Annotated in this window: 70 protein-coding genes and 4 pseudogenes (2 of these 74 cut by a window edge); 46 read left to right on the top strand and 28 right to left on the bottom strand. The window is 43.0% G+C overall.

Going from position 1 to position 54,372, the window contains the following annotated elements; all coding sequences use genetic code 11:
- From BDE27_RS07015 to BDE27_RS06960, 12 genes and pseudogenes are all read right to left on the bottom strand, one after another.
- Nucleotides 1–255: the 5' portion of a gp16 family protein gene (locus BDE27_RS07015; RefSeq protein ID WP_074019669.1), read on the bottom strand. The gene continues 171 nt to the left of window position 1, outside the view; the window shows 255 of its 426 coding nt (coding positions 1–255); the start codon lies at nt 253–255; the stop codon falls past the left edge of the window.
- A gap of 192 nt (nt 256–447) precedes the next feature.
- Nucleotides 448–1,126 (bottom strand): annotated as a pseudogene (locus BDE27_RS07005) (DUF2786 domain-containing protein).
- Nucleotides 1,113–1,391 (bottom strand): nucleoside triphosphate pyrophosphohydrolase family protein, encoded by a 279-nt coding sequence (locus tag BDE27_RS07000; protein ID WP_099132186.1) that lies wholly within the window; start codon nt 1,389–1,391, stop codon nt 1,113–1,115. Before BDE27_RS07000 ends, BDE27_RS07005 begins: the two are co-directional and overlap by 14 nt.
- The gene (locus tag BDE27_RS06995; protein WP_099132185.1) at nt 1,384–1,575 is read right to left on the bottom strand and encodes a hypothetical protein; all 192 of its coding nucleotides are present in this window, start codon (nt 1,573–1,575) and stop codon (nt 1,384–1,386) included. The genes BDE27_RS07000 and BDE27_RS06995 overlap by 8 nt, the downstream gene beginning before the upstream one ends.
- A gap of 11 nt (nt 1,576–1,586) precedes the next feature.
- On the bottom strand, nt 1,587–2,108 hold the full coding sequence (locus BDE27_RS06990; RefSeq protein WP_099132184.1) for a host-nuclease inhibitor Gam family protein: 522 nt from the start codon (nt 2,106–2,108) through the stop codon (nt 1,587–1,589).
- Between the two features lie 126 nt (nt 2,109–2,234).
- Nucleotides 2,235–2,528, bottom strand: coding sequence for a hypothetical protein (locus BDE27_RS06985; protein WP_099132183.1), 294 nt, complete (start codon nt 2,526–2,528; stop codon nt 2,235–2,237).
- A 10-nt stretch (nt 2,529–2,538) separates the two neighbouring features.
- Nucleotides 2,539–3,711: an ExeA family protein gene (locus BDE27_RS06980; RefSeq protein ID WP_074019675.1), complete on the bottom strand. Its 1,173-nt coding sequence runs from the start codon at nt 3,709–3,711 to the stop codon at nt 2,539–2,541.
- Between the two features lie 80 nt (nt 3,712–3,791).
- Nucleotides 3,792–5,576, bottom strand: coding sequence for a DDE-type integrase/transposase/recombinase (locus tag BDE27_RS06975; protein WP_099132182.1), 1,785 nt, complete (start codon nt 5,574–5,576; stop codon nt 3,792–3,794).
- 1 nt (nt 5,577) lies between these two features.
- Entirely contained in the window at nt 5,578–5,751 is a 174-nt protein-coding gene (locus BDE27_RS19400) for a hypothetical protein (protein ID WP_099132181.1), read from the bottom strand.
- Nucleotides 5,744–6,700, bottom strand: coding sequence for a DUF3102 domain-containing protein (locus BDE27_RS06970; protein WP_099132180.1), 957 nt, complete (start codon nt 6,698–6,700; stop codon nt 5,744–5,746). Before BDE27_RS06970 ends, BDE27_RS19400 begins: the two co-directional genes overlap by 8 nt.
- A gap of 19 nt (nt 6,701–6,719) precedes the next feature.
- The gene (locus BDE27_RS06965) at nt 6,720–7,028 is read right to left on the bottom strand and encodes a helix-turn-helix domain-containing protein (protein ID WP_074019678.1); all 309 of its coding nucleotides are present in this window, start codon (nt 7,026–7,028) and stop codon (nt 6,720–6,722) included.
- Between the two features lie 60 nt (nt 7,029–7,088).
- Entirely contained in the window at nt 7,089–7,277 is a 189-nt protein-coding gene (locus BDE27_RS06960; RefSeq protein ID WP_074019679.1) for a DNA-binding protein, read from the bottom strand.
- A gap of 92 nt (nt 7,278–7,369) precedes the next feature.
- Between BDE27_RS06960 and BDE27_RS06955 the strand changes: the two genes are divergently transcribed.
- The 3 genes from BDE27_RS06955 (at nt 7,370) to BDE27_RS06945 (ending at nt 9,316) form a co-directional block, all read left to right on the top strand.
- Complete coding sequence (locus tag BDE27_RS06955; protein WP_083600906.1) at nt 7,370–7,786, top strand: helix-turn-helix domain-containing protein; 417 nt, start codon at nt 7,370–7,372, stop codon at nt 7,784–7,786.
- 16 nt (nt 7,787–7,802) lie between these two features.
- Complete coding sequence (locus tag BDE27_RS06950; protein WP_099132179.1) at nt 7,803–8,342, top strand: hypothetical protein; 540 nt, start codon at nt 7,803–7,805, stop codon at nt 8,340–8,342.
- A gap of 89 nt (nt 8,343–8,431) precedes the next feature.
- Nucleotides 8,432–9,316: a hypothetical protein gene (locus tag BDE27_RS06945; RefSeq protein WP_244208716.1), complete on the top strand. Its 885-nt coding sequence runs from the start codon at nt 8,432–8,434 to the stop codon at nt 9,314–9,316.
- A 37-nt stretch (nt 9,317–9,353) separates the two neighbouring features.
- On the opposite strand, the gene BDE27_RS06940 is transcribed toward BDE27_RS06945, so the two are convergent.
- A complete protein-coding gene (locus tag BDE27_RS06940; RefSeq protein ID WP_099132177.1) occupies nt 9,354–10,124 on the bottom strand; it encodes a DNA adenine methylase in 771 nt (256 codons plus the stop codon).
- A gap of 244 nt (nt 10,125–10,368) precedes the next feature.
- Between BDE27_RS06940 and BDE27_RS06935 the strand changes: the two genes are divergently transcribed.
- From BDE27_RS06935 to BDE27_RS06845, 19 genes are all read left to right on the top strand, one after another.
- Nucleotides 10,369–10,719: a putative holin gene (locus BDE27_RS06935; protein ID WP_099132176.1), complete on the top strand. Its 351-nt coding sequence runs from the start codon at nt 10,369–10,371 to the stop codon at nt 10,717–10,719.
- Between the two features lie 2 nt (nt 10,720–10,721).
- Entirely contained in the window at nt 10,722–11,339 is a 618-nt protein-coding gene (locus BDE27_RS06930) for a transglycosylase SLT domain-containing protein (protein WP_099132314.1), read from the top strand.
- Nucleotides 11,329–11,952 carry a hypothetical protein gene (locus BDE27_RS06925; protein ID WP_099132175.1) on the top strand — a complete coding sequence of 208 codons (624 nt, stop codon included), beginning with the start codon at nt 11,329–11,331 and terminating at the stop codon, nt 11,950–11,952. The genes BDE27_RS06930 and BDE27_RS06925 overlap by 11 nt, the downstream gene beginning before the upstream one ends.
- Nucleotides 11,949–12,281, top strand: coding sequence for a hypothetical protein (locus tag BDE27_RS06920; protein WP_099132174.1), 333 nt, complete (start codon nt 11,949–11,951; stop codon nt 12,279–12,281). The genes BDE27_RS06925 and BDE27_RS06920 overlap by 4 nt, the downstream gene beginning before the upstream one ends.
- Nucleotides 12,274–12,585 carry a hypothetical protein gene (locus tag BDE27_RS06915; RefSeq protein ID WP_074019686.1) on the top strand — a complete coding sequence of 104 codons (312 nt, stop codon included), beginning with the start codon at nt 12,274–12,276 and terminating at the stop codon, nt 12,583–12,585. Before BDE27_RS06920 ends, BDE27_RS06915 begins: the two co-directional genes overlap by 8 nt.
- On the top strand, nt 12,585–13,139 hold the full coding sequence (locus BDE27_RS06910) for a DUF3486 family protein (RefSeq protein WP_074019687.1): 555 nt from the start codon (nt 12,585–12,587) through the stop codon (nt 13,137–13,139). The genes BDE27_RS06915 and BDE27_RS06910 overlap by 1 nt, the downstream gene beginning before the upstream one ends.
- Nucleotides 13,136–14,452, top strand: a complete 1,317-nt coding sequence (locus tag BDE27_RS06905; RefSeq protein WP_074019688.1) for a phage terminase large subunit family protein — start codon at nt 13,136–13,138, stop codon at nt 14,450–14,452. The genes BDE27_RS06910 and BDE27_RS06905 overlap by 4 nt, the downstream gene beginning before the upstream one ends.
- Nucleotides 14,452–15,945 (top strand): DUF935 domain-containing protein, encoded by a 1,494-nt coding sequence (locus BDE27_RS06900; protein WP_099132173.1) that lies wholly within the window; start codon nt 14,452–14,454, stop codon nt 15,943–15,945. Before BDE27_RS06905 ends, BDE27_RS06900 begins: the two co-directional genes overlap by 1 nt.
- Nucleotides 15,926–16,771, top strand: a complete 846-nt coding sequence (locus BDE27_RS06895) for a phage head morphogenesis protein (RefSeq protein WP_099132172.1) — start codon at nt 15,926–15,928, stop codon at nt 16,769–16,771. The genes BDE27_RS06900 and BDE27_RS06895 overlap by 20 nt, the downstream gene beginning before the upstream one ends.
- Nucleotides 16,764–17,213 carry a phage virion morphogenesis protein gene (locus tag BDE27_RS06890; RefSeq protein WP_099132171.1) on the top strand — a complete coding sequence of 150 codons (450 nt, stop codon included), beginning with the start codon at nt 16,764–16,766 and terminating at the stop codon, nt 17,211–17,213. The genes BDE27_RS06895 and BDE27_RS06890 overlap by 8 nt, the downstream gene beginning before the upstream one ends.
- Nucleotides 17,214–17,416: 203 nt before the next feature.
- The gene (locus BDE27_RS06885) at nt 17,417–18,511 is read left to right on the top strand and encodes a peptidase (protein ID WP_099132170.1); all 1,095 of its coding nucleotides are present in this window, start codon (nt 17,417–17,419) and stop codon (nt 18,509–18,511) included.
- 31 nt (nt 18,512–18,542) lie between these two features.
- Nucleotides 18,543–19,478, top strand: a complete 936-nt coding sequence (locus BDE27_RS06880; protein WP_099132169.1) for a hypothetical protein — start codon at nt 18,543–18,545, stop codon at nt 19,476–19,478.
- Nucleotides 19,479–19,489: 11 nt separating this feature from the next.
- Complete coding sequence (locus BDE27_RS06875; protein WP_099132168.1) at nt 19,490–19,837, top strand: DUF2190 family protein; 348 nt, start codon at nt 19,490–19,492, stop codon at nt 19,835–19,837.
- Nucleotide 19,838: 1 nt separating this feature from the next.
- Nucleotides 19,839–20,276 (top strand): gp436 family protein, encoded by a 438-nt coding sequence (locus BDE27_RS06870; RefSeq protein WP_074019695.1) that lies wholly within the window; start codon nt 19,839–19,841, stop codon nt 20,274–20,276.
- Nucleotides 20,276–20,743, top strand: a complete 468-nt coding sequence (locus tag BDE27_RS06865; RefSeq protein WP_099132167.1) for a Gp37 family protein — start codon at nt 20,276–20,278, stop codon at nt 20,741–20,743. Before BDE27_RS06870 ends, BDE27_RS06865 begins: the two co-directional genes overlap by 1 nt.
- On the top strand, nt 20,740–20,955 hold the full coding sequence (locus tag BDE27_RS06860) for a hypothetical protein (RefSeq protein WP_074019697.1): 216 nt from the start codon (nt 20,740–20,742) through the stop codon (nt 20,953–20,955). Before BDE27_RS06865 ends, BDE27_RS06860 begins: the two co-directional genes overlap by 4 nt.
- Entirely contained in the window at nt 20,945–22,372 is a 1,428-nt protein-coding gene (locus BDE27_RS06855) for a phage tail sheath subtilisin-like domain-containing protein (protein ID WP_099132166.1), read from the top strand. The genes BDE27_RS06860 and BDE27_RS06855 overlap by 11 nt, the downstream gene beginning before the upstream one ends.
- Nucleotides 22,372–22,896 carry a phage major tail tube protein gene (locus tag BDE27_RS06850; RefSeq protein ID WP_074019699.1) on the top strand — a complete coding sequence of 175 codons (525 nt, stop codon included), beginning with the start codon at nt 22,372–22,374 and terminating at the stop codon, nt 22,894–22,896. Before BDE27_RS06855 ends, BDE27_RS06850 begins: the two co-directional genes overlap by 1 nt.
- 130 nt (nt 22,897–23,026) lie before the next feature.
- A complete protein-coding gene (locus BDE27_RS06845) occupies nt 23,027–23,344 on the top strand; it encodes a phage tail assembly protein (protein WP_074019700.1) in 318 nt (105 codons plus the stop codon).
- Between the two features lie 59 nt (nt 23,345–23,403).
- Here BDE27_RS06845 and BDE27_RS06835 read toward each other — a convergent pair whose 3' ends face one another.
- Nucleotides 23,404–23,670, bottom strand: a complete 267-nt coding sequence (locus BDE27_RS06835) for a hypothetical protein (protein ID WP_099132164.1) — start codon at nt 23,668–23,670, stop codon at nt 23,404–23,406.
- 44 nt (nt 23,671–23,714) lie between these two features.
- Between BDE27_RS06835 and BDE27_RS06830 the strand changes: the two genes are divergently transcribed.
- Genes BDE27_RS06830 through BDE27_RS06785 form a run of 10 tightly spaced genes read left to right on the top strand, consistent with a single transcriptional unit; the run spans nt 23,715 to nt 32,571 of the window.
- Complete coding sequence (locus BDE27_RS06830) at nt 23,715–26,267, top strand: phage tail tape measure protein (protein ID WP_099132163.1); 2,553 nt, start codon at nt 23,715–23,717, stop codon at nt 26,265–26,267.
- Nucleotides 26,267–27,151 carry a phage tail protein gene (locus BDE27_RS06825; RefSeq protein ID WP_099132162.1) on the top strand — a complete coding sequence of 295 codons (885 nt, stop codon included), beginning with the start codon at nt 26,267–26,269 and terminating at the stop codon, nt 27,149–27,151. The genes BDE27_RS06830 and BDE27_RS06825 overlap by 1 nt, the downstream gene beginning before the upstream one ends.
- On the top strand, nt 27,151–27,363 hold the full coding sequence (locus BDE27_RS06820; protein WP_083600909.1) for a tail protein X: 213 nt from the start codon (nt 27,151–27,153) through the stop codon (nt 27,361–27,363). The genes BDE27_RS06825 and BDE27_RS06820 overlap by 1 nt, the downstream gene beginning before the upstream one ends.
- A complete protein-coding gene (locus BDE27_RS06815; RefSeq protein WP_099132161.1) occupies nt 27,351–28,532 on the top strand; it encodes a phage late control D family protein in 1,182 nt (393 codons plus the stop codon). Before BDE27_RS06820 ends, BDE27_RS06815 begins: the two co-directional genes overlap by 13 nt.
- Complete coding sequence (locus BDE27_RS06810) at nt 28,529–29,125, top strand: phage baseplate assembly protein V (protein ID WP_099132160.1); 597 nt, start codon at nt 28,529–28,531, stop codon at nt 29,123–29,125. Before BDE27_RS06815 ends, BDE27_RS06810 begins: the two co-directional genes overlap by 4 nt.
- Nucleotides 29,126–29,179: 54 nt before the next feature.
- Entirely contained in the window at nt 29,180–29,533 is a 354-nt protein-coding gene (locus BDE27_RS06805; RefSeq protein ID WP_099132159.1) for a GPW/gp25 family protein, read from the top strand.
- A complete protein-coding gene (locus BDE27_RS06800) occupies nt 29,524–30,627 on the top strand; it encodes a baseplate assembly protein (protein ID WP_074019708.1) in 1,104 nt (367 codons plus the stop codon). The genes BDE27_RS06805 and BDE27_RS06800 overlap by 10 nt, the downstream gene beginning before the upstream one ends.
- Nucleotides 30,620–31,195 (top strand): phage tail protein I, encoded by a 576-nt coding sequence (locus tag BDE27_RS06795; RefSeq protein ID WP_074019709.1) that lies wholly within the window; start codon nt 30,620–30,622, stop codon nt 31,193–31,195. Before BDE27_RS06800 ends, BDE27_RS06795 begins: the two co-directional genes overlap by 8 nt.
- On the top strand, nt 31,196–32,143 hold the full coding sequence (locus BDE27_RS06790; RefSeq protein ID WP_099132158.1) for a gp53-like domain-containing protein: 948 nt from the start codon (nt 31,196–31,198) through the stop codon (nt 32,141–32,143).
- Nucleotides 32,144–32,145: 2 nt separating this feature from the next.
- On the top strand, nt 32,146–32,571 hold the full coding sequence (locus BDE27_RS06785) for a tail fiber assembly protein (RefSeq protein WP_099132157.1): 426 nt from the start codon (nt 32,146–32,148) through the stop codon (nt 32,569–32,571).
- Between the two features lie 26 nt (nt 32,572–32,597).
- Here the strand turns inward: BDE27_RS06785 and BDE27_RS06780 are convergent, their stop codons facing one another.
- Nucleotides 32,598–33,323 carry a phage tail fiber protein gene (locus BDE27_RS06780; RefSeq protein WP_120211332.1) on the bottom strand — a complete coding sequence of 242 codons (726 nt, stop codon included), beginning with the start codon at nt 33,321–33,323 and terminating at the stop codon, nt 32,598–32,600.
- Nucleotides 33,324–33,426: 103 nt separating this feature from the next.
- Here BDE27_RS06780 and BDE27_RS06775 point away from each other — a divergent pair.
- Nucleotides 33,427–33,564: pseudogene (locus tag BDE27_RS06775) on the top strand (recombinase family protein); the annotation flags it as partial.
- Between the two features lie 478 nt (nt 33,565–34,042).
- Here the strand turns inward: BDE27_RS06775 and BDE27_RS06770 are convergent.
- Nucleotides 34,043–34,639 carry an NADPH-dependent FMN reductase gene (locus BDE27_RS06770; RefSeq protein WP_099134008.1) on the bottom strand — a complete coding sequence of 199 codons (597 nt, stop codon included), beginning with the start codon at nt 34,637–34,639 and terminating at the stop codon, nt 34,043–34,045.
- Nucleotides 34,640–34,686: 47 nt separating this feature from the next.
- Nucleotides 34,687–35,544 carry an EamA family transporter gene (locus BDE27_RS06765; RefSeq protein ID WP_099134009.1) on the bottom strand — a complete coding sequence of 286 codons (858 nt, stop codon included), beginning with the start codon at nt 35,542–35,544 and terminating at the stop codon, nt 34,687–34,689.
- A 163-nt stretch (nt 35,545–35,707) separates the two neighbouring features.
- Between BDE27_RS06765 and BDE27_RS06760 the strand changes: the two genes are divergently transcribed.
- Nucleotides 35,708–36,208, top strand: a complete 501-nt coding sequence (locus BDE27_RS06760) for a MarR family winged helix-turn-helix transcriptional regulator (protein WP_099134010.1) — start codon at nt 35,708–35,710, stop codon at nt 36,206–36,208.
- 37 nt (nt 36,209–36,245) lie between these two features.
- Here the strand turns inward: BDE27_RS06760 and BDE27_RS06755 are convergent, their stop codons facing one another.
- The 4 genes from BDE27_RS06755 to BDE27_RS06740 form a co-directional block, all read right to left on the bottom strand.
- The gene (locus BDE27_RS06755) at nt 36,246–38,246 is read right to left on the bottom strand and encodes a TonB-dependent copper receptor (protein WP_099134011.1); all 2,001 of its coding nucleotides are present in this window, start codon (nt 38,244–38,246) and stop codon (nt 36,246–36,248) included.
- 81 nt (nt 38,247–38,327) lie between these two features.
- Entirely contained in the window at nt 38,328–38,729 is a 402-nt protein-coding gene (locus BDE27_RS06750) for a DUF2946 domain-containing protein (RefSeq protein WP_099134012.1), read from the bottom strand.
- 204 nt (nt 38,730–38,933) lie between these two features.
- The gene (locus BDE27_RS19395; RefSeq protein ID WP_167450561.1) at nt 38,934–39,101 is read right to left on the bottom strand and encodes a hypothetical protein; all 168 of its coding nucleotides are present in this window, start codon (nt 39,099–39,101) and stop codon (nt 38,934–38,936) included.
- Between the two features lie 64 nt (nt 39,102–39,165).
- Nucleotides 39,166–39,453, bottom strand: a complete 288-nt coding sequence (locus tag BDE27_RS06740; protein WP_099134014.1) for a hypothetical protein — start codon at nt 39,451–39,453, stop codon at nt 39,166–39,168.
- A gap of 179 nt (nt 39,454–39,632) precedes the next feature.
- Here BDE27_RS06740 and aptA point away from each other — a divergent pair.
- The 8 genes and pseudogenes from aptA (at nt 39,633) to BDE27_RS06700 (ending at nt 45,699) form a co-directional block, all read left to right on the top strand.
- A pseudogene (aptA, locus tag BDE27_RS06735) lies at nt 39,633–40,965 on the top strand (omega-aminotransferase AptA).
- A 38-nt stretch (nt 40,966–41,003) separates the two neighbouring features.
- Nucleotides 41,004–41,195 (top strand): ASCH domain-containing protein, encoded by a 192-nt coding sequence (locus BDE27_RS06730; RefSeq protein WP_099134015.1) that lies wholly within the window; start codon nt 41,004–41,006, stop codon nt 41,193–41,195.
- Nucleotides 41,196–41,642: 447 nt separating this feature from the next.
- Nucleotides 41,643–42,746: an alkene reductase gene (locus BDE27_RS06725; RefSeq protein ID WP_099134016.1), complete on the top strand. Its 1,104-nt coding sequence runs from the start codon at nt 41,643–41,645 to the stop codon at nt 42,744–42,746.
- Nucleotides 42,747–42,811: 65 nt separating this feature from the next.
- Nucleotides 42,812–43,069 carry a serine hydrolase gene (locus tag BDE27_RS06720; RefSeq protein WP_099134017.1) on the top strand — a complete coding sequence of 86 codons (258 nt, stop codon included), beginning with the start codon at nt 42,812–42,814 and terminating at the stop codon, nt 43,067–43,069.
- Nucleotides 43,070–43,268: 199 nt separating this feature from the next.
- Nucleotides 43,269–43,592: pseudogene (locus BDE27_RS06715) on the top strand (IS5 family transposase); the annotation flags it as partial.
- A gap of 121 nt (nt 43,593–43,713) precedes the next feature.
- On the top strand, nt 43,714–44,028 hold the full coding sequence (locus tag BDE27_RS06710) for a hypothetical protein (RefSeq protein ID WP_099134018.1): 315 nt from the start codon (nt 43,714–43,716) through the stop codon (nt 44,026–44,028).
- Nucleotides 44,025–45,248, top strand: coding sequence for a type II secretion system protein GspD (locus BDE27_RS06705; protein WP_099134019.1), 1,224 nt, complete (start codon nt 44,025–44,027; stop codon nt 45,246–45,248). The genes BDE27_RS06710 and BDE27_RS06705 overlap by 4 nt, the downstream gene beginning before the upstream one ends.
- Nucleotides 45,249–45,450: 202 nt before the next feature.
- Nucleotides 45,451–45,699 (top strand): hypothetical protein, encoded by a 249-nt coding sequence (locus BDE27_RS06700; RefSeq protein ID WP_099134020.1) that lies wholly within the window; start codon nt 45,451–45,453, stop codon nt 45,697–45,699.
- A 165-nt stretch (nt 45,700–45,864) separates the two neighbouring features.
- On the opposite strand, the gene BDE27_RS06695 is transcribed toward BDE27_RS06700, so the two are convergent.
- The 3 genes from BDE27_RS06695 to BDE27_RS06685 all read right to left on the bottom strand — a co-directional run bounded on the left by BDE27_RS06695 (nt 45,865) and on the right by BDE27_RS06685 (nt 48,108).
- Nucleotides 45,865–46,824, bottom strand: a complete 960-nt coding sequence (locus BDE27_RS06695; protein WP_208638571.1) for a P63C domain-containing protein — start codon at nt 46,822–46,824, stop codon at nt 45,865–45,867.
- Between the two features lie 81 nt (nt 46,825–46,905).
- Nucleotides 46,906–47,124: a hypothetical protein gene (locus tag BDE27_RS06690; protein ID WP_099134022.1), complete on the bottom strand. Its 219-nt coding sequence runs from the start codon at nt 47,122–47,124 to the stop codon at nt 46,906–46,908.
- Between the two features lie 528 nt (nt 47,125–47,652).
- On the bottom strand, nt 47,653–48,108 hold the full coding sequence (locus BDE27_RS06685; RefSeq protein WP_099134023.1) for a YaiI/YqxD family protein: 456 nt from the start codon (nt 48,106–48,108) through the stop codon (nt 47,653–47,655).
- Between the two features lie 570 nt (nt 48,109–48,678).
- Between BDE27_RS06685 and BDE27_RS06680 the strand changes: the two genes are divergently transcribed.
- From BDE27_RS06680 to BDE27_RS06665, 4 genes are all read left to right on the top strand, one after another.
- A protein-coding gene (locus tag BDE27_RS06680) for an IS5 family transposase (RefSeq protein ID WP_120211309.1) occupies nt 48,679–49,445 on the top strand; the annotation gives its coding sequence in 2 pieces (ribosomal slippage) (nt 48,679–49,054 and nt 49,054–49,445; 768 coding nt in all).
- Nucleotides 49,446–49,460: 15 nt separating this feature from the next.
- On the top strand, nt 49,461–49,829 hold the full coding sequence (locus tag BDE27_RS19885; protein WP_099134155.1) for a helix-turn-helix domain-containing protein: 369 nt from the start codon (nt 49,461–49,463) through the stop codon (nt 49,827–49,829).
- 66 nt (nt 49,830–49,895) lie between these two features.
- Nucleotides 49,896–50,933 carry an IS630 family transposase gene (locus BDE27_RS06670; RefSeq protein WP_120211325.1) on the top strand — a complete coding sequence of 346 codons (1,038 nt, stop codon included), beginning with the start codon at nt 49,896–49,898 and terminating at the stop codon, nt 50,931–50,933.
- Between the two features lie 40 nt (nt 50,934–50,973).
- A complete protein-coding gene (locus BDE27_RS06665) occupies nt 50,974–51,684 on the top strand; it encodes a transglutaminase-like domain-containing protein (protein ID WP_208638570.1) in 711 nt (236 codons plus the stop codon).
- Here the strand turns inward: BDE27_RS06665 and BDE27_RS06660 are convergent.
- From BDE27_RS06660 to BDE27_RS19880, 4 genes are all read right to left on the bottom strand, one after another.
- A protein-coding gene (locus tag BDE27_RS06660; RefSeq protein ID WP_120211323.1) for an IS5 family transposase occupies nt 51,673–52,514 on the bottom strand; the annotation gives its coding sequence in 2 pieces (ribosomal slippage) (nt 51,673–52,172 and nt 52,172–52,514; 843 coding nt in all). The genes BDE27_RS06665 and BDE27_RS06660 overlap by 12 nt on opposite strands.
- Before the next feature lie 47 nt (nt 52,515–52,561).
- Nucleotides 52,562–53,272 (bottom strand): zonular occludens toxin domain-containing protein, encoded by a 711-nt coding sequence (locus tag BDE27_RS06655; protein WP_099132438.1) that lies wholly within the window; start codon nt 53,270–53,272, stop codon nt 52,562–52,564.
- A 6-nt stretch (nt 53,273–53,278) separates the two neighbouring features.
- The gene (locus tag BDE27_RS06650) at nt 53,279–53,566 is read right to left on the bottom strand and encodes a DUF2523 family protein (RefSeq protein WP_099132437.1); all 288 of its coding nucleotides are present in this window, start codon (nt 53,564–53,566) and stop codon (nt 53,279–53,281) included.
- A 12-nt stretch (nt 53,567–53,578) separates the two neighbouring features.
- Nucleotides 53,579–54,372, bottom strand: the final stretch of a protein-coding gene (locus BDE27_RS19880) for a hypothetical protein (protein ID WP_244208714.1). 1,054 nt of this gene lie beyond the right edge of the window; only the last 794 of its 1,848 coding nucleotides appear in the window; its start codon lies off the right edge, out of view — the gene reads right to left on this strand; it ends in the stop codon at nt 53,579–53,581.

The raw sequence follows: 54,372 nt of genomic DNA, 5'->3' as shown, positions 1-54,372 counted from the left end.
TAACCATAAAGCGCGTATCTTTTTTGATTGAGGATGGCTATCTAATCGACGCGATGTTTCGGATTTCTTTGCTGGCTTAATCTTAAATCCCCGTTTTTTCATGGTTTCCAGAACGCGGGTTAACTGCGGGATATCCATGTCCCGCGTAGAGGTTTTCTTGGTTTCTGAAAGAAGCATTTGGCGATAGGTGTCTTCGTCCAGTTTTAAGTTACTACGTGCAATATGGATAAGCTGAATAAGTTTTTGTCTTGTCATCTTACTCGTCCTCTGCCATGCACTCTCGAATTGAGTAAACCAACATTGCCAAAGTCGCTGGCCAAGTAAAGAAAATGAAAGACCATACCAGTATTAATTTGATACCACGGTATCTGTCCAGATACCCAAGAGTGCGGTGCAATTCAGCTGTAGCCCATCCAATATAGCAGAACAAAAAGATGAAATTAAATATCATACCGTACTCCCAATTTTCATTTGTTCCTGCCCACTGACGGGTTGATGTAATCTGACCAATTCACCTTTGCGATAGCCTGCATTCATGGCATCCATACTACCCCTTGCTTTTTTGGCTTCCCGCCCACTAACTTCCTTGGTGTTGGCTGAGCCATTGATAAACTAATTCCTCTTCTTCCTGGCTCATTGATAACCTTACAATCTCATTAAGAACAGCAAGTACCCAACCTTCCGCGAACTTATCTCCTCTGCTGGTTTTGGTGGTTGTTTTCAGGCGCTTATTTTGACTGTTGATGTATTCCTTTCTGGCCTTCATTAACTGACGCCCCAATACTTCATAGGTATAAGCAGCTAACGCTATACGTTCTTTGGGGCCATAAAAACTAACCTGGGTATCTACTCTATTTAACAGCAGTGAACACACCCCAAATGCATCCCTAATAATTGCAATCAGGCCTAACATATAAACAGGAGGACGACGTTGACCAACGGGCCAATAATCACTGATACTTTCGTCAATATCACTGAATGCAATTTCGTCTTCGCTGATGCTATAGGCCTGCATTAATTTCTGTGCGCGTCTTAGTGCAACTGCGGCTTCATGTGGGTTAGATGATTTTGACAAGGCATAGAGTTTTTTGAGCTTACTTATGATTCTTTCATTATTGTGGTTCATATGTTTCTCCCAATAATTCTGCAATACGATGTAACTTTTGAGTTTTGTGATATTCGATAGCTTTACCCAGTCCATTCTGGCGAAGCTGTTCAATCATAATTTCTACATCCGCGATCTCTTCAGCCAGACCATTTTCAAGGCCATGAAAATTCAGAACACGACAGGCTTCGGCAGACAGCTCGCTGGCCTCCTCGGCCAGCTTGCATAACTGTTTGTCATAACCCCATACCTGCATGGCTTTTTGGTATAAGGTTGTTTTATCCATTCACTGTCTCCAGCGGCTGTAAATCCCATGCAGCGACAGAAACACCATATTGTTGACTACAATGTGGGCAAACCAAGATTAGATCTACAACCCACTCACCAAATTCAGGAGACTGAATAATATTGGCTTGTTTAAAATTCATTTGTTCAACAGGTTTTTTGCAGTTATTACATGTTATTTTCATCAATATATTCCTTACTTAATTTCCTGTTCGAATGGGATAATTGAAAAATCTTCTTTACCTGAAATAATCGATATTCCTTTTATTTCTTTAACCGCATTTTTATCAGCTAAAATAGCCTCCTTATTAATTTCTTCTTTTGTTCTAATAAACCTGTCTAATTTGAGAATCTTTAATGCCTTAATAACCACATCCACGCCTTTAATGGAAACTGATTCTGGCCTCGTCCGCCAGGATACTTCCCCTGTTATCAAGTTTGCTGTCTTAGTTTTATGGCTATTTGTAATTTCATTACGATTAGCCTCACACCATATCTGAACGCCTTTCTGCAATATGTTAAGCTCTGCCTTTAGCGCTTCAATTGTGGGCGTGTTTCTATTAGCAATGACAGCAATTTCGTCATTAATTTCGGTTTCAATTCGGGTCAATTCACGTTGTATATCACCAATTTTTTTAATATCCGCGCTGACCTGCTCACGGGATTGCGGGGTATAGGAAGCCGCAGCAGCTTTAAGCCGCATTTTTCTCTTTGTCATATTTATTTATCCGTTAATTAATGTATTAGTTTTTTACTGATGCTATCTTTAAAAACTTCTGTAATGGAAAAATCCTGTTCTACCAATAATTATTTGTATATGTGCTTCAATTTTTACGGCCATAATCTAACGAACCTCCCATGCAATACGGCATTGATATAGTTGGAATTGATATTTTTCATACGCTCCATGTTCATCATGACCAAATCCATACCTGACAGCCCGTCTACTTTCTTGATATCGGCGGCAATGAACATCATTTTGTACAACGATGGTTGGGCGGCTTTGCTGGTCGATATCAATTCGGCTGACTGTAAATCCTTGCGTTGATAATTTATTAATTGCATGTCCAACGCGTGATAAGGCAGTTTGAATATGCATATTGTCAACATTAATGGTTAAGCCAGGATTTTTTTTCATCGTGACATCCTCAGTTAACACTGCGAATAATATTGGCATCAACCGTAGGTATCTCATTAATAGCAGCCATATTCATTGCCGCAGTCACCAGGTTACCTATCGCTAATGGATATAACAAACTCACTGTTTCTCTACCGCCGTGACGACTAAGACACAAGCGATCTCGAATAGCGGCAATCGCGCTATTATCCAGAATTTTGTTCGTTTCCATGCCCACCCGACCAAATTTAAAGTCCAGAAAAGATTCCAAATAATCATTAAGCGGACGCAAGTTAACGACTTCGCAACGTTGTACTACTTCGCGAACTTCTTGATTTCGTTCTGACAGTTTCAATTCAAGCTCAGGCTGTCCAACTAAAATGATAGATAGCAGTTTCTTAAAACCATCTTCCAATTCAAAGAATCGCTTGAGGTGCTTCAAGGTCGGCAAAGGTAATGAGTGTGCTTCTTCTATTATCAGAACATGTTGATAACCTGCACGAGAACTGTCTTTCAATATCCTGTGCAACTGACGGAAACGTGCTTCAGGTGATCGTTTTAAGTTTTCCAACGGTGCCAAAGTATTCACAATGGCTTCAGCAATACTGGATGCCTTAAGGGTTTTACCTTTGACATCATTGTCTTCCATTGCCAATACATACGGCTCAATAACAATAATGGGGGTATTTTCCCGGTTAATACGGTCAATGAGGTCACGACGCAGTGTTGTTTTACCTGAGCCTGATTCCCCTGATATTGCCAGAAAACCACCATAACGTGCGGTTTGATACATAGCTTCCCGTACATAACGACTATCTGGCGTCATGAAAACATCTTCAGCGCTTTGAATGGCACTATCTTCGAATGGATCACGAAACAAACTAAAATGTTTCTTTGTCGCTGGAAATAATACTTGTTTCTTTAGTAACATGTTTTCCTCCTCAGAAATGAGGGTTGTCTCTTTGTTATCGGTGCAGACATCTAATGGGTTGGTTGTCTGCACCACCTCAAAACTTTTTACTGTGTCAATCCCTTTACTTGTCAAAAAATCAGTAATACGTTGCTTTATTACCTCCGCATTCTGCCGTGGCCAGATATTATGATTAACAATTTGGGCTAATGCGGCTGCCGAAATTCCTGCTGCATTTGCAGCAGCACTTTGTGTTAACTGATGTGCTTGTAACTGTTGTTTAAACACCAGCATATTAATCCCCCGTTAAGCGGCTATAAGGATCATGAACTTTAATTGCCATTCTTTCTTTACCTTATCTATGTCATACAAAATTAATTACCGTTGATAATGTGGCGTACAACATGGGTTGATTGCTCCATGAACTCATCAGACAACACATCAACTTGATCTGCAGGAACACCGTTGGGAAAGCGTTCAACTATTAATTGGTAAAATTTAGCACGCCATGTTTTTCCCTGTGACTGGAACCTTTCGCGTAGTGTTTTGACAACATCAACGGGGTTTAGGAGCTGTTCAATACGCGGGCTGTATACTGTTGAAGATTGCCCACGTTTAGGCATATACGTCGGTGCATCGTTACGTTCAATATCCAGATAGGGATCAAACCGACCATTGAGAGGTAACGTTTTTAATTTACGGGCGCCCTCAGTTTCAGTGGCATTATTTGTTCCCATCACTTTTTGTTCAACTTCAGCCAAATTACGTTGTGCAATTGTGTGGGCAATGGCATGGAACTCACGGCCAATCACAGGGGCACCGAGGGCAAAACCGTGTTCATCTTTAACGACTTCATTAACCAGATGGAAAGCATCAAAGCCATCTTCACCCGTAATGACAACCTGGGCGACTTCATCACGCCACGGATTACGGGTGATCATAATGGAATCACCAACACCGACATGAGGAACTGTACTCACATCATATTCACGCCCCCTAAAAGAGACACGCAGGGTTGACTGAACTTTACGGCTTTCTGGTGCGGCAACAGCCAATTCACGGCAAACTTCGATAGCAGGTGCCTTGACTAGCTGTTCAGCCGTAATTCTCAACCAGCAATCAGTACGGGTTTGTCCATATCGGCTATGTATTGCAGTACGGTTAAATTTCATTCGCCATAGCCGTGCCAGACGGTTGAGTTCGTCAATATCATCAACTTGACGAAAACGTAAGCCAGACTCGAAATTGCGTTCAATAATGTCACGTGCTTTTTCAACCGAGCCTGTAGCACGGGCATTACGGGCTTTGTGTTGTATCATCTGAATACCCAGCGCCTTACACAAATTACGTAATGTAGGTGCGGTTAAAGCTGAGCCAGGGTCAGTAAATAAAATCTGGGGCACGCCATGTAACACATCTGCGTCACTGCGATCTTGCATAGCGTTGATCAATACCGAAGTAAAATTCTGGCTGGTTTCACCGCCAAACAAATATTCGACATATATCCAGCCGCTGGTATGATCTGTCAGTTCAAACGACCAGACGCGATCATTAACAATACGTGCCAGATTTTTCGGTTTATTTTTGTTAAACTCAGCGACAGGCATCATACGCAGCCCGTTATCACCACCCTTATTTTTGTCAGGATTTTTCAGGTAATACAGTACACAGATTGAGGCGTCTAACTCCCAGACATGATTAGGATGTAAGCTGGCTAATTGCAGACTGGGTGCAGGTACTTTCAATTGTTCAGGGTGTAGCTTGTATTGTCGTAATGCGCGGCTGATGGCATCAACAGATAATGAGATAAATTCGCCCGTTTCAGTATCAATATGACCCGCGCTAATTAGGCCATTTGAACGCAGATCGTTAACTGCTTGTTCAAGGCTATATAGGCGCTTGCCTGTGTTACGTGTGGCTTCCATTAATACCCCTGAAATGAGGATGGCTTCTTCACGCGTTAGTGCGCTATTACCTGCATCAGAACGTTTCTTGCGGGGTTTTCTACCAGAAACTTCACCCAATTTTTTTATCAGTGTCGAACGTGACATACACAGCTCCTCACAAGCCGCACGATATACCGCCTCTTTGCCGCCATGTCCGGCTTTATGTGCTGCTTGTGCAATAGCAACTAATCGTTCGGTCATTGTGGCGTTCATATTATTGCCCTTGTTTTTTCAGTTTCTTTTCCAGCATTTTCTTCAATTCACGGACAAAAGGTGCAGCATCATTACCTTGTATCTGTAATTCACCGTAATTTGTCAGAATTGAAAACCCTTGGCTCATATCATTCAGATGTCGGCTGACCGCATAATTCAATTTGGATCTAGTCATGTGCCTCGTCCTTTTCCATCCAGTCAGGGCGTTTGAATTCTTTTTCTTGCTCCTCTGCACCTTCTTTAGCCCAATCAGGAATCACGTCGTGTTCCCTGTATTCAGGTAAATTAAATTGGTTACGCAGATCACGGAATTTGATTTCAATGTCATCCAGTAATCCCGTCATAAACCCAATATGGCTAATGTCAGTACGCATCGTATGACTATTTAATTCAGTGAACCCATTGAAAAGATTGATAATTGCGGCATCAACAGCAAATGCCAATGAATTAACTTCCAGAGTTAGTGCTTCGCTTTCTTCTTCGGGTTTTTCATGATGGATTCGGCGCTGGAGTTTGTGCTGGATTTCAGACTTTTCTTCGATCAAATTACTGACCAGTTCTTTCTTTTCTTGTACTGCTTGACGTGATATTTCGAGATCGTTACGTGTATCGCGTAACGCCTTGCGTAGTTCGCGGACAGACATGCGATCAATATCATCCAGTGTCAGGCCAGCAACAGTGCCGCCTTCGGCTAATTCTGATAATTCTTCGTCGTCTTCAAGCATTAATTCATACAGTTTGGAACGCCCTAAAAGCGAAAACGTTTTCGCTTTTGCTTCTAATCCCGGTGAAAGAAATTTAAGTGCTGCTTGTGCCATTTTTTGAGCAATACGGGGTTCCAGACCAAGCTGATCTCTAACAATGTCAACAAATTCCCCATGAGGCTCGTTTTCTTTAAGAATGATGAGGCGTTTCCCTGCTTCTAACATTGCTTCAGCGCTTTGAGCCATATAAAACTTAGCTTCATGCACAATACGGTTGCAGTCATATGGTAAACCATCCCCAAACTGTTCCATGATTTGCAAACGATGGGTTGTCATGGCATTAAGATTAACTTGCAGATCGTCGGCAAGTTGAATCTCTTCGGCCAGTCCTACTGATGTTGTATTTTTTGTACGTGCCATTATAGGAATTCCTTATTAATTAATTTCTGCTACCAGCTAAAACACGCTGATTCATTTCAGTGATTCTGGCTTGTGTATTAGACATTTCATTTGAGAATGATTGTGCTATTTGTAGTAATTGCATGCCCGGGGCATATCTACCGCTATCTAATTTTTGTGCCAATCCTTCTTCTATTAATGTATTTAGTGCACGATTAATATTTGCCGGAGATTCCCCCAATAATTCTGCTAATTCCCCATTACTCAGCCCAGATAGTGAATGACCACGTAAAGCTTTCATGACTCGTAATATGCGCGTTCCAGAACTGGAAACGTTAATTTTGCGCATGTCACAATCTCCTTTTTCAATATGTGATAATTTGTTACAAAAAGTGATAAATTGCTTATACTAAATACTCAAAGATGGTGTTTTTAGACCGAGCTTCACAGCTATTTCATGGGCCTTTCCGTAGTTAGCTTTGGATTGTCCATTTAGAACACGGTACACAGCTTCACGGGAATAACCGTTTTCTTGTGCCCATTGAGTAACAGTAATGCCGTGTTGTTGGAAACGGTTTTTAATTTGTTCAGGTGTCATGCTATAGCCTCCGGTGATGCAATGATGTTTGTAGGATATGTGATACATTATTGTCTCAATTTTGGGACTTGTAAAGGGTTTTGGTGACAAAAATGTCCCTTGGTGAAAGATTGAAAAAAGAGCGCGAACGATTGGGATTTAGTCAATCTGACTTCGCAGAGATGGTTGGCGCATCAAGAAAATCACAAATAAGATGGGAAAAAAATGAATCTGCACCAGGGGCTGACGCTATTAGCCTCTGGGCAAAAGCAGGTCTAGATGTAATGTATCTGATCACAGGGCAAGCTCAGCAATCAATTTTTACCGCTCAAAAAAACAATGAGATAGATGAAGAATTACTAGGAAAAATTGTTCGTCAACTAGATTCTATCGCAAGGCAATCTAACCGCCGTTGGACAGCAGATGAACTTGTCCTACAATCATCAAAAATATATAACTTTTTGATTAAAGAGTCTGCTGTAGATGACGCTAGAATTGATAGGGTATTGAAATTGGTTATTAATCATTAAAGAATGAAGGATTTATATGGACAACAGAGAAGAAAAACTTAGAACAATTGCAGAACAGGTTGTTGATAGTCTTAAACTACTTCCCCAAGATGGGCAAGAACGACAAGTAACTATCAGTGTTGGTGGTAATAGTCATGGTTCTATTCACGTGGGTTCAGTTGTCAATATTAATCCTCCTACACCACCGCGACCACGTGAGCTTCATGAAAGGGATGGTCAAGAGTTACTTGCAATGAAACAACAATTGCTGACGAAAAATAAAGATGCTAAATGGCGTTGTTATTTTAATACACCTTGCCTACTATTCTTGAGTCTTGTACTTATGGCATTTGGGTTTGCCCTATGGAATGCTTATATGGTGCTTTGGGGTGGAGGGTCTAGTGGTTTATTGCTATTCAATGAGAAAACTTTGGTAATTTTTGTTTCTTGGAGTGTACTGATTTATATTTGTGGAAAAAAAATGGATAAGCATAGAAAAATAGAAAACATCATAATAGATGAAAATAAGAACATTATTGATACCATCAATGTCATTTTACGACGCAGAAATTCTTAATGAGATAATTATTTTCAATTTCATACAAGGTATGAGCTATGCGCAATTTATTAATTCCCACAATATTTCTTTTGGCAGGATGTGGTGATGTGGCTGAAAATAGCGCTCAAATTGAGCCTGAAAAATCTCCCAGTCCCACGTTCTCGATAACAACAGATAACGCCACTATCAATCAACTACTACCAGCTATCAGTCATTTGCTTCCCGGCCTTGATAAATACTCAGAACAATTTCAGGATAAAGCGATTGAGCTGAATCGCTTTCTAACAATTAAATTTCGTATTCCTGATAATGCCCAAATACCTGTTGAGTATATGGCTTCTGGTCATAACTGTTTTATTGAAATTAATGATGACCAGACAGGAATTAAAATTCCTAAGAGTGCTTGTCAAGCGTTACTATTTGATCAACAAAATGTCCTGCCCGATAGTGATTATTGGGTATATTTTTATCCAGACGATCTGACATACAAACCATATGATTTCTCGATCATGCCTGATGCAGAACGCATTGATACCGCAAAAAACTATCTGGATAAAATAACTAAAGCCATAGACAGTTTTCAGCAGAAAAATAATTGGGTAGTTTATGACTTTCCTAATTACGGTCGACAATTTAGGCAAATAGAACATGAAGGAAAAAGATTTTTATCTCAAGATGTAATACAACCTTATAGTGCTTGCCAAATGTCTGGGTTTAATGCGCAGAACTGGTGGGTTGAAAAAATCAATTTAGTTAAAGTTCTCTCTTCAAATGATCCTCAGAAAACCAACTTTGCATTGAGAAAAATTGAAGGTGCCTATAGTGAATACCAAAAAAGTGCAACTGAATGTTTGAAAGAAATTCAGTCTGCGCCAGCAAAACCAGAATCGAGAGAAATATTACCAGCTACACCAGATAATAAACCCCCACGAGCGGGGTGCTTGATGGTATTTAAACCTGATGATACGACTGAGTGGAGTTGCCCAATGTAATGGAATATTAAAAGGGGGATGTTTCCCCCTTTTTAAGCTAAAAGTTACAAATAATCAGTTCTTTACTCTGTTTCGCTTTTCCTTTGACTTTCAGGTTGTAACCAATATTAACCACCTGCAATGTCAATCCCTTAAACGCCTTACGCATTTCTGGAATATCGTTCACTGAAATTATCATTTTTCCGTGGACAGTATGTGCAAGTTCTGCCAACAGATCGTAGTTCTCTAGCCCGAACTCAATGCCATATCCCTCAGTCCCCCAATATGGTGGATCACAGTAAAACAAGGTATGTGGTCTATCATAACGCTGAATACACTGTGCCCAATCCATATTTTCAATGATCGTTCTTGCCAGTCGTAAGTGAGCCATTGATAACTCTTCTTCTATTCTAAGCAAATTGAAGCGTGGTGGACTGGTGGTAGAAGTACCGAAAGTATGCTCAGCAACCTTGCCTCCAAAGGCTTGCTTTTGGAGGTAGTAAAACCGCGCTGCCCGCTGAATATCGGTTAGTGTTTCTTCCGGCGTGATCTGCAACCATTTATAAATCTGGCGGCTGACCAATGCCCACTTAAATTGCCGGACAAATTCTTCCAAGTGATGTTTTATCACACGATAAAGATTCACCAGTTCGCCATTGATATCATTAATGACCTCACACTTGCTGGGTATTTTCAGGAAATACAGAGCAGCCGCACCGCAGAATGGTTCCACATAACAGGTATGCTCAGGAAACAAGGGTAAAATATGTTTTGCTAATCGGCGTTTACCACCAATCCAGGGAACGATGGGTAAAGATTGTTCTTTCATTATTTGTAAGCCTTTTCCATTAGCTAAAAATGAGTTAGGCTTCTTCGGTCATCGATGACGAAAAGAGCCTTGGTTGATTCACAGTGCATACCTGTGGGTTGATGACCTGCCCAGTGTTGAGCGCACTGAGTGGGTCGCTCTTATCCTGTCTTTTACTTTCCCGATGCGCTCTTAACGCCCTTTAAAATTCTTTTCCCGCTAAATTGGCAAAACTGTTTCCATCAACGACAATGGAGACAGTTCAATGAAAACCTTCAACTCACTTATTTCACTTATCAAAAAATTACGCCTCGGCGGCTGGCTGTTAACAGCGGTACTTTTGCTGGTCACTATTGGCTTGGTTTCCCCTCAACAAGTCCCTGTTGTGATCTATAAGTTGTCGCTGATTGCACTGGCTGCTGTCCTGGGATACTGGCTGGACCGCAGTTTATTTCCCAAGGCCAGACCAGGTCAGTATCTGAAACATGATGAAGAACTCATGAAAGTGGGAAAATATCCCATCCTGACTGGTTACCATATGGCGTTTGCGGCTGTTCTGATACGTCGTGCACTGATTGTTGCTGCTGTCTGTCTCAGCGTAGCAACAGGCCTATGATCATGAATTGGTGCCAGATTATCGGAATGGTGCTGCTGTGGTGTGGTGGCCTGATTAATCCTGTGCTGGCTGATGAACCGCCATACCGTTCGCTACAATACCGTAATGATTTGATACGGGCTTCCCGTGTGATTTGGGGATTGAACGCGCCTGTGGCTGATTTTGCTGCTCAATTGCATCAGGAGAGTGGCTGGAAACCACGCGCTATTTCACCTGTTGGTGCTCAGGGGATGGCCCAGTTTATGCCAGCAACTGCGGATTGGATCAGTCAACGCATTCCTGAATTATCCAATAAAGATCCTTTCAACCCTGCCTGGTCTATACGGGCAATGGTTCACTATGACTATTGGCTATGGCAACGCATTAAAGCGGCCGATGAGTGCCAAAGAATGGCTATGGTGCTGTCTTCCTATAACGGAGGCTTGGGCTGGTTATTACGGGATAAGAAGAAAACCGAGGCAGTGGGGCTCAATCCGTGGGTCTGGTTCGGTCACGTTGAATTTCAAAACGCAGGTCGTAATGCCACTGCCTGGAAAGAAAATCGCCATTATCCCCGACGTATCTTACTGGAACTTGCACCGCGTTATTTGGTTTGGGGAGGTGCCCGCTGTGCCAATTAAATTATGGGCTAAGCCTGTTGTATTGATTTTGGCGCTAGTAAGCCTGTTCGCTTTGGCTTATTGGCGAGGCCATGTCACAGGCTTTCAGAAAGCAAAGGAGACTGGAAATACCGCATTGGCACAACAGAAAGCGGATTTTCTTCTGCTGGAAAAACAACGGGCAGAGCGGGAACTGGCAACACTGAATGCCTTGCGGCAGCGTTATCAAATGCAGGTCAACTTAGCGCATCAGGCGGAAGCCCATTATCTCAATGGTATCGAAAAACTCCGTACTCAGAATCAACAACTGAAGAGGAAAATTGATCATGTTACTCAGCGTTGGATGGATGAAAAACAACAATTTCATCCCGTTAATTGCGTGTTTACTCGTGGCTTCGTGCAGCAATACAACGCCGCCTTCGGCCTGTCCGGTGAACAAATGCGCTCTGCCTCCGTTACCTCCGGCGCTGATGAAACGCCCCGTGAAAATGAAACCGCTGACGCCCAACTACGGTCATCCGGTATTACGCAAAGAGACATCCTCGCCAATGTCATCGATAACGGGGAGCAATGTCTTGCATTGAAAGCACAGGTCAATGGCCTGCTGGATTACATCGAAGGATTACAACAATGACATTACAGATTGAATTTTGGGCTGCTGTGGGTTTTCTGTTCTCTTTCCTTGGTTTCGTTTTTGGCATCGCAAAGTGGTTATTTTCCAAAGCGGAAGAACGACAGGAGGAACGGCACGCTTCGTTAGAGCAGGCGCTTAAAAATTCCGTAGATAACTGGTCTCAGCTCGAACGTGAGTTTATGCAGTTTAAGGCTGACTTACCACTGAATTACGTGCGACGTGAAGATTACATTCGTGGTCAAACAGTCATTGAAGCCAAACTGGATGCACTTTATAGCAAATTAGAGGTGGTGCAGCAGCACCGAATTGCCGGAGGTAAAAATGATTGATATAGCCCGTGTTCGTCGTGAGTCATTGCGCTGGAGTTTATTGGTCGCGTTGAATAAAACGCGCCCGTATACCGCCAGTGAGACGTTGTTATTGGATATATCTCGCGCGATTTATCCTGATGTGACTGCACTGGAGTTACGCAAGGAGTTAGATTATCTGGCAGACCGTCAGTTGATTGACCTGAATAAACAGCCATCGGGCAGTTGGTTTGCGGATTTAACCCGTATTGGTGTTGATATCGTTGAATATACGGTTGAATGCGGCCCTGGTATTGCTCGTCCTGAAAAATACTGGAGTGAATAATGGCGCGTCGAAGCACAATCGATAAACTCCCTGAAGACGTCCGGCGTTGGTTGGAACGCGCGTTGACTGAATCAGGATTCAGCGGTTATCAGGAACTGGAAGATCTGTTGAAAGAGAAAGGTTATACCATCAGTAAATCTGCCATTCATCGCTATGGACAGAAAATTGAGCGTCGATTCGCAGCCATTCGTGCCGCGACTGAAGCTGCTCGACTGCTGACTGAAGGGGCTTCTGATGATCAGGATGCCCGTTCTGAAGCAGTAATCGCACTGATTCAAACTGAAATCTTCGAAAACATTGTTAAGTTGCAGGAGGCAGATGAAGAAGAAATTAACCCCGCAGAACGCGTCACCTTACTATCTAAGGTCGCAAAAAATGTCGCTACTCTGAGCCGAGCCAGTATCAATCTAAAGAAATATCAATCTGACCTACGCCAGAAAATTGCTGACAAAATGGAAGCACTGGAGAAGGAAGCCAGTACCCATAATGGTGGACGTATGAGTATTGAAACCTTGCGTCGTGTCCGAGAAGAAATTTATGGGATCGTCAAATGAGCGCCGCCATTCAACTTTATGCTTACCAACGCACATGGTTTCTAGACCGTTCCCGTTTCAAGATAGGTAAATTTGCCCGTCAGACAGGAAAAACGTTCACCACAACACTGGAGCTGACTGATGATTGCTTCGAAATTGAAGCGACAGGGGGACGTACTCGTTGGGTCATTCTTTCCCGTGGCGAGCGCCAGGCTAAAGAAGCGATGGAGGAAGGGGTAAAAAAACACTGCCAGGCCTACAACATGGTCGCCCGTGAGATTGAGGGATATTTTAAAGGTGCATCCGGTGAGCGTTATACCATGCTGGAAGCGGAGTTACCCGGTGGCTCTAGAATTACCGCCTTACCTGCTAATCCCGACACCGCTCGTGGTTTTGCATCCAATGTATTTTTGGATGAATTCGCATTTCATCCTGACAGTCGTAAGATTTGGACAGCACTGTTTCCGGTTATTTCCAATGGTTACAAATTACGGGTGACATCTACCCCGAACGGCAAAGGAAACAAGTTCTATGAGTTAATGACGGATAAGTCACTGGATCAAGTATGGTCACGGCACATTGTCGATATTTATCAAGCCGTCAAAGATGGCTTACCACGAAATATAGAGGAAATGCGGAAAGCCCTTAATGACGAAGATGCGTGGGAACAAGAATTTGAATTGAAATGGCTGGACGAAGCCAGTGCATGGCTTTCTTATGAGTTGATTGATGGTGTCGAGCATGATTTAGCTGGGCTGCCAGAACATTATCAGGGGGGGCCTTGCTTTGTTGGCGTGGATATTGGTATCCGTAATGACCTCTTTGTTATTTGGGTATTAGAGCAAGTGGGTGATGTTTATTGGACGCGTGAGATTATTGCACGTAAGCGCGCCACATTTGCTGAACAGGATGCCTTGCTGGATGATGTTTTCTTCCGTTATCGCGTTTTACGTTGCTGCATGGATCAGACCGGAATGGGTGAAAAACCTGTTGAAGATGCTAAACGTCGGCATGGCAGTAGCCGTGTAGAAGGCGTTATTTTTACCAGCAACAATAAACTGACGCTAGCCACCAGAGGTAAAGAGGTATTTGAAGATAAACAGATCCGTATTCCTCGCGGTGATCAGCTTTTACGGACAGATCTCCATAAATTACAGAAGATTTCTGGGCCAACGGGCACCCCCCGTTTTGTTGCTGATAGTGATGCAACAGGCCACGCAGACCGCGCATGGTCATGTTTTTTGGCGGTGAATGCGTCTGATGGCCCATCAGGCCCAGTCACGATTACATCCCGCCGTCAACGTCTGAGTGCTCAATTGCTGGGAGGATACTAATGGCACGAGGTATCTGGGTTTCACCCACTGAATTTATTCACTTTTCCGAATCAACGCAGTCACTCACAGAGCAAATTGCCTCACGAAACCGTTCCATTGATTTTTACGGTCTGGGCACCTATTTACCTAACCCTGACCCTATTCTTAAAGCACAAGGGCGTGATATCCGTATCTATCGTGAACTGCGCACCGACCCGTTAGTTGGGGGATGTATTCGCCGTCGTAAAGCGGGCGTGAAATCACTAGAGCGTGGTGTAGAACGTAGCAACGCCCCAGTGCGAGTCTTCAACTTTATCCGTGACATGCTCGCTGATTTGGATGTGTCACGTATCATTGGCGAAATGCACGAAGCCGTTCTCTACGGTTACCAGCCCTGTGAATTAATGTGGAGTCGGAGTCCATCATGGTCAGTGAGTGATATCGTCAGTAAGCCCCCTGACTGGTTCCACTATGATCGTGACAACCAGCTCCGTTTTCGTGCCCGTGATGCCGGTGTTGAGGGGGAATTAGTCCCGCTTTATAAGTTTGTGACGCCACGTCAAGACGCAACTTATGACAATCCCTATGGATTCCCCGACTTATCTATGTGCTTCTGGCCTGTCACCTTTAAGAAAGGCGGTATGAAGTTCTGGGTCAGGTTCGCCGAGAAGTATGGTTCGCCGTGGGTCATCGGAAAGCATCCACGAGGCACACCACAAAGTGAAATAGATCTGTTGTTGGATTCAATGGAAGCGATGGTAGATGATGCCGTTGCCGCTATTCCCGACGATTCCTCCGTTGAAATTAAGGAAGCAGCAGGGAAATCAGACAGCAGTGATATCTATCAAAATCTGATTACCATTGCCCGCAGCGAAATTGCTATTGCCTTACTGGGACAGAACCAAACAACAGAAGCAAACAGCAATAAAGCTTCTGCACAAGCTGGACTGGAAGTGACCGATGATATTCGTGATGCCGATGCTGACATTATCGCCAGCGCCATCAATCAGATCATACGTTGGGTGGTAGAACTGAACTTTGGTAACGTTGAATGTCCGGTCTATCGTCTGTGGGAACAACAATCCGTTGATGAAACGCAGGCTAACCGTGATGTTAAATTGAGCCAGTCAGGTGTCAGGTTTACACCGCAATACTGGAAACGTGAATACCAATTGCAGGATGGGGATATTGATGAAATGCCACTCCCTATGCCCGCCGTTCCTCCATTGCCCTTAGCATTTTCAGAAGCAATGAATGCCGAACTGGAAGCACAAAATAAGCTGGATGAAGCGCTGGATATTTTGATAAATGGAGATAATTTAGACAAGACACTGGAACCGATTCTGGCCCCCTTGTTCGACCGAGTTCAGAACGGCGCTAATCCCAGTGAACTGTTGGGAGAGTTAGCCGAACTTTATCCTCATATGAATGCGGGTGATTTGCAGGAACGGCTGGCGCGGGTATTGTTTGTGACTAACATTTGGGGGCGTTTGCATGAGCATGACAACGGCTGAATTGGCATATTGCATGACCTTACCCCCCAAACGCGCTATTGGTTACCTGAAATCTAAAGGTTATCAGATAAGCTGGGACTGGGAAGATCTCTGGCAGGATGCACACGCCAGATCATTTACTGTCGCTAAAGTAACGCGTTTAGATATTCTGGAAGATATTCGTCAGGTACTACAGCAAGCCTTAGACGAGGGCAAAACTGACCGCTGGTTTCGTAAGGAATTGGAGACAGTTCTCAAACGCAAAGGATGGTGGGGAACAACTGAAGCAGACGATCCAGTTACAGGAGAACGAGTTACCGTTCAACAAGGAAGCCCATGGCGGCTTGATACCATTTTTCGTACCAATATGTCTGTACTCTACAGTGCGGGGCGTTGGGCAGAACAGATGGAAAATATTGATGACCGACCGTACTGGATGTATACGGGGATCAATGACAGCCACACCCGCAAAAGCCATCTTGCCTTACATGGACTGGTATTTCGTTACGATGATCCATTTTGGCAGGCATTTTATCCGCCTAATGGCTGGCGTTGTCGTTGCAGTGTGATTGCACTCAGCTATGATGATGTTAAAGCCAGAGGATTAAAAGTTGCGAATTCTGGCAAAGCAATGGGCAGTGAACTGAAGTTAATTTCTCAGAAAACCGGAGAAATGCAGCCTGTAGCAACATTTATTACGGGTACAACTCAAACAGGAAAAACCAAAGTTGCCACCGATGTAGGTTGGTCATACTCACCCGGTGCAGCATACCACCCCGATTTAGCACGTTATCAGGGATCGTTATTCGGGCTGGCTCGCCGTGAATTAAGAGGACAGAATGAGTAATATCACTATTACAATTAATGATAACGATTTGATGCGTGGCTTGCATGCGCTAGCATCTTCTGCCGAAGATCTGACACCAGCCATGCGTAAGATTGCTGCAACACTATCGGCAGAAACCTCATTCAATTTCGAAGCTGACGGTCGTCCTGCCTGGATACCCTCAGTTGCAGCACAAGATCGAAGTGGCCAGACATTACAAAAAACGGGGCGTTTGATGAATTCAATCAATACCCGTTATGATTCCAGTTCGGCGGTTATTGGTACAAACATTATCTATGCCCGTATCCATCAAATGGGTGGAGAAACTGGCCGCAATAAATCGATATCCTTGCCTGCCAGACCTTATTTACCTGTTACAGCAGAAGATGAACTATCACCGGAAGCGACAAGATCGGTTTTGAGTGCCATCCAGAGACATCTTGAAGCAGCGGCTCGCCGTTAAACGTTGTGTCTTTATGCGGGTGATTTATCATTGTCATCCGCAAAAAAGTTTATAAAGCGTTTACAGGCTCAAATTTTCGGTATCTAATGGCCTCCAGTTCTCCACTTTCTTATTTTTTTCCCTCGTTTTTTCTAAAGCAGATTAAAAGTCATTTTTTCTGATTAGGGTGAAACTGTCTCTATCAACATCATAGAGGCAGTGAAATGAAGTTACTTCACATTTTCAAATCCGGTACGCATACCGATATGAATGGCAAACAACTGCCATTCAGTCCAGCAGATTTGCAAGCTTGTGCGAAGGCCTATGATCCATCATTGCATGAAGCACCGATTGTGATCGGACATCCCAAAGACAATCTACCTGCCTATGGTTGGGTTAAATCACTCACCGCTTCCGGTGATGATTTGATTGCAGAGCCTCAGCAGATTGATGCCCAGTTTGCCGAACTGATTGATACAGGTCGCTATAAAAAAATTTCCGCCTCTTTCTATTTGCCTGATTCCCCAAACAACCCTAAGCCTGGTGTGCTCTATTTACGTCATGTTGGCTTTTTGGGTGCACAACCACCCGCCATTAAGGGGTTGAAACAGGTTGAATTCAGTGAGCAAGAACAGGGGATCGTGGAGTTCTCTGACTGGAGTGAGATCACTAACGCTTCACTCTGGGGGCGTCTACGAGAATTTTTGATCAGTAAATTTGGTATGGATGAAGCGGATAAAGCGCTTCCTTCCTGGCAGGTAGATTCATTACGTGAAGAGGCTTATAGCACGACTCAACCTGCCCCTGCTTTTCATGAACCCAATAACACACATCAACGTGAGGAAGACACCGTGACAAATGAAGAAAAAAAAGCACTGGAAGATGAAAACACCCGTCTAAAAGAACAGCTTGCTGCCCGTGATGCCGCCGATGCCCAGCGTAAGCAAGTTGAACAACATGCCGGAAATGTGGCCTTTGCTGAAAAACTGGTCGCAGACGGCAAGTTAGCACCTGTTGCTCAATCTGTTGTGGTGGCATTACTGGACACGGTTACTCAAGGGGAATCTCCCGTTGAATTTGCTGAAGGTGATGTGAAGAAACCGCTGGCTACCGCGTTTAAAGATTTATTGCGTTCTGCCCAGCCTGTTATCGATTTTGGCGAACGAGCGACAAAAGACCGTGTTGACCAACACGAATCCACAGACACGACAGAATTTGCTGATGCAGATCCTGAACGTCTGGCATTGCACCAAAAAGCGCTCGCGTTGGCAAAGAAAGAAGGTATCAGTTACGACGCAGCCGTTGCCCGCTGCCTGTAACACTGCTGCCGTAACTATTGAGGAGAGATAAATGTCTGATTATTTGAAAGGTAAACGCATTGTTGATCCCGTGCTGACCAGTGTGGCTCGGGGCTATAAAAATGCGGCGTTCATTGGCGAACATATTTTTCCTGTTGTTGAAATGGAAAAAGAAGGCGCTACAGTCCCTACATTTGGTAAAAGTGCCTTTGTTGAATATGACACTGAACGTGCGGTGGGTGCTAACAGTAATGTATTAGTTCGTGAGAAAGGCAGTTCGTTGGATATTGTACTTAATGAACATGATTTGGCGGCTGCTGTTGATTATCGCGAAAAAGCCGAATCTTTATTTAATGAAGAGGCTAAGGCAATTCGTCGCTCCACCAATGGCGTGAACCTCAAGCGTGAATTGTATGCAGCCCGATTGGCGCAAGATCCTAAAGTTTATCTCAAAGACTCAGTAAAGAGGCTCGCGGATAATGCGCGTTGGGTGGGTGGCACAGGCAGCCCAATCCAGGTCATTGAGGCTGGGATAGAGAGGGTACGAACCGCTATCGGTGTCCGTCCCAATCTTATGACGATGGGAGCCAGCGTTATGTCACTGTTGAAGTTCCACCCTGAAATTCAGGCGGCAATTGGCGCTAATGAACGTAAGCGTATCACAACAGAAATCCTGAAAGATCTTTTCCAAATCCCAAATGTTATCGTGGGTGAGCCTGTTTCTACGCCAAACCTTAAAAAAGAACCTGTTGATGTCTGGGGTGACAACTTAATGCTGCATTATGTTTCACCTCCGCAAACCGGGGCAGAAAGTGCCGATGAGTATGAGCCATCATTTGGTTATACCTTCCGGCGCAAAGGGATGCCTGTCGCGGATAAATATGAAGGTGTGGGCGGTAAGGTCAATTACTGCCGTTATACCGATATTTATAAAGTGGCGGTGGTGGGTGGTGATGCTGGCTACCTGATTACTAACATTGTGGAGTAAGGAGGACGGTCATGGCTATAACACAACAACCTGTATTAACAACGACAGTTGTCGCCACCGCAAGCATCATCCAGCATCGTTTGGTCGGTGCTGATAATGCACCTTGTCAGGCTGGTGCTGCTGCACTGGGTGTTGCCGAAGTCGATGCGAAAACAGGTGATGCCGTTCCGGTAAATGTGTTGGGCATTATCGCGGTTGAAGCCGGAGCACCTATAGCACGGGGGCAAGTCGTACAGTCGGATAAGAACGCCTGTGCAGTGCCAAGAGCGGCGGAGAATGCCACTGTGGTTTCTGTCGGATTAGCGTTGGATGAAGCCACCGCGGCGGGTAATGTCATTCGTATCTTACGTGGTGTATGACATGTATTGTTCATTGGCTGATCTGCAAGAGCAGATACCCACGCAATCATTGATATGGCTGTCTAACGACGAACGGACTGCCCAGACAATGAATGAGCCTGTGATTAACAGTGCTATTCGCTACGCAGGTGAACTCATCGACGCGCATTTACGTGGGCGTTATATCTTGCCGTTGGCAGAGGTGCCCACCGTATTACGTGATGCTGCGGTGACGTTAACGCGCTATCGACTGTATGCTCGCCGTCCTGAAGGAAAAATCCCTGAAGCGGTGATAGACGATTACAAAATCGTTCTACGCCAACTGGCTGATATACGTGATGCAAAACTAACACTCGGGATACTGGCTACAGGAAAAGATGCGCCTGAGCCCGGAGAGTTTCGAGTCAGGGCGCGTCGTCCCATCTTCGGGGGCAATCATGGGATGTTGGAGAAATATTGATGGACGTTTCACCCATTATTGATGCTGTTGTTGTCAGATTACAGGAAAGGCTGCCTGGCTTACAGGTCGAGTATTTTCCTGAAAACCCAGATGAATTCAGGCTAAACCATCCCGTGGGCGCTATCTTAATCAGCTATGCAGGTTCTCGCTTTAATAACCCAGAAGATGTCGGCGTACTCTTGCAGACACAAATCGTGATGCTTAACGCCACCATTGTTTTTCGTCAGCTTAATGGACGTGAAGGTGCTGTGGTCACACTGGATCACGTGCGCCGGATTCTGGGCGGGTTTCAACCACCGAACTGCCAACGTAAATGCTGGCTGGTTAGGGATACTTTTCTTGGTGAGATAGCAGGATTGTGGCAGTACATACTGGATTTTGCGACTGAATGTGTATTTATCGAAGACAGTGAGTCAGAGGATGGGCCACTGCTAACCCAAGTCAATTACGAGGAAATTGAACAATGAGATACCTTTACACAGGTCCGGCAAGTGGCGTCACGTTGGCGGATGGCACTGAAGTCTTGCTTTGGCCAGGCAAAGAAACTGTTGATTTGCCTGAACAGCATGACTATGTACAAACATTGATCGCGTTGCAATATCTTCATCCTTTACCAGAGCAACAAAAAAATAGCCTGAAGAAAAAAGAGAAATCCGAGGAGGTCACTGATGGCCGCTAACTATTTGCATGGTGTTGAAACTATCGAAATCGAAAAAGGCCCACGTCCGGTCAAAACGGTGAAATCGGCCGTGATCGGCCTGATTGGTACTGCACCACTGGGGCCCGTTAATGCAGTGACGCTCTGTTTGTCAGAAAAAGATGCGGCCCAGTTTGGCACCCAAATAAATGGGTTTACTCTCCCCCAGGCACTGGATGCAATTTATGACCACGGTGCAGGAACAGTACTGGTTATTAATGTGCTTGAGCCTGAAATACATAAGAACCATGTTGCTAATGAAGGTGTTGTTTTTGATAAAACAACCGGTACTGCGAAACTGGCTAATCCTGTGGTCAGTCATGTTGTACTGAAAGCCTCTGCGGATAGTGTACCTTATATAGAAGGACAAGATTACACGCTGGATGCCCAGACGGGCAGGCTCAAGAACATCGGTAAGAATATCGCAGCAGGCACGATTGTGGTTGCCAGTTATGACTTTGCCGATCCTACGTTGGTCACTCCTGCTGACATTATTGGCAGCATCAGCGCAGCGGGCAACCGTACAGGAATGAATTTGCTGAATGATACGTATAATCTGTATGGATTCTTTGCCAAGATCTTGCTGGCACCTGTCTATTGTACCCAGTTAAGTATTACAACCGAACTGATTGCACTGGCGACCAAATTGGGTGCAATGGCTTATATTGATGCGCCGATAGGAACAACCTTCGCACAAGCTATCAACGGTCGTGGCCCGTCTGGCACAATCAATTTTAATACCAGTTCTGATCGTGTTCGGCTGTGTTACCCACACGTCAAAGTCTACGATGCTGAGACTAATAGCGAGCGCTTGGAACCGCTGTCATCCCGTGCTGCGGGATTGCGTGCTAAGGTTGATGCAGACAAGGGCTTTTGGTGGTCATCCTCCAATCAGGAAATCATGGGGATCACAGGGATTGAACGTCAGTTATCTGCCATGATTGATGATCCACAAAGTGAAGTCAACCTGCTCAATGAGCAAGGTATTACAACAATATTCAACAGTTATGGTTCAGGTTTACGCTTATGGGGTAATCGTACTGCCGCATGGCCAACAGTGACACACATGCGTAACTTCGAGAACGTGCGCAGAACCGGAGACGTGATTAATGAGTCCTTGCGTTACTTCAGCCAGCAATATATTGATATGCCGATCACCCCCGCGCTAATTGATGCCCTGACAGAATCCGTTAATGCCTACGGGCGTAAGTTGATTGCTGATGGTGCTTTGTTGGGATTTAAGTGTTGGTTTGACTCTACACGCAACGAAGAAACATCACTGGCAGCAGGTCATTTGTTGCTTAGCTATAAATATACACCACCGCCACCACTGGAACGACTCACATTTGAGACTGAGATCACCTCTGAGTATTTGCTGAATCTAAAGGGGAATAGTTAATGGCTGGAAAAATTGAAATTAACCGTATTACTAATGCCAACATTTATATTGATGGCAATAACCTGCTGGGACGAGCGGAAGAAGTCAAGCTGCCGGACGTATCCATGACTATGCAGGAACATAAGGCATTGGGAATGGTGGGTAAAGTCGAACTTCCCGCGGGTTTTGATAAACTGGAGGGTGAGATTAAGTGGAACAGTTTCTACCGTGACGCTATGTTATCCGCGGCGAATCCTTATAAATCGCTGGCATTACAGTGCCGTTCCAGTGTCCAGAAATTCAGTTCACAGGGACGTATTGATGAAGTGCCATTGGTAACGTATCTGACCATTTTATTTAAGAAGAATCCACTGGGGACATTTAAGCAACATGAAAACGCTGATTTCTCCAGTAGTTTTACGTGTACCTATATTAAGCAGGTATTGGATGGGGAAGAGCTACTGGAACTGGATTATTTAGCCAATATCTTCCGTGTAGGTGGTATTGATCAGCTGACCGATTATCGCGTTAATATTGGAGGCTAGTCGCAATGTCTGGTCTGTAGACTTAGTGGGTAATAATGGGGGCACTCGCCCCTTTCTTCTTTAATCTTCTTTAATATCGCCACTTCCTCCTATGAATGATACTGAATGAAACTTACAGAGGAGTATCATCATGTCAACGAATTACCGCCTTCAATTTCCCTATACCACGGCTGCTGGCGTTAATATTGAAGAAATCCAGCTATCACGTTTGAAAGTGAAAGATATCAAGGCCGCTCGTCGAATCAGCGAAAACCCTGCCGATTGGGATGATATTTTATTGTCACGTTCCACCGGGTTGCTACCGGAAGATATCGAACAGATGGATGCCGCAGACTATCTGGCATTGCAGCAACGATTTCAGAAAATTGTCGGGGTGGATCAAGGAAATAAAGATGCTGTGGGAAGCCGCGGCAATACTGGCACGGTGGTTTCGGTTTCAGCCGAGTGAAATTGATAATCTGGCTCTGGATGAATTTGAATGTTGGTTGGATGAGGCTAACACCCAAATCAAACGCGAGAATAAAGACGATTAACTAACGCGCCGATACCTACAGCGATTGCAGCCAGCAGATAAATAGCTGGTTGCAATATTGCAGCAATCAGCGCCATGGCTATCGACAATAGCACTGCGCCGCCACCAATCATTATCACCCAGACCAATCCACTGTCACTGGTACTTACCGTATAGACCGTCAGTTCAGCCATCAAATAGATATAGATACTGGCAAATACGGCCACTAAGAATGTTTGAAATACCACCAGTGATTTTCCCATTGCATTTCCTGTTTAAAAAATTTCACTTAAAGAGAGCTTAACCCGTGTCTGCAGAATTTTCCATCGGTGTCATCATAAGCGGAGCCATTAGCGGTGCATTTAGCTCTGCTATATCGGGAACTCGCCGTACACTGGGCGCCCTAGGAGAAACCACTCGTCGGCTGGAAAATCGGCAACAGGCATTGAACCGTGCTATTGAACGTTATGGTCAGTTGGGTTCCCGCAGTGCCCAACGTTTGAATACAGATTTACAACGTGTTGGCCGAACACTGGAACAATTAAACCGTCAGCAAAAACGTTTAGAGTCTACTGCCAGTATGAGTGATGCCGCCAGAGCAAACCGTATGGCGCTCTATGGAAAAGGTGCCGAAACTTACGCATTAGCGCGAACAATATCCTCTCCCGTTATGCAATCAGTAACAAAATACGCCTCATTTGAATCAGGGTTAAGAGACATTGCTGTTACGGGTGATCTGGATGCAAAACAAGAACAAGCCATTGGTGTGTCTATTCGACAAACATCACTCAAAGTTAATCAGCTTCAGGAAGAACTTTTGGGTGGAGTTGGTCAGTTGGTTGCTGATGGCATGGCTCCTGAAAAAGCATCACAGTTTGCTGAATTATTGGGAAAAGCGGCTACCGCCACCAAAGCGGATATGACTGATCTGGCCAAAATGACGTTTGCTTTCAGTGATGCTCTTAAAATTACTAATACCAAAGATCTAGAGCAAGCTTTCGGTATTGCAGCAACGGGAGCAAAACTTGGTTCATTTGAATTAAAGGATATGGCGAAAGCATTGCCTGGGCTGTCCAAAGCATTTGCTGCACGTGGAATCACAGGCAAAGAAGCTATCACACAGATTGTAGCCAGTTTGGAGGTTGGTAAAGGAAGTGGTTCAGCGGAGGCGGCTGTTACCAATATGACAAACTGGCTGGCCGCAATGGGGAGACGTGACACTATCCATAAATATGCGGATGCTGGTATTGACTATCAAGGGTCAATGCAGCGTTATGTTGCACAAGGATTCTCGCAATATGAAGCCTCCTTAATGATCGCCAATCGTTTTATTGATGGAAAAGGAAAAGCATTTTTACAGCAATGGCAGGAAGCTGGAGCTAAAGGTGATCAAGACAGCCAACAAAAATTAATGGAATCATTTGGTCTGGCTGAAATTTTTACTGATATTCAGACAGTGAACCATCTGGTATCTATGCGTCAGGGCTGGGATAAGTATTTATCCAGTAAAAAGGAGATGAATAGTGATGGTGCACAAAATACACTGTCGAAAGATTTTGATAAGCAAAATGACACGCTGGAAGCAAGGTGGCGGCGTACTCAGATTGGATTTAATGAATCATCTATTAATATTGGTCAATCATTGCGTCCGACGCTGATGCAATTAGCCGAAACTTTTATCCCATTAATTGATCAGACTGGCAAATGGCTTGCAGCTCATCCTGAACTTATCAGTAATGTTGTCTCACTGGTCGGCGGGTTTTTGGCATTTAAAGCGGCTTCAGTGGGGGTCAGATTAGGCCTAAACCTTTTGTTTTCTCCTATCATTGATATCTGGAAAGGTGCCATGTTAATGCGCACCCGTTGGTTATTGCTTCGGGCCGCTATCGGTACGGGGGGGCGATTTGCTTTTGTCGGCAATCTCTTAGGTAAAATGGCTAGCGCGGCTCGTGGGTTAGGTAAAGTTCTTGGCGGTGCTCTCTATAAGGGTTTGATGCTGGCTGGCAGGGCTCTTTTGTGGATTGGTCGTGCATTGCTAATGAATCCCATTGGATTAATCATCGTCGGTATTGCAGTCGCTGCGTATCTTATCTATCGCTATTGGAAACCCATCAGCAATTTCTTTAAAGGGCTTTGGGGTAGAGTCAGATCTGCTTTTCAGGGGGGATGGCAGGGAATTAAAAACATTTGGTCTAATGTTAAAGGTTGGTTTACTACCCGCTGGAATGACATATCAAATGTTTTTAATAGTGGGATACTTAAAGTTGGTAAGTTAATTTCAAACTGGTCTCCCTTGAAATGGTTCTCTAAGGCGTTCAGTGGTGTCATGAAATGGTTTGGCATTGATATGCCCAATAACTTTACTGATTTTGGTAAAAATATCGTTAATGGATTGGTGAATGGCATTTCTAATATGCTGACCACGGCCAAGGATACTATTAAAAACTTCGGTGGCAACATTTCTGGCTGGTTTAAAGAAACGTTAGGTATTCAATCTCCCAGTCGGGTATTTATGGGCTTTGGCGATAATATCGTGCAAGGCGCGGTGATGGGTATTGAGCGTACAAGTCCGCTGGCTGCTCGCGCCACTCAGCGTCTGGCTGAAGAAATGACACCTGACGCTCCTCAAATTCCAGTGACCAAAACGATGTCAGGTTATTCCACTGGGCGGGCAGCCTATAAAAATGCGGGAAACAGCAATAATGGATTTTCTGTCACTTATTCTCCACAAATTTACATTGGCAATAAACCACAAACGGCTACACCCGATATCAGTCAGGCATTAAATATGAGCTTGCACGAATTGGAAAAAATGCTGGAGCGTATCGTTATACAGAGAGAACGCCGGAGGTATGAATAATGTTTGCTGTATTAGGTGATATTGAATTTGAATTAATCACGTATTGGGATGGGTTCGATGTTACGTTTGGCATTGATTACGCTGAACATGCCCGAATCCACGGTAAGCCTGGCTTGCAGTTCGTGGGTGAGAAGCTGGATGAAATTCAACTTAGCCTGGTCTTTCATCAACATTATTGTACGCCGGATGTTGAATTAAATCGGTTACGCGCAGCGATGCGAAAACATCAGGCGCTGGCGTTGGTATTTGGCAATGGCGATTATCGTGGCTGGTTTGTCATTACTGATGTGACAGCCACCAGTGAACAAACAGACTCAGTCGGCAATGTATTTGCCCTGAATGCCTCCGTGACATTGCGTGAATATGTTGGTGATCCTAAAAATCAACTGAAGCCACCTGCTATTAAATCCCATGTTCCGAATACAAAGGCGTTATCTAATGCAGTACCGAAGCCATCAGGTCTGGCTAAACAACTCAGGGATGGCGTGAATTATGCCAAACAAGCGCAGTCAGCATTGCAAACAACGATCAGTACCGTACGTATTGCGCAGAAGATGAAAGGTAACCCGGCAGTCGCATTGACTCGTGTGCCCGGTCTTTTTACCGGATTGAACAATATTGCTGGGCCATTAGGAAAAAGTTATCCGGCGTTTAAAGCCTTGGGTGACACGCTGCCGGAGGCAATTCAATTGACCAGAGCAACAGGACAGGCCGCAACATTTATTAATAACGCTCAAGCGTCATTAAGCCGTGTAGACAGTCGTAATATTGCGGCTGCATTGGATTCTGTGTCGGGGCAGCTTGAATCGGCTAGTTCAACATTCACATCGATATCTCCTGCACTCAGTAAGATGGCTGCGCAAATTACGACGAGGGTACTTTGATGTTTCTTGAGCACATTACAAAAGCTGGTGATAGATGGGATTTATTGGCCCATTATTATTACGGTGATCCTCTGGGTTATGCCCGTATTGTTGCTGCCAACCCTCATATTGCCGTTACACCCGTATTGCCATCGGGGGTAGTTGTATTGATCCCCATTATTGACGCTGACAATGTAGTCACTACAGAGGATACTCCACCGTGGCTGAGATAATTGATATCAGACAAACCCCCTCTCTGGCGGGTGTCTCTGACGTTTTAAGCCCGACGTTTACGTTACGTTATTTGCAAAAAGATATCACTAGCGACATCACACCGTATGTTACGCGTGTCAGCTATACCGACAATATCAAAAGTGAATCGGATGAAATTGAAGTGGAGCTGGATGATACCGATGGTCGCTGGCTGGATAAATGGTATCCGGGCAAAGGTGATACATTAACGTTGAGATTGGGTTATCTTGGCGAACAGTTGCTTAATTGTGGTACATTCTCTATTGATGAAATTGAAGTCAGTAGCCCGCCCTCGACAGTATCCATTAGAGGTGTCGCAACATCGATTAATATGGCATTACGTACCAAATCTAATCGTGGATTTGAAAATACGACACTGGCAGCCATCGCGAGTCGTATTGCCAAAAAACACCGACTAAAGCTGGTTGGCAGTATTGAAACCATCAAAATTGACCGAGTGACACAATACTCGGAAACTGATATAGCCTTCCTGAAGCGACTGGCCAATGAGTACGGTTATGCCGTTAAGGTTGTCAGTGAACAACTCATATTTTCTCACTTAACCACCTTACGCAGCCAGGTGCCTATAAAGAAACTATCCCCTCATGATGTTGCCCAATTTTCACTGCGGGACACGATTAACAAGGTTTATAAGAAAGCCAAGGTGAAACACCAAAAGGCGGGTGATAAAAAATTAATTGTCTATGAAGCTGACGGCACGACCAGTACAAGTCATCAAGCCGATTCAAAAGGAAAAAATAATAGTGGAAAAGAAACCAGCGCAGATACCTTAAAAGTCAATAGTCGAGCAACAGACAAAAATAGTGCAGAAATTAAGGCACAGTCAGCACTGGATTCTCATAACGAATACCAACAAAACGGTTCGCTGTCATTGATGGGAAGCCCCCAGTTAACAGCTGGAAATAAAATCGCATTGATTGGGTTTGGCAAACTATCTGGGCAATGGCTAATTACGGCAGCTCGTCATTCCTTTGATCGCAGCAGTGGATATGCCACTGAACTTGAAATTGCTCGTGGCCCCATTACATCGGGCAAGTCTAAGAAAGGTAAGAAGAGTAAGACGCAGAAATTAGTTGTTTATAAACCAGATGGTTCTTCCGAAACAGTCATCAAGGAGAAAACCAAATGAGCAGTGTAACTCGTCAAGTTGGTACTATCAGTGCCGTAGACCCTGCCACCGTTCGTGCCCGCGTGCGATTGCCCGAATGCGATAATATGCGCACTAACTGGCTGAATGTATTACAGCGAAATACCCAAAATAACAAAGATTATTGGCTGCCTGATATTGGAGAACAAGTTGAGGTGCTACTGGATGCCAATGGTGAGGATGGCGTTATTTTAGGTGCGGTTTATTCCAGTGTTGATAAACCGCCTGCCAATAATAAAGACACCCGTGGTGTGACGTATGCAGATAATGCAGCCTTTTATTATGATCGCACTACTCACACTTTGACTATCAATGGTGGTATTCAATATATAAATATCACTGTAGGTGCCAATGTTGTTATTCAGGCGCAACAAGTCACTGTTGATACACCGGAAACAATTTTAACCGGAAATTTGTTAGTAAAAGGTCGGTTAACCTACCAGAATGGGCTATCGGGTTCTGGTGGTGATGGTATTGCAGCAAATATTCAGGGTAACGTCAGCGTCAACGGCAATATCCATGCAACGGGCAGCATCATGGATGAAGGCGGTAATTCGAACCATCATTCTCATTAACTTCTTTAAACGTCTTTAATATCAAACCTTCCAGCTGGGGGCGATACTGCCCCCATGAATACAAACTCAAACTCTGTTTTTTGGCAACCTGCTCTCCAACACTCCGGCGAAACAGTCAGTGGGTTGGATGATATTGCTCAAGCCATTCTCATTATTCTGCGTACACCACGTGGCAGTGACCCACATCGACCAGAATTTGGCAGTAACTTACATCGCTATATTGATTATCCCATAGACCGCGCAATTCCCCACGTTGTCAGAGAATCTGTCGATGCTATTTCGCGTTGGGAACCTCGCTGTCAATTGCTATCGGTAAAACCCACCATTGATGGAGAGCATTTAACTCTGCGTGTGAATTGGGCTGCCGCGGATGGCATTACACAATCTACGGAGTTGTTATGGCGCTGACAGAACCTAATTTTATCGAACGCGATGCAGAGAAAATCACAACCGAGATGATCGCACAGTATGAGGCTGATGCCGGCAAAACGTTGTACCCAGCACAGGCTGAACGCCTGCTGATTAATTTGTTTGCCTATCGTGAGGCATTGATCCGGATGAGAGTCCAGGAAGCGGCTAAACAAAATTTGGTTCAGTTTGCTTGTGCCCCCATTTTGGACTACTTAGGCGAATTGGTTGGCGTATATCGGCTACCTGCCCAACCTGCGCATACCACATTGCAATTTAGTGTTGATGAAGTATTAGAACGAGATGTCCTTATTCCCGTTGGAACACGTGTTAGTGCATCAGATAGCATTATTTTTGCTACTAACACAGACGCTGTTCTAAAAACTGGCATGCGTTTCGTCAATGTCAGCGCTACCTGTATGGATGCAGGATTATCGGGTAATGGCTGGCAACCTGCACAGGTTAGCACTCTGTTGGATGAGATCGATGATATTGATCTGCAAGTAACTAACATAATCGCCAGTAGCGGTGGTTCTGCTGAGGAAAGTGACGACAGACTGCGTGTACGAATTAAGATGGCACCCGAATCGTTTACTAATGCGGGCAGTTGTCAGGCCTATCGTTTCCATGCCATGCGTGCTCATCCCAACATTGTTGATGTCGCGGTTATGTCCCCCGTTCCAGGCACAGTTGAATTATTTCCACTATTGGCGACAGGCTTGCCAGATGAAAGCATTCTAACGCTGGTGAAAAGTTTTTGCTCTGATGAGAAAGTCCGTCCATTGACGGACACTGTTCACGCAAAATCGCCAGTACAAATCGACTACACCATCAAGGCAAAATTGACTTTGTATGTCGGCGTTAATGCCTTAGATATTCAGTCCTCAGCAGAACAAGCTATACAAACGTGGGTAGCGGAACGTGCTACAACACTTGGGAAAGATATCGTCCCCAGCCAGATCATTTCAATACTGTCTATTTCCGGTGTCTATCAGGTAGAGCTGGAATCACCTGCACTTCAGGTCATAAATGAGAATGAATGGGCAAACTGTACTGGTATTTCCGTTTTGATCACGGGAGTCGCTAATGGCTAAGTTACATTTACCGCCGCCACTTGAATCTGATATCAGCATGCGTGCATTAGGACAGCTCGTTTCTCGTTTTGATGATATCGATTTAACCCGGTTAATGGTTTATCTCATTGATATTGTCGATATCAGCGCATTGTACTGGCTCGCTGACCAGTTTTCATTATTAGGTGATGGCTGGGAGCTTGTCGAATCAGAAGATGCCCGGCGCACACTAATCAAATCAGCGATAGAGCTGCATCGCTATAAAGGCACGCCCTGGTCAATCAGGGAGGTAATTCGCCGTTTTGGATTTGGTGAAGTTGATTTAATTGAAGGCACAGGACAAATCAACTATGACGGTCATGCCAGCCATAACGGTAATTATGTGCATGGTGATGCAACGTCCTGGGCAGTTTATCGGGTTATTCTTCAGCAACCTATTACCAATGACCAGGCCTCACTATTACGTACCACGCTAGCGGCTTTTGCGCCTGCGCGTTGCCATCTCGCCAGTTTGGAATATCAGTCAGTATCAATTCGCTACAACAACACTGTCAGCTATAACGGCAGTTACAATCATGGGAGCAGTTAAATGGCTAATTTACCCGAAACCCCACAATGGTCTGACGGTGTATATCAGATAGAAACTTCAGACCCCGTATTAGGTGGTCCTGATGGCATTTCTAATCGGCAGGCTAAACAACTTGCTAGTCGTACAAGTTATCTAAAACAGCAGTTGGAACAAAACGAGAGTGAGCTGAAGGAGCATACCGAAGCTAAAGATCCACATCCTCAATATGCACCCAAAGCCAGCCCTGTATTCACAGGAACACCGACTGCGCCAACACCAGCACAGGATGCTAATAACACCCAGATTGCAACGACAGCCTTCGTGCAATCTTTGGCAAATGCAGCAAATAATAATGCCAATACTCGTCTGGAGAAAAACAAGAACGGCGCGGATATTCTGGATAAACAGGCGTTTGTGAAAAACCTCGGTTTACCCGAATTAATTGCAGGTAACCCCCCAGCCGCGTTGAATACGTTGGAGAAACTGGCTCAGGCAATCAACAATGACGCAAACTTTTCTAACAGTCTGTCTGAAATTATAAAAAATCGGCAACCCCTGAACGCGACCCTGACGGCACTGGCCGGATTGGTGACCGGAGGAGATCTGCTGCCGTATTTTACCGGGGCGGATACGGCAACACTGAGCCCCATCACACCCACTGGCCGGGATTTAATCTCACGGGGCAGTATTAATGCGGTTCTGGCGTATCTCAGGTTTGAGCATGGGCAGGGCTGGTATCGTTTAGGTGATATATACATTCAATTTGGTCTGATTGATTTCAGTTCGTCAACCCGCGTGTTTGTGGAGTTCCCGTTCAAATTCCCAACAACTGTTGACCACGTTATTGTTTCTGATGCAGGTTGGGCGACAGGACATACGTGGGGAGCAACAAACAAACAACGTAATGGTTTTGTTGCCCATGTCAATGTGCAGGGTGAGGGCGGTCAATATTTAGCCATAGGGAGATAGTAATGAGTAGATATATTTTTAGTGCGGCGCAGAATTCGTTCTTTCTGTTGTCTCTGAAAGATGCATATGTTGCCGCGGGGACATGGCCGGATGACGGGGTTGCGGTGCGCGAGGCTGTTTTTATTAAATTTACACGTGATATCCCCGCGGGGAAACGCCGGATTGTGGGATCTGACGGTCTACCTGCATGGGGTGATATCCCACCGCCGACACCAGCGGAATTGCAACAACAGGCTGAATCCCAGAAAAAATATCTCATGACTCAGGCGACCAGCGCAATCGCGCCGCTACAGTATGCCGTCGATCTTCAAATGGCGACGGCGGCGGAACTGTCAGCGCTAACAGCATGGAAAAAATATTGCGTGCTACTGAACCGTGTAGACTGTTCGACAGCACCCAATATTGACTGGCCTAAAGCGCCAGAATAACAATCAGGGGCACTATGCCCCTATATTTATTCCGACTCAGTCAATTTCCGTTGTTGCTGATTCCAAATAGAACTCTCTGGCATCTGGACACGGACAGATATAGACCGACCGGCGGGGATATCAATCGGGTCACCGTCTGAATAACTCTCTCGTACATTTTGGGCGAATGTAGGTGCTTCTGCATGCTCACGGTGGTAGGTCATTAATTTGATGGCACCATCGGGTAGCACTTTGTAATCCACCCAAATCAACGGCAGTTTATTTTTACACAGCGGTATCTCAACCCCACCATCAACACCGCCCCATGCCGCATCAGCATTAAACCCCAGCACGTTTTTGATGAGATAGACGCCCTCAGACAGACGCTCGACAATAGCACCCTCGGATTCGTCGTTGGTGGTAAAGGTGCCACCAGGGTAGATTTGGATAATGGGGGATGCTGTTTTTAGGTAGCCATCAACGACTGTGGTGTTACTGGTGGTATATAACGCATACCATGTTGGATTTTCGCGGGCAGCCAGGGCATGACCGTAATAAATTAGGCCGTTAGCATAACTCGCTAGAAAACCGGCATACCCCGCACTGGTATCACGTGCTCCAATAACATGCCAATAGCCATGAGTACCTAACGGTGCAGGAAATCCTGCGCTATAGGAGTCTACTAGCACTGAGTAACCAACCGGTTTGCCCCATTCACCGGATTTCAATGTCGTACGCGGTGTGTGAGTTTTGCCTAAATTAGTCCGTTCCACCCGTTCTACGGTTCCCGCTAAACCGAGGTTTTACGGATATCAATTCGTCATTTTTAAAGTGGTGATAAGCTCATTAATTCATGGACTAAATGAGGTATTAATAATGGCGAAAATTGGCTATATCCGTGTATCAACAACAGACCAAAACAGTGATCTGCAACGAAATGCATTAATGGCCGCAAATTGTAACTCGATTTTTGAGGATAGAATCAGTGGCAAAACCGCCAATAATGATGACCTATTTTAATTAGGCGTTTTATTCTGCACTGTGCATTATGGAGGAATTAACCCCACACAAAAGAATGCAGAATATATTGCTAAATTGGCTGCTACGCTACACTGATTGTGTAAAAAATTTTCAATAGATGAAACGCGATTAGCTCTTCATTTATCGCGCGGATAGGTGAAATTTATCGCGCGCGGCATCAGGTTTTCCATTCTTCCACAGGACCCGTAAGAAGGAATATTATCCCAGAGGCTTAAAGATAACTTGTATTAATAAATGAAAAGGTGATTATTTAATCTAATTGAATGCAAAAGTAGCTATTTGTGTTTTTTTATTAAACAAAAATGCCAAGAATACGATACACTGTTTTTTTATACAGCATGGCTAATGATTTGTAACTTGTTCGATGAAATTACTCGATAGAAAAAGGAAATACTCTCGGCTCAAATAGTTGAGCCGAGGTTTATGTATGAAAGAAATGGATATTATTTATTTACATACCATACAGATAATTTTCGCTTTCTTCGCCAACATCTTCACGAACTTGCTCCAGTGCTTTAGCATAAGATTCAAGCAGTTTCAGCGTATAGTTAACACGGCTTTCAAATTCCTCATCGTTACAAATCAGATCTTTTGAAATCAAACTTTCACCTTGACGGAAGACTAAATGGTCAGGCAAGAAACAGACATGGTTATTTTTAAAACCTGTCATCCTTAATTCGCAAAGAGGATAAACACCGTTAATTCCACTTGACACACTCGCCAATAATGCTGGTTTATGGCCTAATTCTGCTATAGAACAATACAATAGAAGGTTCTTCAATGCCGGAGTTGACATTCCATGCCATTCTGGAGTTACAAAGATAAATGCTTTGCTCTCTCTTAAATGTTGTGCAATTGGCTGCCAGGGATGAGACTCCGCTGATATATCTGTTGTATAACCATCATGTAGTGGCAATTCTACATTGGAAAGCTCCAGAAGCTCTATCTCTGTAAATCCATATTCGCTACTTAATTTTTGCAAATAACAAGCTACACGTTGGCTGCGAGAATCTGGGCGTTGACTACCTGAAATTATAGTAAGTTTCATTGATTTTCCTGTTATTCATTAGGTTGTAGAATTATCGGATTTTTTGTCTAATCCCGTGGAATCGAAAGCCAAACAGCAATAATGATGGTGCATGCCCCGAGTATTTGTGGCAAGGAAAATGTTTGTTTTAGAAATAAATATCCTAAAATACAAGCAGATAAAGCACTAAGAAATCCCAGAAAAGAGATTGTCACAACCGGTAACTTTTCAATTCCTCGAAACCAGATAATATAAGAAAACACCGCACCGACCATGCATAAATAGCTGTAGCCGAGAATATTGGTTACGGTAAGATGTTGTGGTAAACCTTCTATGGAAATAGCGACAGGCAATAACATTAATCCCCCAAGCGTTAATTGCCAGCCAGTAAAACTGAGTAATGACAAATTGGTAGGGCGGTTCCAATATTTGGTAAGCACAATCCCTAAAGCCATACAATTGCATCCCACAAAGCCTGCAATAATGCCCTGCCAGTTTAGGCTGGTGGTTGCATTTAATACCAATAAACTAATCCCGATAACACCCAATATGGCTGAAATAATGTGTTTTATTGTGAGGGAGGTTTTCAATATGCCAGTGCTTAACAAGATAACAATTATGGGTTGGCAAGCCACGATTAATGATGCCGTTCCACCTGGGAGATATTCCGCTGCAACAAAGAGAAAATAGAAGAAGGCACCGATATTAAGTAAGCTCAATATCATAATACGTAACCACCAAATGCCTTTAGGCATGGTACGACAAATCAACAATAATAATATCCCGGCAGGTAACGCTCTGATGGTAGAAGCTAGCAAAGGCATATTAGGTGGTAATACTTCTGTCGTAATAATGTAAGTGCTTCCCCAAACAATTGGGGCCAATGCAGTCAGTAACATATTCTGGATAGATCTAATTTCTGACATGTTGCTGCCCTTCTGGTTTGTTCATTTTTCACCCTGTTTATCACTCTATCAACTTAAATATATCATCAATAAAAGTATCTTTACGTAAAGATAAATTAAAATAATGGCCTAATTGATTTTTATCAAGTATCTTTTCGTCAAAATAAATGAATAGGGAAAAAGTATGAAGTACGATCATGTTGACCGATTACTGATACAGTGGGAACAACAGCGTCCAGACCTTGATTCGTCGTCAATGGGCGTCATTGGGCGGTTATGTCGCATAAACAAGATTATTGAACAACGCTTGCAACATGCTTTCAAAGAACACGACCTAAGTGCGATAGAGTTTGATATCCTTGCGACACTACGACGTAACAACATACCCATTACACCTACTGAGCTATATCAATCCGTTATGTTAACTTCTGGAGCAATGAGCACTCGTATTGAACATATGGTACAGCGAAGATTGATTGGGCGTATTGCTAACGAAGAAGACCGACGTAGCTGCAAGGTCTTTCTGACCTCAGAAGGAAAGGCATTGATAGACAAAGCAGTGGAAAGCCATTTGGAGAACCAAAAAGCCATTCTCGAACCACTGACAGAAACTCAACAAGAGCAACTTGCAACACTGCTGCGGCATTGGTTGCTGGATAATGAGTCAGCTAGTGATTCGCCCTGATTTATGTCAGGGCGAGATAGGTCTAGGAATAAAAGTATTAGAACTTAATATTAACTCTTGCCCAATAAGTACGCCCAGGCTCGTTTACTGCCGTATTACCGGAATAACCAAAGCCCTGATTCCCCGCTAAGTTAAGATGTTCGCTATAGGTTTTATCAAAAATATTGTCAACACCAGCACTAACTTGAACGTTTTTGGTCACCTTATAGGCTGCATTGGCAGATAGAATGGCGAAGTCTTTGCTACGATCAAAGTCTTTTCCTACAACGTTACCTTCATTGATTGCCACTCGGTGCTGGCTATTGACCAGGCGCAGCAAACCGCTGCTAGTCCAGTCGCCATGTTCCCAGGTCAGGCTGAAACGAGCTTCCAAAGGTGGGATCTGCGGTAATGGGCGATGATTAGTGGTATTTTGCGCCCAGGAATACGCCAGGCTGGCATCGGTTTTCCAATTTTCGTTAAACTTATAAGCGACCCCCGTTTCTCCGCCCATAATGGTGGCATCCACGTTACCGGCCACCGCATTCTTGTTGCGATAATCGAACAGGATAAAGTCATTCACTTTACCCACATACGCTGATATCCAACCCTTCAGGCGGTTATCATTATATTGTGCACCGATATCCAACTGGGTCGTTTTTTCGGGCTTGATATGAGTGAAAGCATTGTTGCCCGCTTTACCCGAAACCAACTCCCAGAAATCAGGAAAACGCTCGGTATAACCAATGCCGGCATAGAGCATCACAGGGGACTCTTTCAGGTTATGTTCAAGCCGAATAAAGCCAGCAGGCAGGGTTTCTTTACGTTCTTGTTGAGTAGTATATTTATACGCTGTTGCACGATCTAATCGCGCACCACCGATAACTTTATTCTGTGCAGTTGCATCCCAAGTTAATTCACCAAAAATACCGTAATCGCGGAAACGGACATTTTTCACCCAGCCATTTCTTTCAGCTTCAGCCATCTTACGATCGGTATTGGTACGGTGAATATTAGTTTGCATATCCACACCGCTCTGGAACTTGAAATTTTCCCATATCCAGGTTCCCATCATACGGCCACCCATTGTCAGGCGATCGGGTTCTGAGGCCATTTTCATTTCCGAATAACGCATGGAATAGTTATCCATAACATGATCGGTATAATTGTAATAAAAATTGGATTCGAATTTATCAAACACTTCGCCAATGTTAGTTTTTTCAAAACGTATGCCAAGACTTTTGCGCTTGAATTGGGAGCCATCCATGCCTCGTGTGGCGTAACGTGCTTCACCATCACCCTGTCCAGCGCTTAGCTCAAGTAACGTATTTTCATCAGGTGTCCAACCCAGGGCGACATCGGTGTTCCATTTATCCCAGCGGGAAGGAACGTGATTGCCATCACCATCTTTATAATCATTGGAGCGAGATTTATTACCGATCAAACGGATATAACCCAGTGCATTGCCAATACTGAGATCAGCATTACCATCCCAACGACCATGAGAACCAATCACTGTGCTGACATTACCTTGAGTGCCAAATTGTTCAAACTGAGGGCGAATACGCTCGAAACGAATAGTTCCCGCTGAATTACCCGGCCCCCAGAGTACGGTTTGTGGGCCTTTGACTAAACTCAAAACATCATAACTTTCTGGTGAAATATAAGAACTTGGCGCATCCATACGTCCACCGCAGGAGCCCAGTATTTCACTGTCATCAATTAACATTCTCAAACGAGAACCAAACATGCCACGGAATACAGGATCGCCATTAGTACCACCGTTACGGATCTGTGAAAAACCCGGAATGGTTTTCAGATAATCAGAACCATCACTGGCAGGCACTGGTTGGCGAGGGGCCTTCAGTGAAGAAGCTACTTCAAGTGGTGAAACTGCCGGTGCAGTTACAGTGATCACAGTTTCATTGTCGTGATCATAGGCAATGCGTGTTTCTTTGGTATGTTCCATATTGGCAGCCCAGCCACTGGTTGGCATTGTGAGTGCAATAGCCAAAGCTGCTGTCAAAGGTGATATACGAAATAGTCGTGTAGTAAACATAAAAAATCCCTTAATTAGCAACATTGCCATACAAACTTCGTAAGGCAAGGAAAATAAAATGGTTTATTTCAAGCAGACAGACTAATTAAGGGGTGGGGCGCGTGGTTGTGATTCGCCGTAAAACAGCCGAATAACGGGACCAAAGAAGCGCGATACTGGTGGTGCCCGGGACACAATTAGTGTCAGTAGAATGAAAGGAACAAAACCACCTGCTAATAATGGCAGATTAATCAGAAGCTGGCAGTAACCACAAGCGATATCATCCATCAATCCCATATGAACATGATCCACACCATGATGATTCATAGTGTGTGTCGATGGCATATCGGACACAGACATGCAGTGATTTATTTCGCTTCTTATTCCTTCACGATGGTGCTCCAGCGTTTTTGATACCACGGGTGCAATAAACAACATCAAAATCGCCAGTAAAGCGATGATGGCGGGTGTTCGGCTTTGTGAGAAGCGAAAAAGCGATAACAAGCTAATGATCCGGATCAATTTCTACGATTGAAGGCTAATCTTACTGCATTTTGGGTGGAGGTTGTTAAAATATTTTGGGGTTGTATATTCCTGATTTTTATCTCAGTCACAAGCGTTCCAGTGCAGCATTGATTCACTGGAACGCTTGTTTTATCTGTTCTCATCTTTTCAAAGAAAAACAGCTTTCCCACGTAGATACAATTATTATGGAAATCCTTTGTCTACTGTCTGGCCTGCACCTTCTCCTACCCATATTCCTGTAACCCATTCTCCATTACATTGTATCTCCATTTTTTGCCCTGTGAGTAAGGCTGTTTGTAGTAAGGAAAAAGCAGCTTGTCCTTTAATATCGTCATAATTATAATTTGTCATTATTGCTTTACCTAGATTACTTTTATCAGTCTTGAACATAAATGTTATACGACCATACGTATTATCAGTTGTACCATAATAATATATACATATATCTTCTTACTGCTTCATACGGATTATGAACATCACTAAATACTCTCATTATTCTGTCGTCATTCATTCCTGTAAGGAAATTATCAACATATATACCGTATTGCCCTGCAAGATTAGCATTCCTTAGTGCCAACGTATTTATATATTCAGTTTTAGGAGGTATAACATAACGAATCTCTCCTTCATAAGCTTCTACTGGGTTATAATTAGTTGGCACACCATCTAAAATAAAGAAAGAATAAATCACGTTTGCAAACATTAATAATAAAATCAATCAGTGGAAGGAAAACATAATATGTTTATGATTATACCTATTTTTAATTTGTTAGTTTCATTTACGTGAGTAAACTCATCACTAATGATTTGATAATTGAGGTTTAACTTGAGTATAGTTTCATTGCAAACTCTTGGTTACAACCTTGTGCGAGGAGCTATAAAATGCCAGATAGAAATTATTTCCAAAAATTGAACTTTAAAGCACATTGGATGCCGTTCAGCGCTAATCGTCATTTTCAACAAGATCCACGTTTAATTGTCTCAGCAGAGGGAAACTGGCTGGTTGATGATCAAGATCGTCGGATTTATGACAGCTTATCAGGATTATGGACATGTGGAGCAGGCCATTCACGCATTGAAATTCGTCAGGCTGTTTCAAATCAACTGGGAACATTGGATTATTCCCCAGGTTTCCAATATGGACACCCTTTGTCATTTAAGTTGGCAGATAGAATTGCCAGCCTTATGCCTGATGATTTAAATCATGTATTTTTTACCAGTTCAGGTTCAGAAGCTGCCGATACCGCAGTAAAAATGGCTCGTGCTTACTGGCGGATCCAAGGACAACCTGCAAAAACTAAATTTATCGGTCGGGCACGGGGTTATCATGGTGTCAATATCGCAGGAACCAGTCTTGGCGGTATTGGGGGTAATCGCAAAATGTTTGGTCAGTTTATGGATGTTGACCATCTTCCGCATACATTACAACCTAATATGGCTTTTACTAAAGGAATGCCAGCGGCTGGTGGCCCTGAACTGGCAGATGAACTACTAAAACTCATTGAATTGCATGATGCCAGCAATATCGCTGCCGTTATTGTTGAACCACTTTCTGGCTCTGCTGGCGCTATTATCCCACCACAAGGTTACTTACAACGTTTACGGGAAATCTGTACCCAATACGATATCTTGCTGATTTTTGATGAAGTGATTACCGGTTTCGGGCGCCTGGGATGCTGGAGTGGTGCTGAATATTTTGGTGTAACCCCAGATATTCTTAACTTTGCCAAACAAATTACCAACGGTGCAATTCCTTTGGGGGGGGGTGATTGCGTCCAGCAAGATCTACGATGCCTTTATGTCACAATCTCTATCCGAACATATGATTGAATTCAGCCACGGTTATACTTATTCAGGTCACCCGGTTGCCTGTGCAGCGGGATTGGCTTCATTGGAACTGCTGGAAAAAGAAAATCTGCCTCAACAAGCTGCGGAATTGGCCCCACATTTTGAACAAAAATTACATGCACTGAGGCACTGCCCAAATGTCGTGGATATTCGTAACTGCGGGCTGGTGGGGGCCATTCAAATTGCTCCACGGGATGGAGATGCAGTTGTCCGGCCTTTTGATGCCGGTATTGCATTATGGAAAGCGGGTTTTTATGTCCGTTTTGGTGGTGACACGTTGCAATTTGGTCCCATGTTCAATGCTAAAATTGATGATCTTGATCGTCTGTTCAATGTGGTGGGTGATGTTCTGTACCAAATCAAATAAAGAAAATCTTCATTAATGAGGGGCAGCTGCAAGATAATATGAAAACAAGTGAAGTCATGGAATTAATTGAAAGTAAATATCCAAAAGCAGGGCATTGGGTATTTGGTGATTCTCCTTCCATGTATGATGAATTGGCTAAGTTAGTTGCTAAGGGCATAAAAACAGCAACAACTTGCTCATTTCACTCTTGTGAGTCGGACGATAGCAAAATTACAGTTGGTAATCACTAGTTTGTATTGTCAGAATCACTGCCATGCACTTGATGCAATTTTCTGAAATAACCGAGGAACTGGCATGGTAAAGAAGGCGAGGGAAATAGGAGCTTGTTTCATTGGCAAGTAGAACATCAACATTTTTTGAGAGGATAGGGGAGTTTTCACCAGATATGGAAATTGTTGTACTTGCAATTGTTGCTGTTGTTGCTGTATTTTATTTTTTTCTTCATTGTAAATATTATTCCATTCAGTATGGTAGGGAACGATAATAATAGTATCTTATATCTGCTTAACACCATTAACCCACGGGTTTTCATTCGGACCCCCATCACAGAAAGACATAATAAGTAGCTTGATGGAAAGTAATTATTCCAACATATATTGCTCAAATTATAATTTCATTAAGTTATGATATTGTGTATTGGTCGAATCATTATATCAATATAAAAAATAGGAAATATTATGACTGATAATAGTACTAGAACCGATCTTTTCTCGCCTACCAAATTAGGGGAAATTGAACTTTCCAATCGTATTGTTATGGCACCTTTAACACGTGGTCGCACGAATGAGGATGGGGTTCCAAATGAACTTAATGTTACATATTATGCTCAGCGTGTGAGTGCAGGTTTAATCATTTCAGAAGCAACTAATATTTCAGCACAGGGATGCGGTTATGCTATGACTCCTGGTATCTGGACAGAAGATCAGGTAGCAGGATGGAAAAAAGTCACCGATGCCATTCATGTTGCTGGTGGTAAGATTGTAATGCAATTGTGGCATGTCGGTCGTTTCTCACACGTTGATCTTCAACCAAATAAAGAAGCACCAGTAGCACCATCTGTTATTAAAGCAGACGGTAATGTTTTTACCAGTCGCGGTATAGAAAAAGCGTCCATGCCGCGCGCACTTAGAACCGACGAAATCCCTGATGTTATCGAGCAATATAGACATGCGGCAGAATGTGCTAAATGTGCAGGGTTCGATGGTGTAGAAATTCATGCTGCTAACAATTATCTATTGGAACAGTTTCTGCGTGATTCAACTAACCATCGCACCGATCAGTATGGTGGTTCAATTGAAAACCGAGCCAGATTAATTCTCGAAGTTGTTGACGCGGTAACCCATATTTGGGGTGGTGGACGAGTTGGCATTAGATTGTCTCCAGTGACAACGGAAGTAGGAAACACTCCGCTTGATCGTAATGTGATGGCAACTTATGGCTATCTGATTCAGCAACTCAATAAATTCAAGCTGGCTTATCTTCATTTTGTTGAAGGAACAACAGGAAAAAGCCGTGATGTTCCCGAAGGTGTTGATTTGGATAAACTAAGATCGTTGTTCGACGGATCTTATATCGGCAACAACAATTATAACCTTGAAATGGCGATTTCCCGTCGTGCGGAAGGTAAGGTAGATGCAGTTGCATTCGGGCGTCCGTTTATTTCTAATCCTGATTTGGTAGAACGTTTACGCTACGGGATTGAACTGGCTGATATCAATAATGACGCTTATTATGGTAATGGAGCAAAAGGATATACCGACTGGTTGAAGGCGAATAATTAATTTTATAGGCGGCTAAGCTGTATAGCTTCAGTAAAGCCGCTGTTATTTGCCAAAGCTATCATGGCATGACTCAAACATTACCAAAAACAACATCTACTGGATATATAGTTAAAAACCATGAACCTTATGCATTTGGTTTAGAGCATCACAACCACTTAGCAGAGCCGAGTTTGGAACATTCCGGCGGATGGGCAGGCTACAGAGCTTATTTTATACGTTTGCCAAATTCGCGTTTAACTATTACTGTTCTGAGTAATCAGGAAGCTATTGATACTCAAGTATTAAGTTATAATATTGCTGATATATTGCTAAAGGAAACATAACTATTTTTTAGTTTTTTTGTGATAAATAATAACCACCTCCTAAAAAAACGGACATAAAAGACAGAAGAATTTTCTGTTTTTTATGAAAAATAGAATTATTTTAATTCACTAAAATTCTGCTGACGAATTTTAGGCTGTGTCCCTTAATGTAAATTGATAGTATTCTCATCTAAACTGTTTTCAATATGGGAAAAAGATGATGGCACGCTACGACATTCCTGATGACGCATGGATAGTGATAGAACCTTGTTTGCCCCCGGTCCATTCAGAGCGAGCAGGACGTCCACATGTTGAACACCGCCGTGTGATGAATGGGATGTTCTGGGTCTTGTGCTCCGGGGCACCGTGGCGTGATTTACCTGAACGCTATGGCCCTTGGAAAACGGTCTATAACCGATTTAATCGCTGGTCAAAATCGGGCATTATCAACAAGATATTTAATCGGTTACTGTCCATTCTGGATGAAAAAGGCTTGATTGACTGGGCTGAAATTAGGCTGTATTCGACTCTTTTACAGGCGGTTATCTAATTAAGGGACGCAGCCTAGGCTATGGGTATTTATATTTGGTTTTTTACTCTTATCTGTCTGTAGTGGTTATTTTCTCTACAGATTCTTTACTGGTTATGCTAACGATAGTTCTGTCGTGGCTGGCACTGATAGTGTGTCTGCTAATAATAGATTTCCAGCTCAATCTGGGGGCAAGGATGGCAATAACTATTTGCGAGAGGGAAGCGGAAATAAAGGAGCTGAAAGAGGAAATGGAATAGAAAAGCCTATTTCTTCAAAGTGGCGTATTTCTGGTTTTTTAAGTCTGGATAATTATAATTACGTCACTTTGGTGAATGCTTCCGGTGATATCAGACTGGTTAATAAAACTGAATTTCATGGTAAAGGTATCATGATGTTCGGGTTTGTTGATGGGGAAAAGGTGACTTATTTTAGTGGTGTATCAAAATGAAAAAAATATTTCCTATTATTTTGTTATCTGTTGTTCCTTATTTTTCTTTTGCGAAAGGTGTCGATTTTTATTTGGATGGTGTTTCTATTCCTAAGTCGGTTAATTTTATTTACGGTCAGGTTTTTAAAAAACCCTTTATGATTTCACCAGAAGTCATTATTGATGAAAGATTAGTGTCATTTCATATTACGCCAGACCTTGATGAAAAAGAATTTTTTGTTCGTTACCTTAATAATATGGGGATTGGGGTAATGAAAAAAAACGGAGTGGATTATATTTATAAGTTGAAAGTTGTTGAACCGGTGATCCCTCAATATACCTTTGTTTATAAGCCTCAATATCGTTCTGTGGGTTACTTAACGTCTGTTTTGTCCAGTGTTGTTCAGGGTAGGTTTGGTCATGGTGGTTCGGTGTCTACTTATGTGGGCGGCTCTAAAGCCCCTAATCATTCCTCTGGTGCGAACTTCTTTAGTTCTTCGGGTGATATGTTGGTTTTTTATGGCACTAAAGCGGATATTTCACGGATAGAGCAGGTTTTACCGTCTATTGATACGGTGTCCGACGAGGTTTATGTAGGTGGCTATGTCTATCAGGTTCAGACAACGGAGCGTAACGGTTCAGGTTTGGCATTGGCGGCTAAATTACTGAGTCAGCGCTTTTCTATTCAGATTGGCGGTAATGGTTCGGGGATCGGTATGGACAACTTTATCAAGTTTTCTTCTGGCAATATCAATGCGTTAGTTGAGCTGTTTAATACTGATTCTCGTTTTACCGTGGTCAGTTCGCCATCGCTTCGTGCGCGTTCTGGTACATCGGCTTCTTTCTCTGTGGGTGAAGATGTTCCGGTTCTGGGGAATGTCAGCTTTTCCGGCGACAGGCCAATTCAGTCAGTTGAATATCGTTCTTCTGGTGTGATTTTTAATGTGATGCCGGAAGTGAGACAAAATGTGATTGATTTGTCTATCAGTCAGGAATTATCTAATTTTGCAAAAACGCATACAGGGGTTGATAACTCACCGACGTTGATTAAACGTAATATTCAAACGTCTGTTTCTGTGAATGATGGCGACATTATTTTGATTGGCGGATTGGCTGATAATAAAGATACCGATGCAAATACCGGATTATCATTCATGCCATCTTGGTTCTCCAGTAGCAGTAAAGAGAATACAAAAACCGATATTGTTATCATTTTGCAAGCGAAAAAGGTGAAACGTTAGGATTCGCCCCCGCAGCGTGCGAGGAGGCGGAATCCTAACGGATCATCTTTTTAACTGAATACGGATAGAAATAGGGTGATTGATTTTTTTAGCTAAATATCGATTATAATTTGGTGAAGAATAGGGGATAAATATGAGACAAATTATTGGATATGAGCAGCTTGATATTTTCTAGGTGATTAATTACTTAGAGGATATCTTTATGTCTGTGAAGAGTCAGAGCCGTGATCGTCTTCCTAATGGAAGATTGAAGTCTTATCGTCGGGTAGGAAGGCGTTTTCCTAGTTGTAAGAGATGGTTTGATAAATCTCCATCTTGGTATCGTAACTTAATGATGACCAGACCAGAACGGCGGGAAGTGAAACTGCTTTTGTCTAAGGTACTAAACGGAAGCGATCCTGATGGAATGGCATTTCCGGTACACAATAAACCTTTTGCATGGTTTTATTGATTTTTTAAAAAGTTAAACCTAAAAATCATTATTAAAATCGTCAAGTATTAAATCGTGGGGCCCCTTTAGGGTTCCGATTTAATACTTGTACGACACTCGGATAAAAACACTTGGGATAAGTGGTTGTGGGCACGTAGTGATCACAATCACTTATTAGACCATTATCTATAAAGGAAGGTCTAGGTTTTTGCTAATTTTAGATTTTAATTTAATTTCCTCTTTAAATACTAATTCAAGTTCACATTGTGGGTCAGTATTATATCTTTTTTTGAAAAGGGAATTGAATTGTTCTTTATTGTCAGATATTTTCATTAATGTTGTAACCTCCGTTATCTGTTTTTTTAAATGTTCCCTTCCTATTTCTGGTGTTAATATTTGATGGAATCTATGTTTATAGTTTCCATTTTCTGTTTTTGGTGTATTATCTTTTAATGCATTAAAAACACCATCAGGGAGGATTTCATATATATATTTATTTGTTAGCTTACCTATGAATTTGGGTTTTTTCTTAATATTATTAGATGTATATGGATAGTTCCAAAGCCTAAATATTTCTTTGTAAAATTCATCCGTAAACGTTAATTGCCATTTTAATATTTCATCAGATACATATGCTTGTAATATTTTTTGAAGTTCATCTCTTTCCCTGTCATATTGATATCCTGTTGCTTCATCAATTAAAGATATAATACCTACTTTAGCAAATGATCTTATTAACATTTCACATTGTTCAGCGATTATTGATTGTCTAGCGGATAGAGTGATTTCTTTTCTTGCTTGCATGAATGAATCACAAAGATCAACTAAAATGCTAGCTTCATATCCGTTAATCTTTTTTTCGCCTTCATAGCATATTATTGGTTCATAGTGTGTTTCAGATTTATCCTTATAAATGAATGGGGCAAGTGACTTTTGGTTCAGATATCGTTGTAATCTATCTCCTGAGACTTGGTAACTTGTTTCCTCATCAACAAGTTTTAGGGCTTTTTGCATTTCTCTTCCAGAGAGTATTCGTGTACCATCTTTCAATACGTAACAGGATATGTTAAATCCTGCTAGATCTAATGAACCTTTGTACTGTATTTTTCTTGAGCCGTTCATTTCTTGTCCTTCTTTTGATTTCAAATTGTCACATATAACCCCCGTACTGTACTACGGGGGTAGTCTAAGGTTATCTTCGGGCTTTCAGGTGAACCCGGCCAAATTCTAACTGTCTTTTTCTAAAATTAGGTAACCATGTTCATCAAGTGTGATCATGGACAGCATTTGTTCAATTGCATAATGCACCAAATCCGCCTCGCTGTAGATTTTTTGCCGTCCGCTCATAATATTTTTCTTTGTTAAGAGGAATGCCTTTTCCTGTAAATCGATGGATTCCGATTTCTTTAACCTGATGGTAGTTTTCAATGTAGATGCCTGACTCATTAGCAGCCTCCGTTCACCATAATCTTTAATTCTATAAAATTTGTATGCAAGTTGCCTACGACATGTTGACAGGAAACATGTGATATGTTTACTATCTATAGATAATGTTATTAGTGATTTGTATACAACGCCAATTGAGAGCGTTTTTAGGGAAAGAAAGATCGGGTACTCAGGGGGTCAAACCTCAGTACTTTTTTAAAAGCCTCGCGGGTTCGCATAATGTATATTATGTTAAATTAAACGCAAACTAAAGCCTATTACTGATAATAGTAAGTGCCCTGCTTTATCATCAACGATTCCCCCCGGAATACTTTCTTTTGGCAATCCATCCTTTTGTGAGGTTTGCCAGTGTAGTTCCCTCTTAAATCATGACGGTGTGACGAAAAAAGCGGAGGAGAAAGAAAGGATTAGCATTTCATTCTCCATTATCTATGTGATTGCTTACGGTTGTTCTGTTGAATACGTGTTAGGAATTTAATAAATTCGCATAATGAAATGGTGTTGTTCGTAGAATAGTGATGTTTTATTTCAAGATACTTTTTTTTGTTGCAATAACCAGTTATCTAATTCATTTGCGAACCGCTGGCGATCACGCTGGCTTAACGTCGCAGGCCCTCCCGTTTGGATTCCACTTGCTCGCATCGTATCCATAAAATCCCGCATAACTAGGCGTTCACGTATTGTTGCTTCACTATAACGTTCACCGCGCGGATTGAGTGCTATTGCACCTTTTCCGACCACTTCAGCAGCAAGAGGAATATCTGCTGTAATCACTAAATCACCGATTTTTGAACGACGAACAATTTCATTGTCAGCCATATCAAACCCAGCCGGGACTTGTAACGTACGTAAAAAAATGGATGTAGGTACACTTAGTTGTTGATTTGCCACAAATGTAATCCGTATTTTTTCACGTTCTGCTGCACGATATAATACTTCTTTTATAACCTTAGGACATGCATCAGCATCTACCCATATAGGCATAACAAATTCCTCTTAACTTCATGTTTTTAGCTATATCTAAGATATTTGCATTATTTTAAAATAATCAAACCAGGGTGCCATCCATATCAAAGACATGTAGTAGACTCACGTTTTTTCTCCGGTCTGATTAACAAGGCAAATCTGCCAGTTATCTAGTAAGTCATCACCCAGCCAGAACAGCATTGATTCATCTTCTGACCCTGAGCTGATTCTGGACATGCTCTATGTGCACTATAACAACTTTTGGTAAGGTCCACTACTGTACATATATAATGCATACAATTTCTCTAGTTCAACAGCCATTTTGGTTAATATTAATTAATCACACTTCATCACTAGCATATTGCTTACAACATCAGTATTTACCAGAAAACAAACCCTTTTCTTGTTTTTCTAGCTTCATTACTGAAGTATTATCTCTTAATACGACAAATCTCCAAAGTGGAACACTAAATGTTTCTCGCTATAATACAAGGTGGAAAAAACTACTTGCTATCTTAGATGGTGTCGTCATGAGAAATTTCGTGCAATAATAATGCCCCATCATTCCATCATAAGAGTTGATTAACCATGAGTACACCTGCACACCGCCGCCACGATATTTCAGATCGCGTCTGGAGCCTACTTGAACCTCATTTGCCAGGACGTCAAAGCGCTTGGGGGCGTGTAGCTGAAGATAATCGGCGTTTTATCAATGGGGTGTTTTGGATTTTACGGACGGGTGCGCCTTGGCGAGACCTACATACTGATTATGGTGACTGGAAAAATACCCACCGCCGTTTTTGTCGCTGGAGAGATAAAGGGATATGGGAAAAACTGCTCGAACAATTGGTTAATGACCCCGATTTCGAGTGGTTAATGATTGATGCCAGCCATATTAAGGTTCATCCTGATGCGACAGGCGCTAAAGGGGGTAATCAGGAGATGGGGCTCACAAAAGGGGGCTCAATACCAAGATACATTTGGCCGTGGATGCGCATGGTATGCCGGTCAGAATTGTTATTACAAGCGGTACCCCAGCAGATTGTTCACAAGCTGAGGCCTTAATTAAAGGACTCGATGCAGAGCATCTATTGGCGGACAGGGGCTATGATAGCAATGCAATAGTAGAAAAAGCGAAACAACAGGGCATGCAAGTCCAGATCCCTAGCCGGAAAAATCGGAAGGTCGCCAGAGAATATGATCGTGAACTCTATCGGCTTCGCCATTTGGTTGAAAATGCTTTCCTTCATCTTAAGCGCTGGCGTGGTATAGCCACTCGCTATGCAAAAAATAGCGCGTCTTTTCTTGCCGCAGTGCAAATCCGTTGCCTTGTCCTTTGGCTGAAAATCTCATGACGACAGCATCTAGCAATTAATCACTGTTATCTTCCCCATAATATCAATGATCAACGTATCCAACAGGTACTCACAACGATTTCCTCTACAAACGAACTTCCTGCTCAACAAGATTTTCTATTAAAAGCTATTTATTTATCTAAAAGCCGCTTATCACATCTTTTTACAGATATGACCGGCAGTAGTTTAAAAAGTTATTTGCTCTTTCAGCGTTTGATGCGTGCCCTTTGGCTGATTGCTCAAGGCAATCGTATCACTGATGCCGCACTCCAATGTGGGTTTGACTCCCCTTCTCATTTATCTGCCACATGTCGGAAATTAATGGGAATAAAACCAAGTTTTGCTAAACATGTCAGCCAATTTTTGAAAGTTCCAGAGGAATAAATCTACTATACCAATCGCCATTGAAGATGCTTGATTTCTTATCCAAATCAGATCATGCATGCAACCATGAAAATTCATCTGACACCAGAACAAAAACACGCCCTTGAATTGATGCATGATACTACTCGCGACAGTCGAGTCTGTGATCGCATTAAGGCGGTGCTTTTGGCCTCAGAAGGTTGGACTGCTCAGATGATTGCACAGGCCTTGCGTATTCATGAAAGTACGGTCAGCCGTCACCTGAAAGATTTTATCGCGCAGGAAAAGCTCACCCCAGAAAATGGCGGCTCTGAAAGCCATCTCTCTGCCGAACAAACCGCCGACCTGATTGATTATTTGACCGCCAATTTGATGCATACCACAACCCAAATTGTGGCCTATGTCCAAGCCCGTTGGCAGGTTTCTTTCAGCGTGGGCGGAATGACAAAATGGCTTCACCGCCAAGGTTTCAGCTATAAAAAACCCAAGGGTGTTCCTCATAAATTCGATGCGCACAAACAGCAACAATTTATTGATGACTACAAGGCGCTGAAAGAGGAAGCGGGGCAGAATGAACCGATCCTATTTATTGATGCGGTGCATCCTTCACAGTCCACAAAGCTCAGCTATGGCTGGATGAAAGCAGGAAAAAATCAGGTAAAAGGGATCGAAACCACCGGCAGTCGTACCCGTCTCAATATTCTGGGCGCCCTGAATTTACAACGGATTGAAGACACCGTGATCCGTGAATATCCGCGCATCAATGCCGAAAATATCGCCTATTTCTTCGGTGCGCTCCGAGAAACTTACCCGCTTTCGCAAAAAATCCACATCATTTTGGATGGAGCGGGTTACCATCGAGCCGAGTTGGTGAAAGATATTGCGTATGTCCTGAATATTGAATTGCATTACCTCCCGCCTTACAGCCCAAACCTCAATCCGATAGAGCGATTGTGGAAGTATATGAATGAGCAAGTGCGTAACAATATCTATTTTCCGGATGCGAAGACCTTCCGTGAAACTCTTCGTCACTTTTTTCATGTCACTTTGCCAGAAAAAGCGAAAGAGCTCACGACTCGACTGACTGATAATTTTCAGATTTTAAAACCTGCATCTTCAAGTTAGATTGGTATACATTGTTATTTACTCAACTAGTAGGAGAATAATGATGGATAGATATTTAGTAGAAACACATTTGTTAGATTTTGAGGCTGAGAACATTCAGCAATTAATTCAATCACGCCATTGGCGGACACTACCTGAGAGTGAGAGAGTCAAGTCTGTTTATAATTTCGTCCGTGATGAAATTAAATTTGGTTTTAATGAAGATGACTCATTAACTGCATCATCAATCTTACAGTCTGGTTATGGCCAATGTAATACAAAATCTATCTTATTTATGGCACTGTTGCGTGCACTTAAAATACCCTGTCGTTTACATGGTTTTACCATCGATAAAATCTTACAAAAAGGAATTATGAATGGAGCGCTATATGAACAGATGCCTAAAGAGATTATTCATACTTGGGTTGAAGCCTATATAGATGGACAATGGCATGGCTTTGAAGGAGTTATTCTTGATTCGTTTTACTTGTCGGCATTACAAAAAAAATACACAGATCATAATGGGGTGTTTATCGGTTATGGTGTAGCCATTGAAGAGTTACAAAACCCGCCGATTGAATGGAACGGTAATAATGATACCTATATCCAACGTGTAGGAATTATACAGGATTTTGGTCTATTTGATGACCCTGACAGCTTCTTTGTCAAACATTCACAGAAACTCAGTGATGAAGATAAAGCACTATTTGCCAATAAGTTACGTCATCAAATTAACGAGAATATCACTAGGCTGCGTCCCTTAATTAGATAACCGCCTGTAAAAGAGTCGAATACAGCCTAATTTCACCATGGACAAATAGTTTCGTGCGGTTTTTTCGTAACGGGTTGCAATACGCCGATTTCCTTTCAGAAAACCGAAACAGCGTTCGACAACATTGCGGTCACGATAAGCCTGTTCATCAAATTGCGTACGACCATCAGCACTGCCTTTTTCATTGATTTTATAAGGAATAACGCTTTTGATCCTCAATTTACGCAGATAACCGCGGAGCTTTCTACTCGAATACCCTTTGTCTGCCAGCACGGCTTTGCCACGTCGTTTCATGAAACCATTTTTGCGTTGTATACCAATGCCGTCGAGCAAAGGGATGGCGGATTGACTTTCATGAGCTTGCCCAGCGGTCAACATCAGGTTGAGGGGAAAACCCTTTCCGTCGGTTGCCAGGTGGATTTTGGTGCCATAACCACCGCGTGAGCGACCCAGCGCATGATCGTCAGTGATATCGGGATGTTTTTTTTCGCGCCTGCGGCATCTTTACTCGCGCGAATATTGCTGCCATCCAGGCAAATTTCAGCCCAGTCAATCAAGCCTTTTTCATCCAGAATGGACAGTAACCGATTAAATATCTTGTTGATAATGCCCGATTTTGACCAGCGATTAAATCGGTTATAGACCGTTTTCCAAGGGCCATAGCGTTCAGGTAAATCACGCCACGGTGCCCCGGAGCACAAGACCCAGAACATCCCATTCATCACACGGCGGTGTTCAACATGTGGACGTCCTGCTCGCTCTGAATGGACCGGGGGCAAACAAGGTTCTATCACTATCCATGCGTCATCAGGAATGTCGTAGCGTGCCATCATCTTTTTCCCATATTGAAAACAGTTTAGATGAGAATACTATCAATTTACATTAAGGGACACAGCCTAGTTTGGCTAAAAACGTTTTGACGCGCGTCAACAACTGCCTCACTTCCCTTACCTCCATTGTACGAATGATATAGATTGAATATATTTTTATCGTATTTATTCAAATAATATGTGACACGATGAGATTTAAATAATTTAACACCATTATAAACATCAACACGATAGCGACTTCTCGCACCAAGCATAACCATCTTAGTCATGTTATAAGACGTCTCAATACGTGTCTTTATAAATCTGGCCAATGTATCAGGATGTTGATTCATCAAAGCCAGATCACAACATAATCCGCTATCCATATCAGTAAAGTGACGGTGCTCGGCAATAAAAGATCGTTGCTCATTCGTAATATTTTTATCCGACGACCAAAAACGCCAGACCTCATCAAGACAGATCAAATCCCCCGCCTTACAAAAAGAACTATCACAGGAATATCCCTCTTGATCGTTACGCTTATAAGGAAAAAACCCCTCCTGCATGACCTGTTCATCACTCACCTTGACGATTTCACCCAAAGCCACGTCCTTGCCCTTAGACAACTTAATGGCATACTCACGGATCGCCTCAGGATTAATACCGTCAATATTGGTGACAATCCTCCGGCCTTTCATGTAAGCCGGAAGAATGACACTTTTCACACACTCGTGACTCTTACCCGAACCAGGAACGCCAAAGTAAGCCGTGATAGACATACGTAATTACCCTATAAACGGAAGCCGACGAATAATAAAACGGGTAAACCACGCATCAATTAACAAATTAATGCCCAGCACCCCCTGAAACAGATTGATAAAGTACCAAGCCGAATCCGGCAGTAAATCAAATAACGCCTGAAGATTCGAACTTTTAGGTAACAATTCCACAATGACAGACATGAATTCCTGCACAATAAAATACAGGGAAAAAAAGACGACAAACTTCAAAATCGCCGCACGAAGCACAAAGCCAAGGACTGTATTCAACGCAGAAAGCAAAAAACCATACATAGAAAACTCCCTTTAAGCATCTAGGACGATACGAAGAGCCATAAAAGCCCAGACTAAAGACGTTATCAGTTCGATCAGCTTCCGATTCCGCTCTATCAGATCACAATGACTGTCAATCACCAAATCAAAATCAAATCCCATCAGAGAAAAAGGCGTATTTACCGTAGGACAAGAAGCATCCTTACCCGATATCTTGAAATCAGAAATAAAAGACATGCCATCTATAATAGGCTGAGCTATTTCTTTGCCCGTCGGCGGTTTTTCCAAGTCCGGTGCTTTAATTTGAGGATCTATCCCTAAATCAACTTTAACATCAATATTACCTCCTCCTCCATTACCGCCCCCGTTATTATTAATTGTCGTATCATGAGAGGATGAATCAATTTCAATATTCTGAATCGGTGAAAAAAAATCTGATGTAGCAATTTTATCATGACCCAATTCTCTTAACGAATCATCGACCTCAGATGAAGTAACATAATCCCCATCACTGACAATTATTCCTTCATAACCACTCTGAGCTGCCGCATCATGCAGCAAATCATTAATTAAATTGGCAACAATGGAATTATCAATAGTTTTATTGTTCAAAAAATGAGGCAATTCATTAGCCGATACTACCCTAACAGAAGATGATTTTAATTTTTCATTAAAATAATTTCCGTCATAACTCCGATTTAAATGAACATGAACTGACAAGCTTGTTCTTTCCGATCGGAATAAATAATCAGATTCTGACGGCGGTATACAAATATAATCACCCCAAATAGGATTACCCTGCGCATCTTGTCTTATCCTGTCGCAAG

The organism is Xenorhabdus ehlersii (assembly GCF_003610465.1).
In the GTDB taxonomy this organism is placed as follows: Bacteria; Pseudomonadota; Gammaproteobacteria; order Enterobacterales; family Enterobacteriaceae; genus Xenorhabdus; species Xenorhabdus ehlersii.
Note: the sequence above shows the minus strand (reverse complement) of the source record. Positions and strands in the feature narration are given on the sequence as shown.

What these genes read in the sequence shown, in the direction of transcription:
- BDE27_RS07000 (WP_099132186.1), bottom strand. Translation starts at nt 1,391, where the DNA reads ATGGATAAAACAACCTTATACCAAAAAGCCATGCAGGTATGGGGTTAT.
- BDE27_RS06995 (WP_099132185.1), bottom strand. Translation starts at nt 1,575, where the DNA reads ATGAAAATAACATGTAATAACTGCAAAAAACCTGTTGAACAAATGAAT.
- BDE27_RS06990 (WP_099132184.1), bottom strand. Translation starts at nt 2,108, where the DNA reads ATGACAAAGAGAAAAATGCGGCTTAAAGCTGCTGCGGCTTCCTATACC.
- BDE27_RS06985 (WP_099132183.1), bottom strand. Translation starts at nt 2,528, where the DNA reads ATGAAAAAAAATCCTGGCTTAACCATTAATGTTGACAATATGCATATT.
- BDE27_RS06980 (WP_074019675.1), bottom strand. Translation starts at nt 3,711, where the DNA reads ATGCTGGTGTTTAAACAACAGTTACAAGCACATCAGTTAACACAAAGT.
- BDE27_RS06975 (WP_099132182.1), bottom strand. Translation starts at nt 5,576, where the DNA reads ATGAACGCCACAATGACCGAACGATTAGTTGCTATTGCACAAGCAGCA.
- BDE27_RS19400 (WP_099132181.1), bottom strand. Translation starts at nt 5,751, where the DNA reads ATGACTAGATCCAAATTGAATTATGCGGTCAGCCGACATCTGAATGAT.
- BDE27_RS06970 (WP_099132180.1), bottom strand. Translation starts at nt 6,700, where the DNA reads ATGGCACGTACAAAAAATACAACATCAGTAGGACTGGCCGAAGAGATT.
- BDE27_RS06965 (WP_074019678.1), bottom strand. Translation starts at nt 7,028, where the DNA reads ATGCGCAAAATTAACGTTTCCAGTTCTGGAACGCGCATATTACGAGTC.
- BDE27_RS06960 (WP_074019679.1), bottom strand. Translation starts at nt 7,277, where the DNA reads ATGACACCTGAACAAATTAAAAACCGTTTCCAACAACACGGCATTACT.
- BDE27_RS06955 (WP_083600906.1), top strand. Translation starts at nt 7,370, where the DNA reads ATGTCCCTTGGTGAAAGATTGAAAAAAGAGCGCGAACGATTGGGATTT.
- BDE27_RS06950 (WP_099132179.1), top strand. Translation starts at nt 7,803, where the DNA reads ATGGACAACAGAGAAGAAAAACTTAGAACAATTGCAGAACAGGTTGTT.
- BDE27_RS06940 (WP_099132177.1), bottom strand. Translation starts at nt 10,124, where the DNA reads ATGAAAGAACAATCTTTACCCATCGTTCCCTGGATTGGTGGTAAACGC.
- BDE27_RS06935 (WP_099132176.1), top strand. Translation starts at nt 10,369, where the DNA reads ATGAAAACCTTCAACTCACTTATTTCACTTATCAAAAAATTACGCCTC.
- BDE27_RS06930 (WP_099132314.1), top strand. Translation starts at nt 10,722, where the DNA reads ATGAATTGGTGCCAGATTATCGGAATGGTGCTGCTGTGGTGTGGTGGC.
- BDE27_RS06920 (WP_099132174.1), top strand. Translation starts at nt 11,949, where the DNA reads ATGACATTACAGATTGAATTTTGGGCTGCTGTGGGTTTTCTGTTCTCT.
- BDE27_RS06915 (WP_074019686.1), top strand. Translation starts at nt 12,274, where the DNA reads ATGATTGATATAGCCCGTGTTCGTCGTGAGTCATTGCGCTGGAGTTTA.
- BDE27_RS06910 (WP_074019687.1), top strand. Translation starts at nt 12,585, where the DNA reads ATGGCGCGTCGAAGCACAATCGATAAACTCCCTGAAGACGTCCGGCGT.
- BDE27_RS06905 (WP_074019688.1), top strand. Translation starts at nt 13,136, where the DNA reads ATGAGCGCCGCCATTCAACTTTATGCTTACCAACGCACATGGTTTCTA.
- BDE27_RS06900 (WP_099132173.1), top strand. Translation starts at nt 14,452, where the DNA reads ATGGCACGAGGTATCTGGGTTTCACCCACTGAATTTATTCACTTTTCC.
- BDE27_RS06895 (WP_099132172.1), top strand. Translation starts at nt 15,926, where the DNA reads ATGAGCATGACAACGGCTGAATTGGCATATTGCATGACCTTACCCCCC.
- BDE27_RS06890 (WP_099132171.1), top strand. Translation starts at nt 16,764, where the DNA reads ATGAGTAATATCACTATTACAATTAATGATAACGATTTGATGCGTGGC.
- BDE27_RS06885 (WP_099132170.1), top strand. Translation starts at nt 17,417, where the DNA reads ATGAAGTTACTTCACATTTTCAAATCCGGTACGCATACCGATATGAAT.
- BDE27_RS06880 (WP_099132169.1), top strand. Translation starts at nt 18,543, where the DNA reads ATGTCTGATTATTTGAAAGGTAAACGCATTGTTGATCCCGTGCTGACC.
- BDE27_RS06875 (WP_099132168.1), top strand. Translation starts at nt 19,490, where the DNA reads ATGGCTATAACACAACAACCTGTATTAACAACGACAGTTGTCGCCACC.
- BDE27_RS06870 (WP_074019695.1), top strand. Translation starts at nt 19,839, where the DNA reads ATGTATTGTTCATTGGCTGATCTGCAAGAGCAGATACCCACGCAATCA.
- BDE27_RS06865 (WP_099132167.1), top strand. Translation starts at nt 20,276, where the DNA reads ATGGACGTTTCACCCATTATTGATGCTGTTGTTGTCAGATTACAGGAA.
- BDE27_RS06860 (WP_074019697.1), top strand. Translation starts at nt 20,740, where the DNA reads ATGAGATACCTTTACACAGGTCCGGCAAGTGGCGTCACGTTGGCGGAT.
- BDE27_RS06855 (WP_099132166.1), top strand. Translation starts at nt 20,945, where the DNA reads ATGGCCGCTAACTATTTGCATGGTGTTGAAACTATCGAAATCGAAAAA.
- BDE27_RS06850 (WP_074019699.1), top strand. Translation starts at nt 22,372, where the DNA reads ATGGCTGGAAAAATTGAAATTAACCGTATTACTAATGCCAACATTTAT.
- BDE27_RS06845 (WP_074019700.1), top strand. Translation starts at nt 23,027, where the DNA reads ATGTCAACGAATTACCGCCTTCAATTTCCCTATACCACGGCTGCTGGC.
- BDE27_RS06835 (WP_099132164.1), bottom strand. Translation starts at nt 23,670, where the DNA reads ATGGGAAAATCACTGGTGGTATTTCAAACATTCTTAGTGGCCGTATTT.
- BDE27_RS06825 (WP_099132162.1), top strand. Translation starts at nt 26,267, where the DNA reads ATGTTTGCTGTATTAGGTGATATTGAATTTGAATTAATCACGTATTGG.
- BDE27_RS06820 (WP_083600909.1), top strand. Translation starts at nt 27,151, where the DNA reads ATGTTTCTTGAGCACATTACAAAAGCTGGTGATAGATGGGATTTATTG.
- BDE27_RS06810 (WP_099132160.1), top strand. Translation starts at nt 28,529, where the DNA reads ATGAGCAGTGTAACTCGTCAAGTTGGTACTATCAGTGCCGTAGACCCT.
- BDE27_RS06805 (WP_099132159.1), top strand. Translation starts at nt 29,180, where the DNA reads ATGAATACAAACTCAAACTCTGTTTTTTGGCAACCTGCTCTCCAACAC.
- BDE27_RS06800 (WP_074019708.1), top strand. Translation starts at nt 29,524, where the DNA reads ATGGCGCTGACAGAACCTAATTTTATCGAACGCGATGCAGAGAAAATC.
- BDE27_RS06795 (WP_074019709.1), top strand. Translation starts at nt 30,620, where the DNA reads ATGGCTAAGTTACATTTACCGCCGCCACTTGAATCTGATATCAGCATG.
- BDE27_RS06790 (WP_099132158.1), top strand. Translation starts at nt 31,196, where the DNA reads ATGGCTAATTTACCCGAAACCCCACAATGGTCTGACGGTGTATATCAG.
- BDE27_RS06785 (WP_099132157.1), top strand. Translation starts at nt 32,146, where the DNA reads ATGAGTAGATATATTTTTAGTGCGGCGCAGAATTCGTTCTTTCTGTTG.
- BDE27_RS06770 (WP_099134008.1), bottom strand. Translation starts at nt 34,639, where the DNA reads ATGAAACTTACTATAATTTCAGGTAGTCAACGCCCAGATTCTCGCAGC.
- BDE27_RS06765 (WP_099134009.1), bottom strand. Translation starts at nt 35,544, where the DNA reads ATGTCAGAAATTAGATCTATCCAGAATATGTTACTGACTGCATTGGCC.
- BDE27_RS06760 (WP_099134010.1), top strand. Translation starts at nt 35,708, where the DNA reads ATGAAGTACGATCATGTTGACCGATTACTGATACAGTGGGAACAACAG.
- BDE27_RS06755 (WP_099134011.1), bottom strand. Translation starts at nt 38,246, where the DNA reads ATGTTTACTACACGACTATTTCGTATATCACCTTTGACAGCAGCTTTG.
- BDE27_RS19395 (WP_167450561.1), bottom strand. Translation starts at nt 39,101, where the DNA reads ATGACAAATTATAATTATGACGATATTAAAGGACAAGCTGCTTTTTCC.
- BDE27_RS06740 (WP_099134014.1), bottom strand. Translation starts at nt 39,453, where the DNA reads ATGTTTGCAAACGTGATTTATTCTTTCTTTATTTTAGATGGTGTGCCA.
- BDE27_RS06730 (WP_099134015.1), top strand. Translation starts at nt 41,004, where the DNA reads ATGAAAACAAGTGAAGTCATGGAATTAATTGAAAGTAAATATCCAAAA.
- BDE27_RS06725 (WP_099134016.1), top strand. Translation starts at nt 41,643, where the DNA reads ATGACTGATAATAGTACTAGAACCGATCTTTTCTCGCCTACCAAATTA.
- BDE27_RS06720 (WP_099134017.1), top strand. Translation starts at nt 42,812, where the DNA reads ATGACTCAAACATTACCAAAAACAACATCTACTGGATATATAGTTAAA.
- BDE27_RS06705 (WP_099134019.1), top strand. Translation starts at nt 44,025, where the DNA reads ATGAAAAAAATATTTCCTATTATTTTGTTATCTGTTGTTCCTTATTTT.
- BDE27_RS06700 (WP_099134020.1), top strand. Translation starts at nt 45,451, where the DNA reads ATGTCTGTGAAGAGTCAGAGCCGTGATCGTCTTCCTAATGGAAGATTG.
- BDE27_RS06690 (WP_099134022.1), bottom strand. Translation starts at nt 47,124, where the DNA reads ATGAGTCAGGCATCTACATTGAAAACTACCATCAGGTTAAAGAAATCG.
- BDE27_RS06685 (WP_099134023.1), bottom strand. Translation starts at nt 48,108, where the DNA reads ATGCCTATATGGGTAGATGCTGATGCATGTCCTAAGGTTATAAAAGAA.
- BDE27_RS06670 (WP_120211325.1), top strand. Translation starts at nt 49,896, where the DNA reads ATGAAAATTCATCTGACACCAGAACAAAAACACGCCCTTGAATTGATG.
- BDE27_RS06665 (WP_208638570.1), top strand. Translation starts at nt 50,974, where the DNA reads ATGATGGATAGATATTTAGTAGAAACACATTTGTTAGATTTTGAGGCT.
- BDE27_RS06655 (WP_099132438.1), bottom strand. Translation starts at nt 53,272, where the DNA reads ATGTCTATCACGGCTTACTTTGGCGTTCCTGGTTCGGGTAAGAGTCAC.
- BDE27_RS06650 (WP_099132437.1), bottom strand. Translation starts at nt 53,566, where the DNA reads ATGTATGGTTTTTTGCTTTCTGCGTTGAATACAGTCCTTGGCTTTGTG.